This window comes from Streptomyces sp. NPDC059787 (assembly GCF_042732315.1).
Lineage (GTDB): Bacteria > Actinomycetota > Actinomycetes > Streptomycetales > Streptomycetaceae > Streptomyces > Streptomyces atrovirens.
In genome coordinates, this window is the sequence record NZ_JBHWHX010000014.1 from 56676 (window position 1) to 111413 (window position 54738).

Genomic DNA, 54738 nt, shown 5'->3' on the forward strand with positions numbered 1-54738 from the left:
GGTGATCATGCCGTTCACGTACTCCATCACGGCGGGTGTCGCGGCCGGGGTCATCTCGTACGTCGCCGTCAAGGCCGCCCAGGGCAGGGCGCGGGAGACCGGGGCCTTCATGTGGGGTCTGACGCTGATCTTCGTCGTCCACTTCGCCCTCTCCCCGATCGAGAGCTGGCTGGGCGTGCGCTAGCCGCCGTTCGCGGGCACCTGTCACGCAACCGCAGTTGAGGAGAGCGAGAGATGCTGGACATCGCCGAGGAACTGGACCGGTGGGTCGGGCGGGGCCGTGACTTCGCGGTGGCCACCGTGGTGGCGGTCGGCGGCAGCGCGCCCCGCCGGCCCGGAGCCGCGCTCGCGGTGGACGCCGACGGCACGGCGATCGGCTCGGTCTCGGGCGGTTGCGTGGAGGGCGCGGTGTACGAGCTGTGCGAGCGGGCGCTGAGGGACGGCGACACCGTCCTGGAGCGCTTCGGCTACAGCGACGAGGACGCCTTCGCCGTGGGCCTGACCTGCGGTGGGGTCATCGACATCCTGGTCACACCGGTACGGGCGGCGGACCCCGCCCGCCCGGTGCTCGCGTCCGCGCTGGCCGCCGCCGCGCGCGGGGAGGCGGTGGCGGTGGCGCGGATCGTGAGCGGCCCGGCGGAGCTGCTGGGCCGCGCGCTGACGGTCCGCCCGGACGGCTCGTACGAGGGCGGCTTCGGCGACCGTCCGGAACTGGACCGTACGGTGGCCGCCGAGGCGGGCGCCCTCCTGGACGCCGGCCGCACCGACACCCTGGAGATCGGAGAGCGGGGCTCGCGTTGCGGAGCACCGCTCACGCTGCTGGTCGAGTCCTCCGTGCCCCCGCCCCGGATGATCGTCTTCGGCGCGATCGACTTCGCCGCGGCACTGGTCCGGGTGGGCAAGTTCCTCGGCCACCACGTCACGGTGTGCGACGCACGCCCCGTCTTCGCCACGGAGGCCCGCTTCCCCGAGGCCGACGAGGTCGTCGTCGAGTGGCCGCACGAGTACCTGGAGCGCACGTCCGTCGACGCGCGCACGGTGCTGTGCGTCCTGACCCACGACGCGAAGTTCGACGTACCGCTGCTGAAGCTGGCGCTGCGGCTGCCGGTGGCGTACGTCGGCGCCATGGGCTCCCGCCGCACCCACCTGGACCGCAACGCCCGCCTGCGCGACGTCGGCGTGACCGACCTCGAACTGGCCCGCCTCCGGTCACCGATCGGCCTGGACCTGGGCGCCCGCACACCCGAGGAGACCGCCCTGTCCATCGCCGCGGAGATCGTCGCAGACCGGCGCGGCGGCACCGGCGTGTCCCTCACCGGCGCCCACGCCCCGATCCACCACGACGGCGCGTCCGGACCGGCGGGCCGGATCGGGTCGGTGGCCTGAGCGCCCCGGAGCCGTCACGCCTGCCGCAGCAGCCGGTTCACCGCCCGCCCGAACACGCGGCGGCCCGCCCCTGCCAGTACCGCCTCGAAGGCGGAGGGCAGGAAGCGGACGCCGATGTCCTCCCGCCACACCACCCGCGCCCGGCCGCCCGGCCCCGGCCGCACCTCGATCTCCGCCCAGCCGGTGACGACCCGGCCGCGCTTCTCCAGGCGGCAGAACCCCGGGGAGCCGTCCCGCGGGGGCTGCCACACCGTGACGTCCATCGGGTCGTCGAAGGAGAGCGGGCCGATGCCCGTGCGGGCGACGATCCTCGTGCCCTCGCCGGTGGGCGGGGGAGTGGTCACCGTCATCCGGGTCAGCGGGACCGCCTCCCCGTGGCGGGGCCACGTCGTGAGTCGGCGCCAGGCCTCGTCGGGGGACAGGGGCGCCGTGCGCTGGAGCTGGAAGGTGGCCACGGGGGGATCCTAGGGAATCCGGCCCGCTCATCGGCGCGTCCGGGTATGGGTCACCCGCCCGGCCCAGTCCCCGGCTCCCGGTACACCTTGCCCGGCCCGGTCCCCGGCACCCGGTACACCTTGCCCGGCCCGGTCCCCGGCACCCGGTGCTACCGGTACACCTCGCCCGGCTCCGCCTTCCCCGGGGCGAGGAGCTGGGGGACCGTGACGAACACGTAGCCCCGCTCCTTCAGCTCGGCGATGATGCCGGGGACGGCCGGGACCGTGCCGTCGTAGAGGTCGTGGAGCAGGATGATGCCGTCGCGTGAGGCCTTGGCGAGGACGCGGCGGGTGATGAGGCCGGAGTCGGTGGTCGTGTAGTCCTTCGCGGTGACGCTCCACAGCACCTCCGACAGGCCCAGCTCGCGGCTGATGTCGTGCACCGTGTCGTCGGTGCGGCCCTGCGGCGGGCGCATCAGGGTGGGACGGCGGCCGGTGAGGCGTTCTATCTCCTCGTCGGTGCGCTCGAGTTCCTCGCGTATCTCGTCCGGTTCGAGGTCCGTCAGACGGCGGTGGGTCCAGGTGTGGTTGGCCACCTCGTGCCCCTCGTCGGCCATCCGCCGGACCAGCTCCGGGTACCGCTCGATGTGCCGCCTGCCCAGCAGGAAGAAGGTCGCCGGGACCTGTTCCTCCTCCAGGATGTCCAGCAGCCGGGCGGAGTGCTCGCTGGGTCCCGCGTCGAAGGTGAGCGCGATGCACTTGACCTCGCGGCAGTCGACGGTGCCGAAACGGGCCTGGACGTCGGTGGCGCGGACGGCGCTGGGAGCGGTTGTCTCCAGCCGCGTACAGCCGCTCAGCGCCGACGTCAGAGCCGCGGCGGCGATCACGGCCGCCATCGCCCGGAACGAGGTCCCCGGTCTTTTCGTCTTCCTGGTCGGAGAAGGCATGGCCGGACTGTACACATCGTCTATACACGGTATGTATAGTCCGTTTTGCGCGCCCTCACGCGGAGCGGTGAGGGAGTGTGAGAGTCGTCACCGGATCACTCGCGCCGACACGGCCGGCGGGAGCGGGGAGAGCCCCGTGCCGGAGTTCGCCCGCCGCATCGTCGAGCTCACCGGGTCCGGCTCCCGGATCCGCCCCGTGGGCGACCCCGCCCGGCGCCGGCCCGACACCCGGCCGGCCCGTGAGCGCCTGGACCGGCGGCCCGGGACCGGCTGGAGCGAAGGCCTCGGACTCACCGTCGGCCGGTTCTCGCGGTCCGTGGCCGCCCGAGCCGCCTCACCCGTCCCGGCCCGCGCGGTTGCCCACCACCCGACGGTGGTGCATACAGGTGCGTACTCGTACAGAACGGTTCGAGTTGTCTCCATGTGTTTGAGACGACTGCGGGTGCGGCACCCGCACCCCCGCAGTGCTCACTTCTCGCAGGGACGGAGCACCCCCCACATGCGCATCCCCGGTATCGACGCCCTGGAGTGCTTCGGCTCCGCCCCCGTCGACCTGCTCGCGATCGGGCCCTGCGCGGTGCGCGGGGGAAGGGCGTTCGGATGACGTCGTACGCCGTCGTGGTCCCCACCCTGCTGCGGGACACCCTCGCCGACTGTCTCGCCGCGCTGGCCGCGGCGCGCGGGCCGCGCCCCGGCGAGATCGTCCTCGTCGACGACCGGCCCGACCCCGATCCCGCGCCCGACGCGCTCGCCCACGCGCTGACCGTCCTCGGCGACCTGCGCGAACGCACCACCACCGTCGCCACCGGCGGCCGGGGGCCCGCCGCCGCACGCAACGCCGGGCTGCGCGCCGTCTCCGCGCCCTGGGTCGCCTTCCTCGACGACGACGTCCAGGTGGGGCCGCACTGGTGCGCGCAGCTCGTCCAGGACCTCGAGGAGGCCACCCCCGACACCGCCGGCGTCCAGGGCGTCATCACCGTGCCGCTGCCCGGCGAACGCCGCCCCACCGACTGGGAACGCGGCACCGCCGGACTCACCCGGGCCCGCTGGATCACCGCCGACATGGCCTACCGCACCGAGGCCCTCATGGAGGTCGGCGGCTTCGACGAACGCTTCCCCCGCGCCTTCCGCGAGGACGCCGACCTCGCGCTGCGCCTCCTCGACGCCGGCTGGCGCATCCGCAAGGGCCGCCGCACCACGCTGCACCCGGTGCGCTCCGCCTCCCGCTGGGCGTCGGTGGGGCAGCAGCGCGGCAACGCCGACGACGCCCTGATGCGGCGGCTGCACGGTCCCGGCTGGTGGGACAAGGCGGTCGCGCCGCGCGGCCGGATCCGCCGGCACGCCGCGATCACCGCCGCCGGTGCCGCCGCCTGCGCCCTTGCCGCCGCCGGGCACCGCCGGGCGGCCACCGCCTGCGCGCTCGGCTGGGCCGCCGGAACCGCCGAGTTCGCCCGCGCCCGCATCGTGCCGGGACCGCGCACCCGTGACGAGGTGACCACCATGCTGGCCACCAGCGTCGTCATCCCGCCCGCCGCGACCTGGCACCGGCTGGCCGGGGCCTGGCGCCACCGCAACGCCCCGGCCTGGCAGGAGGTGGCCCGATGAGCCCGGTGAAGGCGGTGCTGTTCGACCGCGACGGCACGCTGGTCCACGACGTCCCCTACAACGCCGACCCCGGCCTGGTACGGCCCGTCGACGGCGCCCGCGAGGCGCTCGACGCGCTGCGCGCACGCGGCATCCGCACCGGTGTCGTCACCAACCAGTCCGGCATCGCGCGCGGACTGCTCACCGAGGCCGACGCCCGCCGCGTCAACCGGCGCGTCGAGGAACTCCTCGGCCCCTTCGACGTCTGGGCCATGTGCCCGCACGGCCCCGACGACGGCTGCCACTGCCGCAAACCCCGGCCGGGCATGATCCTCTGGGCCGCCGGCCGCGTCTGCGCGCACCCGGCCGACTGCGTCGTCATCGGCGACATCGGCGCCGACGTGGAGGCCGCACACCGCGCCGGCGCCCACGCCCTCCTCGTCCCCACCCCGGAAACCCGCCCCGAGGAAACCTTCGCGGCCCCCCACGTGGTCCCGGACCTCAGGACAGCGGTACACCTGCTCCTGAACACCCCACCGTGGGACGGGCCCGCGGCCTCCCCACCGCCCACCGGCCCGGCCGGGGAAGCGCCGCCGGGGAGCGCGGGCCCGGACGATGCCCCGGCCGCCGCCGGGACGGACGCGGAAGGCCGCCCGGCCGGCCCCGCTTCCGGCGATCGAGGGGCCCCGGCCGGCTCGGCGTCCGTCGGCGTCCGCCGTCCGGCCGGTCCCGCCCGTGACGTGCCGGCGCCCCCGGCCGGCCCCGGCGTGGAGTGCGTGCCGCAGGGGAGGTCCGTGTGAAAGCCCTCGTCACCCGGCTCGACAGCTTCGGCGACGTGCTGCTCGCCGGGCCCGCCGTGCGGGCCGTCGCCGCCCGTGCCGACACCGTGACCCTGCTGTGCGGGCCGCACGGGGCGCCCGCCGCGCGGCTGTTGCCCGGAGTGGACGAGGTGCTCGTCTGGGACTCGCCGTGGACCGGGTTCCAGCCGCCCGAGGTCAGCCGGGAGGAGATCGACGGCATCGTCGACGCCGTCGACGCCGACAGCGCGCTGATCCTCACCTCCTTCCACCAGTCCCCGCTGCCCACCGCCCTGCTGCTGCGGCTGGCCGGCGTCCGCTTCATCGCCGCCGACAGCGAGGACCACCCCGGCTCCCTCCTCGACGTACGCCACCACCGCGCCCCCCACGCCCACGAGGCCGAGGCCGCGCTCGAACTCGCCGAGGCCGCCGGTTTCCCCCGGGTCGACGACGGACGGCTGCGGGTGCTCCCGCCGCCCGCGACCGGCGCGCTGACCGGCTCCGGGGAAGGGGAGTACGTCGTCGTCCACCCGGGCGCCAGCGTCCCCGCCCGCGCCTGGAGCCCCGACCGCTGCGCGCAGGCGGTGCGCGAACTCGCCGCCGCCGGACGCCGGGTGGTCGTCACCGGCGGCGCGGGGGAACGGGACCTGACCGCGTACGTCGCCGGCGGCCGGGCCGTCGACCTCGGCGGCCGTACCGGAGCCGCCGAACTCGCCGGAGTGCTCGCCGGGGCCGCCTGCGTGGTCACCGGCAACACCGGTCCCGCCCACCTCGCCGCCGCCGTCGACACCCCGGTGGTGTCCCTGTTCGCGCCGGTCGTCCCCGCCGGACGCTGGCGGCCGTACGGGGTGCCGTACGTGCTGCTCGGCGACCAGGACGCACCCTGCGCCGGGACCCGCGCCCGGAACTGCCCCGTACCCGGCCATCCCTGCCTGGACACCGTGACCGCGCTCGACGTCGTCGCGGCGGTCGACAAGCTCGTGGAGGTGACATGAGGATCCTGCTGTGGCATGTGCACGGGTCGTGGACCACGGCCTTCGTGCGGGGCCCGCACACCTACGTCGTCCCCGTCACCCCGGACCGCGGACCCGACGGACTCGGCCGCGCCCGCACCTTCGACTGGCCCGACTCGGTCGTCGAGGTGCCCCCGGAGCGCCTCCGTGAGGAGGACATCGACGTCGTCGTCCTGCAACGGCCGCACGAACTCGCCCTGGTGGACCAGTGGCTGGGCCGCCGCCCGCCGCTGGTCTACCTGGAGCACAACGCCCCGCACGGCGACGTGCCCGACACCCGCCACCCCGCCGCGGACATCCCCGGGGTCACCCTCGTCCACGTCACCCACTTCAACCGCCTGATGTGGGACGACCGGGGCACCCCCGCCACCGTCGTCGAACACGGCATCGTCGACCCCGGACCGCTGTGGACCGGCGAACTCCCGCACGCCGCCGTCGTCGTCAACGAGCCGGTGCGGCGCGGCCGTACCACCGGCACCGACCTGCTGCCGGCCTTCGCCGACGCCGCGCCCCTCGACGTGTTCGGCATGCGCACCGAGGGTCTGGCCGGCCACCTCGGCCTGCCCCCCGACCGCTGCCGCTCGTACGAACTGACCCAGGCGGAACTCCACGGGGCGCTGGCCCGCCGCCGGGTCTACGTCCACCCCGTGCGCTGGACCTCCCTCGGCCTGTCCCTGCTGGAGGCCATGCACCTCGGCATGCCCGTCGTCGCCCTCGCCACCACCGAGGTCGCCGAGGCCGTACCGCCCGGCGCCGGTGCGGTGTCCAACCGCGTCGACGTACTGACCGACGCCGTGCGGGACTTCGTCGCCGACCCGGCGCACGCCCGCCGCACCGGTGAGCGCGCCCGCGCGGCGGCACTGGCCCGCTACGGGCTGCCCCGCTTCCTGGACGACTGGGAGCGGCTGCTGAAGGAGGTGACCCGATGAGGATCACCCTGGTGTCCGCACACGCGAGCCCGCCCGGCGTCGACGCCGGCGCCGTCCTCGACGAGGACACCTCCGAACACCTCCTGTCCGGCCTGCGCCCCGGTGTCCGGGTCGAGGGCGGCGACCACGCCGCCACCGGCCTGCCCGAGGCGTCCCTCCCGGAGGAGCGGGGCGGCCGGGCGGTCCTCCCGCCGGGCCTGGACGGCCGCTCCTCCACCGGCCCGCTGACCCGTGCCGCGAAGGCCCCGCGATGAAGGGGACGCGCGCACGGACGCGCACCCAGCGGCCACGGGTCCTGGTCCTGCGGGCCCTGGGGCTCGGTGACCTGCTCGCCGGGGTTCCCGCGCTGCGGGCACTGCGGCGGGGGTTCCCCGAGCACGAACTCGTGCTGGCGGCGCCCGCCGGGCTCGCGCCGGCCGCCGGGGCCACGGGAGCGGTGGACCGGGTACTGCCCGCCGCCGCGCCCGGACGGGCCGTACCCCGCGCCCTCGACTGGACCGGCCCGCCCCCGGACGTCGCCGTGGACCTGCACGGCAACGGGCCGCCCAGCCACCGCCTGCTGCAGGACCTGCGCCCTCTGCGGCTGTTCGCGTTCGCGCACCCGGAGACCCCGGAGATCGAGGGCCCGCCCTGGTACGCGGACGAACACGAACGGGACCGCTGGTGCCGGCTGCTGCGCTCGTACGGCATCGACGCCGACCCCGCCGACCTGCTGCTGCCCCGCCCGCACGCCGCGTCCCCCGCCCCCGGCGCGGTCGTCCTGCACCCCGGCGCGGGAGCGCCCGCGCGCTGCTGGCCCGTGGAGCGGTACGCGGCCGTCGCGGAGGTCCTGCGCGAGCGCGGGCTGCGGGTGGTGGTCACCGGGGGAGCGGACGAGGACGACCTGGTGGCGCGGCTCACCAAGGAGGCCCGGCTGCCCGACACCGACGTCTTCGCCGGCGGCCTGCCCTTCGACCGGCTCTCCGCGCTCGTCGCCGGCGCCCGCGCCGTCGTCAGCGGCGACACCGGCATCGCCCACCTGGCGGTCGCCCACGCCACCCCGACGGTCACCCTCTTCGGCCCCGTCCCGCCCACCCGGTGGGGGCCGCCCGCACACCCCCGCCACCTCTCCCTGTGGCACGGCCCGAAGGGCGACCCCCACGGCCGGCACCCCGACCCGGCCCTCCTCCGCATCACCCCCACCGAGGTCCTGCACGCCCTCGACCGACTGCCCGGCGACCGACCCTCGACACGGGGGACCACACCATGACCGCCCCGTCCGCGGATCACGGACGTGCGCGGCCGGTCGGCGGTCCGCTTCCGGGAGGGGGGCGCGCGTCGACCGTCCCGTCCGCGGACCGCGGCCGGGTGCGGCCGGGGACCGTCCCCGGTGCGGGGCCGGCCGGCGGAAGGGAGCACGCACCATGACCGATCACCCGCGGCTCGGCGTCGTCATCGCCACCCGTGACCGCTGCGAGCGGCTCGCCGCCACCCTCCGGCAGCTGCGCTCCCTGCCCGAGCGGCCCGAGATCCTCGTCGTCGACAACGCCTCCACCGACGGCACCCGCGCCATGACCGCCCGGGACTTCCCCGAGGTGCGGGTGCTGGCGCTGCCCGTCAACCACGGCGCTCTCGCCCGCAACCACGGGGCCCGCGCCCTCGACACCCCGTACGTGGCGTTCAGCGACGACGACTCCTGGTGGGCGCCCGGCGCCCTCGGCCGGGCGGCCGAGCTGTTCGACGCCCACCCCCGGCTCGGCCTGATCGCCGCCCGCACCCTCGTCGGCCCGGCCGCCGACCCCGACCCGCTCAACGACGTCCTCGCCGGCTCCCCCCTCGGCCCGGCCCCCGATCTCCCCGGCACCCAGGTGCTCGGCTTCCTCGCCTGCGGTGCCGTCGTCCGCCGGCGCGCCCACCTCGACGCGGGCGGCTTCCACCGGCTGCTGTTCTTCGGCGGCGAGGAGACCCTGCTCGCCTACGACCTGGCCGCGCGCGGCTGGGGCGTCACCCACTGCCCCGACGTCGTCGCCCACCACCACCCGGCCCCCGCGGCCCGCCCCCGACGCCCGGCGCTCCAGCGCCGCAACGCGGTCCTGACCGCCTGGCTGCGCCGCCCCGTCCCGTACGCCCTCGCCCGCACCGGGGCCCTCGCGGCCGAGGCGCGCGGCGACGACCAGGCCCGGCACGCCCTGCGGGAGACCCTCACCCGCCTGCCGGCGGCCCTGCGCGAGCGCAGGCCGCTGCCCCCGCACGTGGAACGGGCCGCCCGCCTGCTGGAGCCGGAGAGGACGACCGCATGACCGACCCCCGTACGACCGTCGTCGTCATCACCCACAACCGGCGCACCGAACTGCTGCGCACCCTCGCCGAACTCGCCGCCCTCCCCGAGGAACCGCCGGTGACCGTCACCGACAACGGTTCCACCGACGGCACCGCGGAGGCCGTCGCCCGCCGTCACCCGGACGTCCGGCTGCTGCGCCCCGGCCGCAACCTCGGCGCCGTCGGCCGCAATCTCGCCGTACGGGACGTCCGTACGCCGTACGTGGCCTTCTGCGACGACGACTCCTGGTGGTCGCCCGGCTCCCTCGCCGGTGCCGCCGACCTGCTCGACCGGCACCCCGCGCTCGGTTCGGTCACGGCGCGGATCATCGTCGAACCGGACGGCACCGACGACCCGATCGTCCGCGAACTGCGTGAATCGCCCGTCCCGGGCCCGCGCTGGCTGCCCGGCCCGGCCCTCGGCTCCTTCCTGGCCGCCGCGACCGTCCTGCGCACCGACGCCTTCCGCACCGCGGGCGGCTTCAATCCGCGCCTCTGGCTCGGCGGCGAGGAGGAGCTGCTGGCCGCCGACCTGGCGGCCGACGGCTGGTGGCTCACCTACGCCGATCACCTGACGATCCACCACCGGGCGTCCGCCGCGCGGGACGCCACCCTGCGCCGGACGCACGGCATCCGCAACACCCTGTGGTTCACCTGGCTGCGCCGCCCGGCCCGCCCCGCCCTGCGCCGCACCCTGAACCTGGCCCGCACCGTCCCCCGCGACACCGCCTCCCTGCGCGCCTTCGCCGAGGCCGCCGCCGCCCTGCCCTGGGTCCTGCGCGAACGCCGGGTCCTGCCGTACGAGGTCGAGTCCCGCCTGCGCCTCCTGGAACCCACCCAACGCACCTCCACCGCCCGCCGCTACACCGGCTGAGCCGCATCCCGCACACCGGGGCTCGCGCCGCACCGGTGCCGAGAGGCGCCACGCCCACCGGGCGGCACGCGCATCGCCGGCGCCGGGCCGCACTGCGCGCACCGGGGCCCGCCCATCACCGAAGACGGGCGGGCCCCGGTGCGCGCGGGCTCAGTCCGTGCTCCCCGGGCGTTCGCCCTCGGGGCCGCGGCCGCGGTCCGTGCGGGGGCCGCGGCCGCGCAGGCCCTCGCCCTCCTGCAGTTCCTCGTTGGCGGCCGCGTTGGCGTCCTGGTCGGAGATTCCGGAGTCCTCGGCGTCCTTGCGGAGCCGGGCCCGGCGGGTGTCGTACTTCTTGCTTCCGGGTTCGGGCACGACCATCACCTCCTGCCGCGCCGGGTCCCCGCCGCCCCCGGAGGACAAACGCTCAGCCGCCGGACCACCGGCACAGCAGCCGGAACGCCGCGAAGAGCGCGGGCGGCCACACCGCCGCGAACGTCCAGATCGCCCACGGCGCCGAGGTGACGATGCCGGTCACCATCAGCGCGACGGACAGCGCGAGCAGGAACACCACGGTCAGGCCGCGCGGACGGCAGGACATGATCCGTGCCGGCAGGCGCGTCACGTCGGGTCCCCGGCGGACCCGGAGCGTGCGCAGCCGCCGGGCCAGACGACGGTCGCGGCTGAGCGCCCGCTCGATCCCGTCGAGAATGTGCTGTTCGTGATCAGGGAGCCGACCGATGGACACCGTCTCTCCTCCAGCGACCGCGAGGGCAAGGACGTCCGGGTGCCCGGGAGCCGTCCCGCCTAACCGGCGCCGGCGCGCGGCGCCAGCACCTCCACCAGCCGGTCCGCCCCGTCCGGCACCCGCCCCTCACGGAACGCGTCACGCATCTGCCGGGCGGCCACCCGGCCCGAGGTCAGACACCAGTCCCACCACCGCTCCAGCCGGCGCGCGTCCACCTGCTCGGCGGCGAGCAGCGCGGGCCAGCCGCAGGCCCTGGCCTGCGCGGTCACCTTGGCGCCGCCGGCCACCGGGTCCACCGCCAGCACCGGCGTGCCGACCCGCAGCGCCAGCACCAGCCCGTGCAGCCGGTCGGTGACGACGAGGTCGAGCCGGGCCAGCACCGACTGCACCTGCGCCGGCGTCGCGCTCAGATGCCAGTCACGGGTGTCCAGCCGGGTCTCCAGCTCCAGCCGGGCACAGTCCTTCCCGGCCAGCCAGCGCGTCACCTGCTCCGCGACCTGCCCGTGCCGCCGCTGCTCCCCGTACTCCCGCTGCCCGTGGGTGAGGACCACCCCGACCACGGGCCGCGCGGACACCGCCGGGGCACGGGCCGCCAGGTCCTCGGACGGTTCGCTGCCGGGGGCGTCCCGCGCCAGCACGCGGTGGAAGCCGGTCACGGCGGCGCCACCCGGGTCGATCACCGACGTCCCCACGGCGATCCGCACACAGTGTGCGAAGCGCCGGTGCAACTCCTCGACCTGCGGCCCGTGCAACGGCCCGCACACGAACACCAGGTGCGAGTAGTCGCCGGGCCGTACGTCGTCGAAGTGCAGCGCCTCCGGCCGGAAACCGGGGCTCCATACGACGTCGTACGCCATCCCGGCGCCCCGCAGCACCTCCTCCACGCGGCGCAGCGCCAGCACGTCCCCGGCGGTCGCCTCCCCGTCGCGGAAACTGAACCACCCGGTCAGCAGGACCCTTCGCGGTCCCGAACGCTCTCGTCCGTACACAGTGCGCACGAGTGCCCCGCTCCGGCGGGAGGCAATCAGCACCGCAGCCGGCGGCCATCGAGGACAGGATCCGACCGCGACGGCCGCTAGCGTGCGGGCATGACGACGACGAAGCAGACGCTCGGCACCCGGGCGCTGAACCGGGCCACCCTCGCACGGCAACTGCTGCTGCGCCGCTCACCGATGTCCGCCGAGGACGCGGTCGGACATCTCGTCGGTCTCCAGGCGCAGAACGTCAAGCCGCCCTACTACGCGCTCGCCGCCCGCCTCGACGGCTTCACGCCCGAGGCGCTGTCCCGGCAGATGGCCGGCCGCGCGGTCGCCCGCATCGTCACCGTGCGCTCGACCATCCACACCCACACCGCCCGCGACTGCCTCACCCTGCGGCCCCTGGTGCAGCCCGCCCGCGACCGCGAGCTGACCCAGTTCCGCAAGGGGCTCACGGGCGTCGACCTGGACCGGCTCGCCGCACTCGCCCGGGAACTCGTCGAGGCCGAACCGCGCACCATGAGACAGCTGCGCGAGGCCCTGCTGAAGGAGTGGCCCGACGCCGATCCGCAGTCCCTCTCCGTCGCCGCCCGCTGCAGGCTCCCCCTCGTGCAGATCACCCCGCGCGGACTGTGGGGCCGCAGCGGCCAGGTCACGCTCACCACCGCCGAGCACTGGCTGGGCAAACCCGCCGAGCCCGCGCCGGCCCCGGACGCCACCGTGCTGCGCTACCTCGCCGCCTTCGGGCCGGCCTCCGTGAAGGACATGCAGACCTGGGCCGGACTGACCCGGCTGCGCGAGGCCTTCGAACGCCTGCGCCCGGACCTCGTCACCTTCCACGACGAGGCCGGCGTCGAGCTCTTCGACCTCCCGGACGCGCCCCGTCCCGGCCCGGACACCCCCGCCCCGCCCCGCTTCCTGCCCGAGTTCGACAACCTGCTCCTCTCCCACGCCGACCGCACCCGCGTCGTACCGCCCGAGTACCGGGGCCGCCACTGGCAGGGCAACATCGCCCACCGCGCCCTCCTCGTCGACGGGTTCCTGGCGGGGCTGTGGCGGCTGGACGAACACGCCCTCGTCATCGAGCCGTTCGGCCGGCTCGACGGGCAACGGCGGGAGGAGGTCGTCGCGGAGGGGGAGCGGATGCTCCACGTGATGCACCCGGGGACGACGTACGACATCCGCTTCGGGGCCGTGCGGGGGTGAACGCGGGCATGGAGAGGGGGCGTTGCGGGCTGCTCGTGGAAGCTCGCAACGCCCCCTGGCTTGCCACCCGAGGGGTACTCAGGAATTCATGGGGGTGTCCGTCACCCGTTGACCTGTGCCGTCACGTCCGCGGAGAACGTGGTCAGCCGGGTGTAGACGCCCGGGTAGCCGGCCGCCGCGCAGCCGTCGCCCCAGGAGGTGATCCCCGCCAGCCGGCCGCCGATCAGCAGCGGTCCGCCGCTGTCGCCCTGGCAGGTGTCCACACCGCCGGAGGAGTAGCCGGCGCACACCATGTCGCTCTGCACGTACCGGCTGCCGTAGGAGCCGCGACAGCCGGTGTCGGAGACGGTCGGCACGGTCGCGGTGCGCAGCTGGTTGGAGGAGCTGCCGCCGGAGGAGGTGGTGCCCCAGCCGATGATGCGGGCGGTCGTGCCGGCCGCGTACACCGAGGTGTCGGAGGAGGACACGTAGGGCGCCGTGGTGTACGGCATCGACGTCGACAGGGTCAGCACGGCCACGTCGTCGCCCCGGGTGACGCTTCTGTAGCTCGGGTGGATCCATATCCTGCTGACTCTGGCGACCGTGCCGTTGGTGCCGTTGAGGTAGGTGCGTCCGCCGACCACACGCACGCTGTTCGTGGTCTCGCCGACCATGCAGTGCGCGGCCGTGACCACCTTGGTGGGCGAGACCAGGGTGCCGCCGCAGAACTGGTCCTGTGAGGCGTCGGTGATCTGCATCATGAACGGGTACGCGGACGTCGTGGTCGTCGTACCGCCGACGATCGGCTGCGGGGCGGCGACGGCGGAGGGGGCGGCGATCAGCGCCGTCGCGGCGGCAGCGGTGGCTGCGCAGACGGCGGCGGCCTTCTTGGCGCGGGTGAGCCCGGACATGGGTCTCCTCACGGGTTGCCGGTGGGGGGTCGCGCGGGGTGGGGGTCGAGCACGAGGGCCTCGGGACAGGCCCCCGTGTGCCCGGCGAGCGGCACGCCGTTACGCTAAGGGCCGGAGCGCGATCGCCCCAATGAGGGAACCCCCTAGGGGAGTTGGGGCAGGGAAAACCCTCGGTTGCCCCAGTGGTGATCCAGCGGCGACCCGGCGGCCCCCCGCGGTGCTACTTCGTGCGACGGCCCGCCGCCAGGCGGACGATGTCGACCCGTGAGCGGATGCCCAGCTTGCGGTAGACCCGGGTGAGGGTCGCCTCGACGGTCTTGACACTGATGAACAGGCGACCGGCGATCTCCCGGTTGGTGGCGCCCTCCATCACCAGCGCGGCGACCTGCCGTTCCATCGCGGCCAGCCCGTCCAGGGCACCCGGCGCGGCGGCGGGCACGGTCTCCGGCTCCGTGGGACCGGCGGCCACGGCCCGCTCCACCTGGCGCAGCCACGGCAGCGCGCGGCAGCGCCGGAACAGCCGGGCGGCCTCGTCGTACACCGCAGGCGCCGGACCCCGCCCGCGCAGCCGGGCCAGCGCGAAGGCGGCCCGCGCCTCCTCCAGGCCGTACCCCAGCCTGGCGAGCCGCTCCTGCGCCGACGCCAACTGTGTGTGCGCCGCCTGGTGTTCACCGCGTGCCGCGCGCACCAGCGCCTCGGCGCGGTCGAGCACCGCGAGGACACTCGCGCGGTTCAGGCGCAGCGCGTGCACACGGGTGACGTCGATGAGTTCCTGCGCCTCGCCGGGCTCACCGATCCGCACCAGCGCCTCGGCGAGGTCGCCCTGCCAACGGCCCCGCGCCGGGTCGCTGATGCCCATGCCGTGCTCCAGCTCCCGCACCCGGCGCAGCGAACGGACCGCGGCCTGCGCGTCCCCCGCCACCAACTGGGCGTAACCGAGGGCGGCCAGGGCGAGGGAGAGGTACAACTGGTCGCCGTCCACCTCGGCGTGGTCCGCCGCCTCGCGGGCCAGCGTCAGCGCCCGCTCCACGTCCCCGCCCGACGCCTCCGCGAGCGAGGCGAGCATGGCCGAGGCGCTCTCGCCGATCCCGGAGTCCCGGGCCAGCCGCAGGCTCTCGCGGGCCAGGTCCAGGGCCCGGCCGCAGTGCCCGAAACGCAGTTCGGTGTCGGCGAGCAGCCGCGAGAAGTGCACCTCGCTCTCCACCATGCCGCGCCGCCGCGCCTCCCGCAGCAGCGCCGTGATGGCCGTACGGGCCTCCGGCAGCTGGTCGCTCATCAGCAGCCAGCGGAACCTCGCCATCGCGGCGCCGTTGTGGTGGCAGGCGACGTCGGGGTCCTGGGGCTCCTGGAGCGCCCGCCGGATGGTCGCGGGGGCGTCGGGGTGACCCATCAGGGTCTCGGTGGACGACTGGAAGGCCAGCGCCATCAGCTCGGTGCGCCGGTCCCCGCCCCGCGCGGCCAGCTCCGCGGCGTGCGCGGCCTCCTGGCGGGACTTGGCGAAGTCGCCGTCCACCACCACCTCCCGCCAGGCGAGCTGGTAGTGGACCAGGGCCAGCAGCCGGGGGTCGTCGCCGGCGTCGGCCAGCACCTGCGGGAACACGGCGTCGACCTCGCCGAGCGCCTGCCCGGCCGCCTCGATGACCACCATCCAGGCCCGCACCCGCTCCGCCGGCACCGTCGCCCGGGTCAGCACCTCGCGCGCTATGTCCCGAGCCAGGTCGACCTCGCCGGCGGTGATCGCGTCCTCGGCGGCCTGGAGCCGCCGCTCGTCGGGGCCGGGATCACCGTCGGCCGGGGTGTGCCGGGCGGCGAGCAGCCCGAGCGAGGCCGCGACCGAGGGCGCCCCCCGGTCCCGGGCCAGCGCGGCGGCCTCGGCGAGCCGGGCCGCCACCTCAGGGTCGGGGCCGGTGGCGGCCAGCGCCAGGTGCCGGGCCCGCTCGATGGGGTCGGAGGCCGCCGTGGACAGCGCCGTGTGCACGGCCCGCCGCTCCCGCGCCGGGGCCTCCGCGTACAGGGCGGCCGAGATCAGCGGATGCGCGAACCGCAGCGCCGGCTCCTCGTGGTCCGTCGCCAGCAGCCCCAGCGCGGCGGCCTGCGCCGTTTCCGCCTCGGCGTTCTCCCGGCCGGCCGCGTGCAGCAGCGCCAGGGTGGGGCGGGCGCCCGCGCTGGCCACCAGCAGGGTGCGGCGCGCCTCGTCCGACAGCATCTCCAGGCGGCTCAGCACCAGGGCCCGCAGCGAGGTCGGCACCGGCAGCGGCTCGCCCGGTCTGGGCCGGGTGGGGCTCTCGGCGAGGGCGCGGCCCAGTTCGAGGGCGAACAGCGGGTTGCCGCCGCTGGTGCGGTGGATGTCCCGGGCCGTGGAGCGGGACAGGGCGGTGTAGCCCCGGTGGTCGAGGAGCGCGGACACCTGGGTCCGGGAGAACGGGCCCAGCCGCACCGCGAGCGTGTCCGGCGGGCAGGCGCGCAGATGACGGTCGTACTCCTCGCCGTCCGTGCGCACCGCGCACAGCATCCGCACCGGGCTGTCGCCGAGCCGCCGGGCGGCGAAGCCGAGGAGTTCGGCACTGGCGGAATCCAGCCACTGGAGGTCGTCGGCGACGATGAGGACCGGCCCCTCGGCGGCCAGCGCCCGCAGCATGGACAGCACCGCGAGACGCAGCGCGAGGCCGTCCCGCTGGAGGGTGGACTCGCCGCGCCCGGTGAGCGCCGACTCCAGGGCGGTGCGCTGGGCGGCGGGCAGCCGGGCGGACACCTTGTCGAGGACCAGACCGAACAGATCGGCCAGCGCCAGGAACGGAAGATGGGATTCGGACTCCGTGGCGGAGCAGCGCAACACCGTCCCCGTCGCACCGGTGTTTTCCGCCGCGAGTGCCCGCAGCACGGTCGACTTTCCTATTCCCGCGGGGCCGTGCAGCAGCACGCTGCCCCCACGGGCGAGCTGCTCCCGCGCCTCGGAGTACAGCTCCTCCCGGCCTATGACCAGGTCGGGGCGGCTCCTGGCAGGCTCCTTGAAGTCCCGTCGCACGGTCACCGCTCCCCTCCGTGTGGCGTGTCCTGGCCAATATTAGGCAACAGGCTCCTTAATTCCGGACGGACCGTGTAGTGAGGCAAATTACAGCGGACCGGGCTACGGTGAAATCCAAAGTTGTACCGCTGGTAATACCCACCTCGGGGAAACACCGCAAACCTACGGCAACCACCCCGCCCGGCGGGCCGCGACCACGGCCTGTCCCCGGGTCCGCACCCCCAGCTTCCGCATCGCCGACCGCAGGTACGCCTTGACGGTCTCGGCCGTCACCCCGAGCCGCTCCGCCGCGACGCCGTTGGTCGCCCCGGCCGCCACGCAGGCGAGCACGTCCACCTCCCGGGGCGCGAGCCGCACCGCCGGGGACGGCGCGGTGTCCGCGGTGAGCAGGGCGCACGCCTGAAGCAGCTCGGCCCGCAGCACGGGGTCCGCGATGCGCGGCGCCAGCGCCCGCAGCGCCGCGTGCGCCTCCCGCACCTGCTCCCGGGCCGCCCCGGACGCCGGGTCGGGCCGCCCCGCGCGAGGCCCGGCCGCCGCCATCAGCGCCGCCGCCTCCTCCCGCACCACCAGCGCCTGCTCCACGTCCCGCGCCGCCTGGACCGCCGCGCCGAGCGTGCGGTCACCGAGCGGGTGCGCCGCGCGCAGGGCGCCGTAGAGCACCGCCCGCACCCGGCGCCGTACGACCACGGGCACGGCGACGACGGCGCGCAGGCCCTCGGCGGCGACCGGGAGGTCGTACTCGTGGCTGATCTGCCGCGAGACGGAGTAGTCCGTCACCGCGCACGGCCGGGCGAGCGCCACCGCCCTGCCGCCCAGACCGTTGCCCGAGGTCACCGCGAGCGCGCTCAGCGCGGGCGTCGCGGTGCCGCTCAGCTCGCTGATGCGCACCTGCCGCCGGCCGGGCTCCACCAGTCCGCCGAAGGCGACCGGCAGCCCGGTCGCGCGCCGCAGCCGGGCCAGCGCCCCGCGGATCTCCACCGCGTCGCCCGCCCTCATCGGGTCAGCTGTCACCTGTTCGCCCCTTCACCACGGCCTCCGCGCGGCGCACACCCCCGTTCGGGGGTGGTGAGACACGCATCACGGATTACACGATGGGGAGGAGCCGCCCGGCAATGGTCCGGCACGGTCCGGCACGAGGAGGAGCAGATGACGACGGCGACGGAGGCGTTCCGCAGGGCCCGGGACTTCCTGCTGGAACACCGCGAGGACTACGCCACCGCCCACCGGGACTTCGTCTGGCCCCGGCCCGAGCGGTTCAACTGGGCGCTCGACTGGTTCGACGTGATCGCGGACGGCAACGACCGCACCGCCCTGCACCTCGTCGAGGAGGACGGCGACGAGACCCGGCTGTCCTTCGCCGCGCTCGCCCGCCGCTCCGACCAGGTCGCCAACTGGCTGCGGCAGCGGGGCGTGGCCGCCGAGGACCGGGTGCTGGTGATGCTCGGCAACCAGGCCGAGCTGTGGGAGACCGCCCTGGCCGCGATGAAGCTGCGCGCCGTGGTCATTCCGGCCACCCCGCTGCTCGGCCCCGCCGACCTGCGCGACCGCGTCGGGAGGGGCCGCGTCCGCCATGTGATCGCGCGCGCCGCCGACACCGCGAAGTTCGACGAGGTACCCGGCGACTACACCCGGATCGCGGTGGGGGAGGGCGCCGGCGGGAGCTGGCAGCCGTACACGGACGCCTACGGCGCCGCCGAGCACTTCGCGCCCGACGGGCCCACCCTCTCCGACGACCCCCTGATGCTGTACTTCACCTCCGGCACCACTGCCCGCCCCAAGCTGGTCGAGCACACCCACACCTCGTACCCGATCGGCCACCTGGCGACCATGTACTGGATCGGCCTGCGCCCCGGCGACGTGCACCTCAACATCTCCTCGCCCGGCTGGGCCAAGCACGCCTGGTCCAACCTGTTCGCCCCGTGGAACGCCGAGGCGACTGTCTTCCTGCACAACTACACCCGCTTCGACGCGTCCCGCCTGATGGCCGAGATGGACAAGGCCGGCGTCACCACGTTCTGCGCCCCGCCGACCGTGTGGCGCATGCTCATCCAGTCCGACCTGGGCCGGCTGCGCACCCCGCCCCGCGAGGTCGTCGCCGCCGGTGAGCCGCTCAACCCCGAGGTCATCGAGCAGGTCCGGCGCGCCTGGAACGTCACCGTCCGGGACGGCTTCGGCCAGACCGAGACCGCCGTCCAGGTCTCCAACAGCCCCGGCCAGGTCCTCAGGGCCGGCTCCATGGGCCGCCCCAGCCCCGGCTACCGCGTCGAACTCCTCGACCCGGTCTCCGGCGCGCCCGGCGCCGCCGAGGGCGAGATCGCGCTCGACCTCTCCGACCGCCCGGTGGGCCTGATGACCGGATACCACGGCGACCCGGACCGTACGGCCGAGGCGATGGCCGGCGGCTACTACCGGACGGGCGACATCGGCTCCCGTGACGAGGACGGATACATCACCTACGTCGGTCGCGCGGACGACGTCTTCAAGGCGAGCGACTACAAGATCAGCCCCTTCGAGCTGGAGAGCGCCCTGCTGGAGCACGAGGCGGTCGCCGAGGCGGCCGTCGTGCCCGCCCCGGACGAGCTGCGGCTGGCCGTGCCCAAGGCGTACATCGTGCTGGCAGAGGGCTGGGAGCCCGGCCCGGACACCGCCAAGGTGCTCTTCGAGCACTCCCGCGAGGCGCTCGCCCCGTACAAGCGGATCCGCCGCCTGGAGTTCGGCGAGCTGCCCAAGACGGTCTCCGGCAAGATCCGCCGCATCGAACTGCGCGAGGCCACGGCCGCCGGCTCCACCGACGAGTACCGCGAGGAGGACTTCCGGTGACCGAGCTCTCCTACGCGCACGGGACCAGTACGACCCCCCTGCTCGGCGACACCATCGGCGCCAACCTCGGCCGGGCGGTCGCCGCGTGGCCGGACCGCGAGGCCCTGGTCGACGTGGAGTCCGGACGGCGCTGGACCTACGCCGAGTTCGGCGCCGCCGTCGACGAGGTCGCGCGCGGACTGCTGGCGAAGGGCGTCGGGACGGGCGACCGGGTCGGCATCTGGGCGGTCAACTGTCCCGAGTGGGTCCTGGTGCAGTACGCCACCGCCCGCATCGGCGTCATCATGGTGAACATCAACCCGGCCTACCGGGCGCACGAGTTGGAGTACGTGCTCAAGCAGTCCGGGATCTCGCTGCTGGTCTCCTCGCTCGCCCACAAGGGCAGCGACTACCGGGCGCTGGTGGACCAGGTGCGCTTGTCGTGCCCGGACCTGCGGGAGACCGTCTACATCGGCGACCCGTCCTGGGACGCGCTGACCGAGGGCGCGTCCGCCGTACCGCCGGAGCGGCTCGACGAGATCGCCGCCGGGCTGAGCTGCGACGACCCGGTCAACATCCAGTACACCTCGGGCACGACGGGCTTCCCGAAGGGCGCCACGCTCTCCCATCACAACATCCTCAACAACGGCTACTGGGTGGGCCGTACCGTCGGCTACACCGAGCAGGACCGCGTCTGCCTGCCGGTGCCGTTCTACCACTGCTTCGGCATGGTCATGGGGAACCTGGGAGCCACCTCCCACGGTGCCTGCATCGTCGTCCCGGCCCCCTCCTTCGAGCCGAAGGCCACCCTGGAGGCCGTCCAGCGGGAGCGCTGCACCTCGCTCTACGGCGTCCCCACCATGTTCATCGCCGAACTGAACCTGCCCGACTTCGCGTCGTACGACCTCACCTCGTTGCGCACCGGCATCATGGCGGGCTCGCCGTGCCCGGTGGAGGTGATGAAACGGGTGGTCGCCGAGATGCACATGGAGGAGGTCTCCATCTGCTACGGCATGACCGAGACGTCTCCCGTGTCGCTCCAGACCCGTATGGACGACGACCTGGAACACCGCACCGGCACCGTCGGCCGGGTGCTGCCGCACATCGAGGTCAAGGTCGTCGACCCGGCCACCGGAGTGACCCGACCGCGTGGTACGGCAGGGGAGTTGTGCACCCGCGGCTACAGCGTGATGCTCGGCTACTGGAACGAGCCCGGGAAGACCGCCGAGGCCGTCGACGCGGGCCGCTGGATGCACACCGGGGACCTCGCGGTGATGCGTGAGGACGGCTACGTGGAGATCGTCGGCCGCATCAAGGACATGATCATCCGGGGCGGGGAGAACGTCTACCCGCGCGAGGTCGAGGAGTTCCTCCACGCGCACCCGAGGATCGCGGACGTCCAGGTCGTCGGGATCGCGCACGAGCGGTACGGCGAGGAGGTGCTCGCCTGTGTCGTCCCGCGCGATCCGGCCGACCCGCTCACCCTGGAGGAACTGCGCGCCTTCTGCGCGGACCGCCTCGCCCACTACAAGATCCCGAGCCGGCTCCAGCTCCTCGACACCTTCCCGATGACGGTGTCGGGGAAGGTGCGCAAGGTGGAACTGCGGGAGCGGTACGCGGCGGGTTGACGCGCCGTCAGTCGACCTTCCGCCGGAAGACCTGCCGTGAGCCGCCCTCCGGACCCGGAGCGGCGGCCTCGGCGGGGGTGAAGCCGAGCCGCTCGTAGAAGACACGGGCGCCGCCGGCGACGGCACCGGGGTGGTCGGCCCCGAAGGTGACCACCTCGATGTCACCCGGCCCGCGCACCCACCGGCGCGTCGCCTCCGCCATCAGAGCGCCGCCGACGCCCTTCCCCCGGGCCCGGTGCGAGACGACGAGCCAGTGCACGTGATACGTCGGCGCCTCGCCCCCGAACAGCAGCCCGCCGAGGAGGTCCGGTCCCGAGGACTCGGCGACGAGCGCCAGGGAGCCGGCGATGTGCTCCCGCACCGCGTCGTGGAAGCCCGGCTCCTCGACCATCGGGCCGAACCACTGCTCGACCTGGGCCGCCAGACCGAGGAAACCGGGGAGGTCCTGCTCGCGCGCCGGTCTGATCGTCGTCCGGGCGGTCCGGCACTCGTGCCGCGGGTGCGGGGGAACGTCCCTGCGCATGCACACGCGCGGCCACCGGTCGAGTCCGTGCCCGGCCTCCTCGGCGCGGATCCGCCGCAGGCCCGGTGTGAGTTCGGGCTCGCTCAGCGTGCGGAACCCGAGGCGCGCGTAGTACGGGGCGTTCCACGGGACATCGGTGAACGTGGTCAGCGTCAGCGCGGTCAGGCCCTGCTCGCGGGCGTGGGCGGCGGCGTGGTCGAGCAGCGCCCGGCCCACGCCCCGACGGGCGGCGGCCGGGTGGACGGAGACCTGCTCCACGTGGAGGGCGTCGTCCACGGGTTCGGCGGTCAAGTACGCCACGGGCCGGCCTCGTTCGTCGGCCGCCACCCAGCAGCGGCCCGCCCGGCGGTAGTGCTCCAGCACGTCCGGCGCGGGCGGGTCGTCGTCGGCGATCTCCGGCATGGCGAGGTCGCGGAACGGGGCGCCGGCGGCCCGTTCGATGTCCTGGAGGGCGGGCAGTTCACCGGGTTCGGCGGGACGGATGCGCATCCGCCGAGTATCGGCCGCCGGTGGCGGACGCGTCGCCGGGTTTTCAGGCCCCGTCGGCGTCCAGCGCCTCGGCGGGGCCGTTCACCGGCTGCGGGGTGCCGGTGGGGCCGAGCAGGAACAGCGGGACGTCCAGCGCGTCGGCGCGGGCCCGCGCCTCCTCGGTGTAACCGGCGACGGTGAAGTACAGGCAGACGGCGGACTCGGTCATCGCCGTCAGCCACAGGCACTCCACGTCCCGCGGGGTCGCCGGACGCGCCGACGGGTCGACCTGGGCGAGGACGCCACGGCCCGCCAGTCCGACACCGGACGGGGAGCGCCGGCCGGTGCGGCGGACGTCCTCGTGGCCGAGCCGGCGCAGATGCAGCACGGCGGCCGTGACCGCGTCCCGGTCCGCGTCCCGCGCGGAACGGGCGGTGGCGGCCTCGGGTCGCCCCGCCGGGACGGACGCCCGTGGCCCGGCCACCGGGATCAGCAGCACCGTCCCGCACGGGCACCCCAGTTCGGGCCGCGGCCACTCGCCACGGAGCCCGCAGCGCCCGCACCGCACGGCGACCCACTCCTCGTCCCAGGCGCGGTGCCCGACCGGGCCGGGCACCCCGTCCAGGTCCAGCGGCGGCGTGACGGGCGCGCCGCACGCGCAGGGATACGACGGTGCCGTGTAGCGGTGCGAGCGCCGACAGGCGGGACAGCGCACCGGCACGCTCTCGGGCATGGTCCCACTCCCGTGTTCTCGAGGCGGTGCCCATCGTCCTCCACCGGTCCGCCGTGTGTCCGGCGCTTGCCCCTCTCTTGACGGCTTCGACCACCCACCCTACATTCATTCCAGATAGCAGAAGTTATTTTCCATCATGCGGAAGTACTGCCGCGGGGCGCGACGGGAGTACGCATCCGACAGCCGAAGCAGGAGTACTCGATGGCTCGAATGACCGCTGCCCGCGCGGCAGTCGAAATCCTCAGGCGTGAGGGCGTCACCGACGCGTTCGGTGTCCCGGGCGCGGCGATCAACCCCTTCTACGCGGCGCTCAAAGCCTCCGGCGGCATCACCCACACCCTCGCCCGCCACGTCGAGGGCGCCTCGCACATGGCCGAGGGCTACACCCGTACCCGCCCCGGCAACATCGGCGTCTGCATCGGCACCTCCGGACCGGCCGGCACCGACATGATCACCGGCCTGTACTCCGCGACCGGCGACTCCGTCCCGATCCTGTGCATCACCGGCCAGGCGCCGACCGCCGTGATCCACAAGGAGGACTTCCAGGCCGTCGACATCGCCTCCATAGCCAAGCCGGTCACCAAGATGGCGGTGACCGTCCTGGAGGCCGCGCAGGTCCCCGGCGTCTTCCAGCAGGCCTTCCACCTCATGCGCTCTGGACGGCCCGGCCCCGTCCTGATCGACCTGCCGATCGACGTGCAGCTGACGGAGATCGAGTTCGACCCGGACACCTACGAACCGCTCCCGGTCTACAGGCCCGCCGCGTCCCGCGCCCAGATCGAGAAGGCGATCGGCATGCTGAACTCCGCCGAACGCCCGCTGATCGTCGCGGGCGGCGGTGTCATCAACGCCGACGCGGCCGAACTGCTCGTCCAGTTCGCCGAGTTGACCGGCACCCCGGTGGTGCCGACCCTGATGGGCTGGGGCGTCGTCCCCGACGACCACGAACTCAACGCCGGCATGGTCGGCCTGCAGACCTCGCACCGCTACGGCAACGCGACCTTCCTGGAGTCCGACTTCGTCCTCGGCATCGGCAACCGCTGGGCCAACCGCCACACCGGGAGGCTCGACGTCTACACGGCCGGCCGCACCTTCGTGCACGTCGACGTCGAACCCACCCAGATCGGCCGGATCTTCGCCCCCGACTACGGCATCGCCTCCGACGCGCGCGCCGCGCTGGAGCTGTTCGTCGAGGTGGCGAAGGAGCTGAAGGCCGAGGGCCGGCTGCCCGACCGCTCCGCCTGGGCGGCCGCCGCGCAGGAGAAGCGCGCCACCCTCCAGCGCCGTACGCACTTCGACGACGTCCCGATCAAACCGCAGCGGGTCTACGAGGAGATGAACAAGGCCTTCGGCCCCGAGACGCGGTATGTCTCCACCATCGGCCTCTCACAGATCGCCGGCGCGCAGCTGCTGCACGTCTACCGGCCACGGCACTGGATCAACTGCGGCCAGGCGGGCCCGCTCGGCTGGACCGTCCCGGCCGCGCTCGGCGTGGCGAAGGCCGACCCCGAGGCGCAGGTCGTCGCCCTGTCCGGCGACTACGACTTCCAGTTCATGATCGAGGAACTGGCGGTCGGGGCGCAGCACAGGATCCCGTACGTCCATGTCCTGGTGAACAACGCCTACCTGGGCCTGATCCGGCAGGCGCAGCGGGCGTTCGACATCGACTTCCAGGTCAGGCTGGAGTTCGAGAACGTCAACGCCCCGGAGCTGGGCGTCTACGGCGTCGACCACGTCAAGGTCGCCGAGGGCCTGGGCTGCAAGGCGATCCGGGTGACCGACCCGGACGAACTGGGCGCGGCCTTCGAGCAGGCGAAGAAACTCGCGGCGGAACACCGCGTCCCGGTGATCGTGGAGGCGATCCTGGAACGCGTCACCAACATCGCCATGTCGACCACCAACGACATAAGCAACGTGGTCGAGTTCGAACCCCTCGCCACCGAACCGGCCCACGCCCCCACCTCGGTGAAGCCCCTGAAGTCCTGACCCACCCCGCACACCCCGGAGGGGCGGCCCGTCCAGGCGACGGCCCGCCCCTCACGCCGTGGGCTCAGTCCGAGCCGCCGCCGCAGCCCCCTCCTCCGCAGCCACCGCCACCCCCGTACCCGTCGCCGCCCGCGCAGCCGAACGCGCCGCCGCAGTAGTGGGGGCCCGTATAGCCGCCACCGGAGCTGCCGGAGGCGTCGGGGGTGCCGGAGAAGCGGCGCAGGGCGCGCTTGCGGCGGAGGCGGACGCGTTCCGTGAGGCCTGCGCGGAGGGCGAAACGGGGGACGACGGCGCGGAGGGCCGCCTGGCCGTGCAGGGCGACGGCCAGCAGCTTCTCCTCCTCGGAGAGGCCGTCTCCGCTCGCCGGGACGGGAGACGCGGTGCTCAGCACCTGCAGTCGACGGCGTGCCGCCCGCGTCGTACCCAGCGCCGGCGGACTCACCATGCCCGTCTCCGCCAGCCCGTTCCTCAGCGTGTCGACCGCCCACCGGACGTCCGGGTCGCGCAGCAACTCCCGTACGTGACAAGGCTTGTGCAGTCTTCGGTACACCGCGCTCTCCAGGTACGGCACCCTCAGCTCCGCCGGGACGTCGTCCTCCGGCGTCGGCAGCGGCGGCAGCGCGCGCCCGGCCTCGTTGCCGACCGCCACCACCGTGTGCGCGGCGCCGGGTTCGACGGCGCCGCGCAGGTGCAGGGCGACGACGGCCACGATGACGGCGGCGCGCGGCCCCCCGGCCAGCAGGGCGAGCTCGTGCGGCGTTTCCCGGACGCGCGCGGTGTCGGTCATGACAGGACCCCCTCGGACAGGGGGCCCGCCGCCCCCGTGCCGGCGGGCCCCGTGTGCGGGGATGGTTCCGCGCGCGGGGCCCGCCGAAGCCTCGGGAGGCGAGGTTCAGAGGTTCATTTGAGGGTGCCGTAACCCGCCTACGGACTTTGTCGTAGCGGCCGCGCTCACGGCTCGTGGTGCTCCGACAGTCCCGGCCAGTCGTCCGGGCCGCCGCCCTGCCACTCGATGAGGTCGGTCTCCTCGACGTCCGTGACGTACAGGTCGGCCAGCCGCAGGATCTCGCTCACGTCGTCGACGTGCGTGGCGAGGCCCAGCGTCTCGTCGTCCGAGGTGACCCGCCGGGAGCCGTCCAGGGCGGGGGAGTGCACCACGATGTGCGGATGCTCCGTTGGATGTGCCATTGGATGTGCCATGTCCCCAGGCTGCTGCGCGCCGGGCGGATCCGCACCCCCGCGGACCGGAAGGCGCCCGGATGCGGGACCGTCCGCATCCGGGCGCCGGAAAGGCAGGGGCGCTGCCCTGTCGGCCGAGGGACCGCGGCGGCGGCGACGGCCGCGGAGCCCCTCCCCTCAGGTCGAAGAAGGAGTCCCGCCGCTTTCACCACCGCACTGGCTCGCACGCCGCCGCGGCGCCCTCGTCCCGCCCGCCGCACCCGTACGGTGACCCCTCATCCGGGCCGTACGGCGTCGCCGCGGGCTGCGCGCACGGCCCCGACCTCCCGTCAGGGGCCGCGCGCGAGTCGTCGTGCTCAGTCCTCGCGTTGAACGAGTGGGCAGGGTGGGTTCCGGGCGGCGCCGCCGCCTTGGGCGCGACAGGACAGGTGTCGGCGCCGGCGCCGCCCGGAGGTCTGTGAGTGGCGCGGGCCGGTCAGACCCGCGCGCCGGACAGCCGTTCGACCGCCCGCAGCAGCGCGGAGTGGTCCAGTCCGCCGTCGCCCTGTGCGCGCAGGCTCGCCACGAGCTGGGCGACCACGGCACCGACGGGCAGTGCCGCGCCGACGGCGCGGGCGGCGTCGGTGACGATGCCCATGTCCTTGTGGTGCAGGTCGATACGGAAGCCCGGCGCGAAGTCCCGGTTCAGGAAGTTGTCCTTCTTGCGGGTCAGCACCGTGGAGCCGGCCAGTCCGCCGCCCAGGACGTCGAGTGCCGCCGCCAGGTCCACGCCCGACTTCTCCAGGAAGACCACGGCCTCGGCGCACGCCTGGATGTTGACGGCGACGATGAGCTGGTTGGCGGCCTTCACGGTCTGCCCCGAGCCGTGCGGACCGCACAGCACGATCGTCTTTCCGAGCGCCTCGAAGAGCGGCTTCGCCTCCTCGAAGTCGGCCCGCTCACCGCCGACCATGATGGACAGCACCGCCTCGACGGCGCCCGCCTCACCGCCCGACACGGGGGCGTCCAGCACCCGGATGCCCTTGTCCTTCGCGGCGGCGGCCAGGTCGACGGAGGTCCCCGGGGTGATCGAGGACATGTCGATCAGCAGGGCACCGGGCCGGGCGTTCTCCAGGATGCCGTCGGGGCCGTACGCGACGGCCTCGACCTGCGGGGACGCGGGAACCATCGTGATGATCACGTCGGCGTCCCGCACCGCCTCGGCGACGGAGGCGGCGGCGGTGCCGCCGGCGGCGGCCAGCCGGTCCAGCTTCGCCTGCTCCAGGGTGTGGCCGGTGACGTCGTAGCCCGCCTTGATCAGGTTCTCGGACATGGGGGAGCCCATGATGCCGAGGCCGATCCAGGCGACCGCCGGGCGGGTCGGGCGGGAGGAAGGGGGAAGGTTGCTCATGTGAGGGTGCCTCTCGATACAAGGGGGTGTGGTCAGCGGGGCAGCCAGCCGAAGGCCTCCGCGCTCGGACGCCCGCCGGGCTTGTACTCCAGGCCGACCCAGCCGTCGTAACCGGCCTTGCGCAGCCGGTCCAGCAGGTCCTCCAGCGGGAGCGAGCCGGTACCGGGGGCGCCGCGGCCGGGGTTGTCGGCGATCTGCACATGACCGGTCCTCCCGGCGTACCGGTCGATCACCGCCGGCAGGTCCTCGCCGTTCATCGCCAGGTGGTACAGGTCCATCAGGAACCGGGCGTTGCCCAGACCCGTGGCCGCGTCGACCTTGTCGACGACCTCCACGGCGGCCGGGGCCGACACCAGCGGGTACAGCGGCGACTCGGGCTTGTTCAGCGCCTCGATCAGCAGGACCGCGCCGATCCGGTCGGCGGCCCGGGCCGCCAGGACGAGGTTCTCCAGGGCGAGCGCGTCCTGCTCGGCCGGGTCCACGCCGTCGACCCGGTTGCCGTACAGCGCGTTCAGGGCCGTACAGCCCAGGGACCCGGCGAAGTCGGCGGCCACGTCGACGTTGGCACGGAACCGCTCCGACTCCTCGCCGGGCACGGACAGCGCCCCTCGGTCCGGTCCGGGCAACCGCCCGGCGTAGAAGTTCAGGCCCGTGAGCCGTACGCCCGCGTCCTGGACCGCCTTCCGCAGCGCGTCCAGCTCGGACCGCTCGGGGACGGGGGAGTCGGCCCAGGGCCACCACAGCTCGACCGCGGTGAAGCCGGCCGCGGCGGCGGCCGCCGGGCGCTCCAGGAGCGGGAGTTCCGTGAAGAGGATCGACAGGTTGACGTTGAAGCGCTGGTCTGCGAATCCCATCGGATGCACCCTTCCTGAAATTCCATATAGTGGAAGTTCATTTCTGCTTAACGGAAGGTTGCCGTCGGCTCTCCGGACTTGTCAAGAGGGCCGGGCCGCCGGAAGCCTCCGCCCGGCTTCCCGGCGGTCCCGAAAGCCGCGCCGCGCGTTAGGTTGTGCGCGTGCGATTGAGAGTGGAGTTCACGACCGAGCCCTTCGACCTCGACGAGGCGCCCGCGCACGCGGTGGTCGCGCGGGAGGTCGTCGAGGCGGCCGAGCTGGACGCGGTGGACGTCGGACCGTTCGGCAACACCGCCGAGGGCGGCGCCGACGCGGTGCTCGGCGCCGTGGACGCGATGCTGCGCAGGGCGCTGACCGCCGGCGCCACCCGGATCTCGCTCCAGGTCAACGTCGTCGAGGAGGGCGACCGGTGACCGGCGCCGGTGACGAGGCCTTCATCGCGGCGGTGAAACCGCTGGTCGACGCCATGGGTGGCGAGATGGTCCCGCCGGACGAGGCCGGGACCGACGACGTGGTGCTCTCCTGGGAGGGCGCCGCCGTCGTCGCCGTACGGCTGCCGCAGCTCGCGGACTCCCTCGACCACATCCTCGCGGCGCTGGAACGCGGGAAGGGCAGGCCGCTCGCGGACCTGGACCGCAAGGCGAAGCAGGAGATCGTGCGCGGTCTGGAGGCGCGCGGCGCCTTCGCCGTGCGGCACGGGGTGGAGACCGTGGCGAGCGCGCTGGGGGTCAGCCGCTTCACCGTCTACAACTACCTCAACCGCGAGAAGGGCACCTGAACCTCCCGGACGACGGGCGCTCCTCTTTCTCACGCCGAATTTTCAACAAACTGTTGACGTGTTGTTCGTGACGGCGTTCACTGTCGGCACGCCCGTTCGACACGAAGGCCGCTCGCGGCCACGGAGGCTTCCGTGACGTCGACTTCCCCACCTCCGGGCCTGGCCCGCTTCAACGCCCTGGAGGAGCACGCGGCCCTCGCCGCACTCCACGAGGCCTGCGCCTCCACGGCATGGGCCCGGCGACTGCTCGCCGCCCGCCCGTACCCCACCGCCGACGACCTGTACGCCGCCAGTGACGCCGCCACGGCCGGCCTGACCACGGCCGACCTGGAAGAGGCGATGGCGGGGCACCCGCCGATCGGCCGCCCGAAACCGGGGGACCCGGCCTCCGCCCGGGAACAGAGCGGCATGGCCGGCGCCCCGGAGGCGCTGAAGGCCGAGATGCTCGAACTGAACCTGGCCTACCAGGAGAGGTTCGGCCATGTCTTCCTCGTCTGCGCCACCGGCCGGACCGGCGAGCAGATGCGCGACGCCCTCCGGGAACGCCTCGGCAACGCGCCGGAGCGGGAGCGCGAGATCGTCCGCACCGAACTGGGGAAGATCAACCGCATCCGGCTGGCCCGTCTCGTCGATGCCGATGCCGAAGCCGAGGCCGGATTCGAAGCCGATGCCGAAGCCGAAGAGGACCGACCCGCATGAGCACCGACACCACGGCCTCCGTGTCCACGCACATCCTGGACACCAGCGCCGGCCGCCCCGCCGAGGGTGTCACCGTCCGCCTCGCCGCCCGCTCGGGCCGGGACGCGGACTGGAGGGCGCTCGGCGGCTCCGCGACCGACGCGGACGGACGGTGCAAGGGCCTGCCGGCCCTGCCGGAGGGAACCACCCACGTACGGCTCGACTTCGAGGTCGAGGCGTACTTCGAACCGTCAGCGAGGAACCAAGCCGAGGCACAGCAGGACGCCCCCGCGCATCGGGACGGCGGGACCGGAGTGTTCTTCCCGGAGGTGGCGATCACGTTCGCCGTCACACCGGGCGAGCACTACCACGTACCGCTGCTGCTCAACCCGTTCGGCTACTCCGTTTACCGAGGGAGCTAGCAGACACATGCCTACGATTCTGGGCCAGAACCAGTACGGCAAAGCAGAGAACCGAGTCGTCAGGATCACGCGGGACGGCACCACCCACCACATCAAGGACCTGAACGTCTCCGTCGCCCTGTCCGGCGACATGGACGAGGTCCACTACTCCGGCTCCAACGCCAACGTCCTGCCGACCGACACCACCAAGAACACGGTGTACGCGTTCGCCAAGGAGCACGGCATCGAGTCCGCCGAGCAGTTCGGCATCCACCTCGCCCGCCACTTCGTCACCTCGCAGGAGACCGTGCACCGGGCGCGCATCCGCATCGAGGAGTACGCCTGGGAGCGGATCGAGGCGGCCGGCGAGGGCGAGCACTCCTTCGTCCGCAAGGGCCAGGAGACCCGGCTCGCCCAGATCACCTTCGACGGGGAGAAGTGGGAGGTCGTCTCCGGTCTGAAGGACCTGACGGTGCTGAACTCCACCGACTCCGAGTTCTGGGGCTACGTCAAGGACAGGTACACGACGCTCAAGGAGGCCTACGACCGTATCCTCGCCACCTCGGTCTCCGGCCGCTGGCGGTTCAACTGGACCGACGACGAACAGGAGACGCCCGACTGGGAGACGTCGTACGAGGAGACCAGGAGGCACATGCTCCAGGCCTTCGCCGAGACCTACTCCCTGTCCCTGCAGCAGACGATGTACCAGATGGGCACGCGGATCATCGACCACCGCGGCGAGATCGACGAGGTCCGCTTCTCCCTCCCCAACAGCCACCACTTCCTGGTGGACATGGAGCCGTTCGGCCTCAAGAACGACAACGAGGTGTACTTCGCCGCCGACCGCCCCTACGGCCTGATCGAGGCCACCGTCCTGCGGGACGGCTGCGAGGCGCGGATACCGGTGGACCTCACCAACCTGTAAGCCCGCACCTCCCCTTCGGCACCCGCGGCCGGACGGTCCGCCGACCGGCCGCGGCACTCAGACCTCCAGGGTCCTGCCGTGCCCTCTCCACGTACGCGAAAAGGACGAACCATGGCAGCAACCCGGCGCACCGTCATCGAGAACTGCGCGATCGCGACCGTCGACGCGAAGGACACCGAGTACGCCTCCGGTCACCTCGTCCTCGCCGGCAACCGCATCGAGTCGCTCGGCACGGGCACGGCCCCCGAGGGCCTGGAGAACGTCGTACGGCGGATCGACGCCACCGGCCACCTCGCGACCCCCGGCCTGGTCAACACCCACCACCACTTCTACCAGTGGATCACCCGGGGCCTGGCCACCGACCACAACCTCTTCGACTGGCTCGTCGCCCTCTACCCGACCTGGGCGCGCATCGACGAGCCGATGGTGCGTGCGGCGGCCCGGGGCTCGCTCGCGATGATGGCCCGCGGCGGCGTCACCACCGCCATGGACCACCACTACGTCTTCCCGCGGGGCACCGGCGACCTGTCCGGCGCCATCATCGGGGCCGCCCGTGACATGGGCGTGCGCCTCACCCTCGCCCGCGGCTCCATGGACCGCGGCGAGAGGGACGGCGGACTGCCCCCGGACTTCGCCGTCGAGACCCTCGACGACGCGCTCGCCGCCACCGAGGAGACGGTACGCCGCCACCACGACACCTCCTCCGACGCCATGACCCGGGTCGCCGTCGCCCCCTGCTCCCCCTTCTCCGTCTCCACCGAACTGATGCGGGAAGGAGCCGAGTTGGCCCGGCGGCTCGGCGTACGCCTGCACACGCACGGCTCGGAGACCGTCGAGGAGGAGAAGTTCTGCCACGAGCTGTTCGGCATGGGCCCGACCGACTACTTCGAGTCCACCGGCTGGCTCGGCGAGGACGTCTGGATGGCGCACTGCGTCCACATGAACGACTCCGACATCGCCGCCTTCGCCCGTACGGGGACGGGCGTCGCCCACTGCCCGTCGTCCAACGCCCGTCTCGCGGCCGGCATCGCCCGCGTCCCCGACATGCTCGCGGCCGGCGTCCCGGTCGGCCTCGGCGTCGACGGCACCGCCTCCAACGAGTCCGGCGAACTCCACACCGAACTGCGCAACGCCCTCCTCGTCAACCGCCTCGGCGCCCACCGCGAGGCCGCCCTGAACGCCCGGCAGGCGCTGCGCCTCGGCACGTACGGCGGAGCCCGAGTGCTGGGCCGCGCGGGGGAGACCGGCTCCCTCGAGCCGGGCAAGCTCGCCGACCTGGTGCTGTGGCGGATGGACACCCTCGCGCACGCCTCCATCGCCGACCCGGTGACCGCGCTGGTCCTCGGCGCGGCGGCCCCGGTCACCGCGTCCTTCGTGAACGGCCGGCAGATCGTGGAGAACGGCCGTCTGCTCACGGCCGACGAGGACGAGATCGCCCGCTCCACCCGTACGGAGGCCCGGCGGCTGGCCCGGATCGCCGCGCGGGGCTGAGCCCCGTCGAAGTCTCCGGCCGGGAGGGACGGCTCCCGGCCGGTGTCCGCGGACGCCCATCGGGGTCCGCGACGGCCGAGACCCGGGCGGGTAACTCCCCGGGTCGGGCACCCCCCACACCGTTACCCGTCCCGCACGACCGACCAACCCCACCACCTCCTTGACACCCGCGTCAGAGCCGACGTGTACCCGACCGGAGGAGAGCCGCAGTGGCCGACCACCCCGTTGACGAGAAACTCCCCGCACTCAAGATGGCGACGACCGGCCTGCAGCACGTGGCCGCCATGTACGCGGGCGTCGTCGCCCCACCCCTGATCGTCGGCGCGGCCATCGGTCTCACCGGCACCGAACTCACCTTCCTCACCGGCGCCTGCCTGTTCACCGCGGGCCTCGCCACCCTCCTGCAGACCCTCGGCGTCTGGAAGATCGGCGCCCGGCTGCCCTTCGTCAACGGCGTCACCTTCGCCGGTGTCGCCCCGATGACCGCGATCGTCGTCTCCACCGACGACAGGAACGACGCCCTGCCGGTCATCTTCGGCGCGGTGACCGTCGCCGGACTCCTCGGCTTCCTCGCGGCACCGTTCTTCAGCAAGGCGGTCCGCTTCTTCCCGCCGGTCGTCACCGGCACGGTCATCACGCTCATAGGCGTCTCGCTGCTGCCGGTCGCCTTCGGCTGGGCGCAGGGCTCCGGTCCCGCGGCGGACGACTACGGCTCGGCGACCAACCTGGGCCTGGCCGCCGCCACCCTCGTGATCGTCCTCCTCCTGCGCCGCTTCACCCGCGGCTTCGTCAAGCAGATCGCCGTCCTGCTCGGCCTGGTGGCCGGCACGCTCCTCGCGATCCCGTTCGGGGTCACCGACTTCTCCCCGGTGGCGGACGCGGACATCGTCGGTTTCCCGACCCCGTTCCACTTCGGGGCGCCGCAGTTCCAGCTCGCCGCGATCGTCTCGCTGTGCGTGGTGATGGTGGTGTCGATGACCGAGTCGACCGCCGACATGCTGGCGCTGGGCGAGATCGTCGGCCGGCCGGCCGACGAGAGGACCATCGCGGCCGGCCTGCGCGCCGACACCCTCGGCTCCGCCCTCAGCCCGCTGTTCAACGGCTTCATGTGCAGCGCCTTCGCCCAGAACATCGGCCTGGTCGCGATGACGCGGATCCGCAGCCGGTACGTCGTCGCCACCGGCGGGGGCTTCCTCGTCCTGATGGGGCTGTGCCCGATGGCCGCCTCGCTGATCGCCGTCGTACCGCGCCCGGTGCTCGGCGGCGCGGGCGTGGTCCTGTTCGGATCGGTCGCGGCGAGCGGCATCCAGACCCTGGTCCGGGCCGGCCTGGAGAAGGACAACAACGTCCTGATCGTGGCCGTCTCGCTGGCCGTGGGCATCATCCCGATCAGCGCGCCGGAGTTCTACCACTCCGCCCCGGAGACGGCCCGGATCATCCTCGACTCGGGCATCTCCACGGGCTGTGTGGTGGCGGTCCTCCTGAACTTCGTCTTCAACCACCTCGGCAACGGCCGCCGCGAGGCCACCGACGTCACCCACCCGATGGAGGCGGGCGGGGAACTCACGGGCGTGAAGACCCCGGCCACTCCGTAGAGTTCGTCCCGGCCACCGCCCACCCCCGGCCGCACGCTACGCCGCCCGGGCCGCCGCCACTTCCTCCCGCAGCCGGGGCAGCATGTCGTGGTACACGCCCGGGCACAGCGTCTCGCCGTAGTCCTTGTGGCCGTAGAGCTGCGCTGAGGGGATGCCGTACCGCTCACACACGTACGCGCACAGGACCACCAGGACGTCCCACTGCGCGTCGGGCGGTACCGCGCCCGCGTGGTACGCGCCCTCGCACGCGATGCCGACGGCCTGGTCGTTCTGCCCGGAGGTGTGGGAGCCGAGCACGAAGTTCCGGCCTCCGGTGAGCGCCTGGAGGCTGCCGTGCCGGCCCTCGGTGATCCAGCCGCCCCGGCTGACCAGGAAGTGGTAGCCGGTGTCGACCCAGCCGTTCTTGTCCAGGTGCAGGTCCTGCACCCAGTGGGCGTGCGTGTGCGCCTGGGCGCGGGAGAGGTCGGAGGTGTTGGTGCTCACCGTGTGATGGACGACGATCCTGCTCGGCCGGTACTGCAGGACGCCGATGTTCCCCTGCGGGGAACGGGCGTCCCAGGTCCCGGTGGAGTCGATGTCCGGCTCGATGGCCTCGGCGTCGCGCGCCTGCGCGGTGCCCGGCACGGCGGTGGCGGCGGCCAGTCCGGCCGCACCGGCGAGCAGGAGACGGCGCCGGAGGGCGTTCTCGGGATGCACGATCACTCCTCGGGGACGGAGGGAGGGTGGGGGGAGGTGAAGGAGCCGGCGACGGACGGCCGCCGGCCCCACCGCGTGATCGCGCGTCAGGTGTTGTTGGCGAGCGCCAGCAGCCGGTCGCGGGAGCCGTTGAACTGGTTGCGGTCCACGTTGCCGGCGACACCACTGACCGAACCGGTGCTGGTGTACTGCCACACCGTCCAGGTGGGGAACCCGCTCGGGATGGTCGGCGACGACGCCGAGGTCCAGTGCGCCACCCACAGCGGGCTCTTGGCGGACATGCCGGTCCAGTTGCCGGTGCAGGTGTTCCACCAGCTCGCCGTCGTGTAGATGACGACATCGCGGCTCGTGCGCGACTTGTACGTGGTGTAGAAGTCGTTGATCCAGCTGCGCATCTGCGTGGTGGACAGGCCGTAGCACATCGCCCCGTACGGGTTGTGCTCGATGTCCAGGACGCCGGGCAGCGTGAGGTTGTCGCGCGACCAGCCGCCGCCGCTGCTCGCGAAGTAGTTCGCCTGGGTGGCGCCGCCGGAGGCGTTGGGGAGCGCGAAGTGGTACGCGCCCCGGATCACGCCCGCGTTGTACGCGGCGGGGTAGTTGCTGTTGAACCGGTCGTCCTTGTAGGTGGTGCCCTCGGTCGCCTTGATCCAGGCGAACTGGATGCCGGCGCCCCGCACCGAGGTCCAGTTGACGGCGCCCTGCCAGTGCGAGACGTCGATGCCCTGGACGCCGTCGGTCGGGGCGAGGGCGCCCAGCGACGGTGCGCCGGCCGGGCCGCCCTGGTGGATACGGGTGCCCACACCCATGTAGGCCTGGCCGGGCTTGACGTTGAGGGGCTTCGGGTCGGGCTGCGGTGCGGCGCTCGCGCCGCCGACGGACGTGGCCGTGAGCGCCAGGGCGGCGCCGAGGACACCGAGCGCGGTGGCCGTCCGTCTTCCGAGGCGGGAGACGTGGGGGAGAACCTGCATGGGACTTGCCTCCTGACACATGTGGGGATGAGAAGGAGGTGACGTCGGCCGCTGCCACCTGGGCAGATCCGTGCTGCTTGACGTGCGCGCGTCATTAGTTACGCACGTAGATTCCAGGCCTGTAAAGAGCTTCCGTTCCTCTCTGGTGGTCTGGTCCACTGTAGGAGCGGATGGCCTGGAAACTTGGTAACCGGACGGCGGAAACTTTCAGCGCGTGAAACCTCGGCTACAGTCCGAACAGGCCCGGGTCCTTCGCCAGGTCCCGGAAGACGTCCTGCGGATGCGGCACGAGCTTGCGCTGCTTGAGGTCCATCAGCCCGCCGACCGCCGTGATCTCGGCCGCCACGGTGCCGTCCGCCTTGGTGATCGTCTGCTCGATGGTGAAGACCTTGCCGCCACCCCAGGTGAAGACGCAGCTCACGTCGGCCTCGTCACCGGCGAGCAGCTCCCGCTTGTAGCGGATGGTGGTCTCCAGCGCGACCGGTCCCACGCCCTGGGAGATGAGGCCGGACTGGGTGATCCCGGCCTCCTGGAGCAGCGACCAGCGCGCGTGCTCCGCGTAGTTGAGGTACACGGCCTGGTTGAGGTGACCCTGCACGTCGGTCTCGTATCCGCGCACGGTCACCCGTACGGAGAACGGCTCGCTCACGGTGTCTGTCCCCTTCACGCCTGATCGGTTGGCTGTCCGACCCACCGATCCTGACACGCCCCTCACACCCGGCGCGGGGAGGCCAGCAGATAGCGCGCCCGCGTCCTCGGCTCCGTGTACTCCCCGACCTGCCAGCCGGCCTCCTCCAGCGTGGCCGCACAGGCCCGCAGCGTCGCGCCGTCCGGCTCGTGCACGGCGACCGCCTCCGGCTGCGGGGTCTCCCGCACCCGGTAACCGCCCTCACCATCGGTGGCCGGGCGGTGTCCGGCGGCCTCCAGGGCGAGCGCGGCGGCCTGCACCAGATGCGAACGCTCCCAGCCGCAGGGCCGGTCCGTCGCCCCGTCGGGATTGGTCATCCGGCGCAGCTCCAGCATGCCCTGCCAGGCACCGCGCACCTCCCGCAGCCGGGCGGGGCCCGACTCCGGCGCGGGGTGCTCGCCGCCGACGCGCGCGGCGAACACCCCGGTCGCGGCCGGTGCCTCCACCGGCTCGGGCGCCGTCTTCGCCCCCGCCTCGCGCGCCCGGTGCCCCGCCGGGGTCAGGAAGTGATCGTGCGGCGGCCTCGGATGCCGGAAGGCGAGCCCGCGCTTCACCAGCGCGGCGAGCTGTGCCGGCGTGCCCCTCAGCCGCCCGGTGCCGGGATCGGCGGCATCGACGAGACGGCGCTGCGCGGCGGTGAGCGGTCGGGTCATCGGGGTCCGGAGGCGTACGGGAGGAAGGCGGCCCACTGATGGGGGGCGAACGTGAGGCGGGGGCCCTGTATGTGCTTCGAGTCGCGGACGTGGATGGTTCCGGGGGTGAGGGCGACCTCGACGCACTCGGGGCCGTCAGCGGTGCTGTAGCTGCTCTTGAACCACTCCAGTGGGCGACCGTGCTCCGTGGAGGGGTTGGTCATCTTGTCTCTCCCAACACTTTCTCGATGAAGGCGAGCGACTCACGAGGGGTGAGAGCCTGGGCCCGGATGGCGCCGTAGCGGACCTCGCAGATCTGGATCTCCTTGACGTGCGAGATCAGCCGACTCGTGAGCTGCACTTCGTTGTGAGCCACCGTAACCCCCTCCTTGAGCCGCAGGAGTTGGAACGACCCGTCGATACCGGCGTGGTCCTCGCGGTCGGTAGGCATCACCTGGATCTCCACGTTCCGCCGGTGACCAATCTCCAACAGGTGTTCGAGCTGCTTGCGCATCAGCATTCTGCCCCCGAGCGGACGGCGCAACGTCACCTCTTCCTGGACAAAGTTGAAGACCGGCGCGGGCTGCTGATCGAAGATCTTCTGGCGTGCCAGGCGCCCCTCGACGAGCTCGTCCACCTGCTCCTCGGAGAACGGGGGTCGCCTCATGACGTAGAGATTTCTCGCGTACTCCTCGGTCTGGAGCAGGCCGTGCACGACCGAGTTGGCGTAGGCGCACAGCTCGACCGCCTCCGACTCCAGTTTCGCGTGGTCCCGTACCTTCTTGGGGAACCGGGCGTTCGCCACCTCCTTCTTCAGCCCCGCGATCAAGCCGCCCGCTTCGAGCACCCGGTCCGCCGCCTCCAGGAACTCCTCCGCCGGAGCCCTGCGCCCGCGCTCGACGGACGACACCTGCTCCTCGCTGTACCTGATGGCCGTGGCGAGACCGGCCTGGGTCATGCCCTCCCGCTCCCGGCACATCTTGATGACCCTGCCGACGGTCCGCAGAACGGCCGCCGACTCCTCGTCCGCGCCGTAAGGTTCCACACTCATGCCCTCACACCTCCATGTGCCACCCGTGCCCAACTCGCCGCCCGTGTGAGGGGTCACGCGTCACGGCCCGGACAGACCCGGACAACACCCGTACGGTGACCCTGTGTACGCACTTCGCCGCTGTGCACGGCAGGGTCGACCGGCCACGCTGAGTGACATGAACGTCGATATTGCCCCGACCAGCGAACACACGGACTCCGCCCGCCGCTTCAGCATCCGACTCTCGGCCACCGCCCGTGGCGCACGCCTGGCCCGTCACCTGTCGGCCGAGCAACTCGCTTCCTGGGGCTGGCCGTACGACTCCGAGGGCAACCGCACGGCGTCCCTGCTGGTGGCCGAACTCGCCACGAACGCGGTGGTGCACGGGCGGGTGGCGGGCCGTGACTTCAGACTCCGCCTGACACTCCACCCGGAGGACGCCACGCTCCGTATCGAACTCACCGACGCCCGCCCCGACCGCCGCCCACCGACACCCGGCGCACTGCGACCCGCCGCATCCGACACGGAGTCCGGCCGCGGCCTCCTTCTGGTCGAGGCGCTGTCGTCCCACTGGGGGACGACCGGGGGAGACCCGTACACCAAGACGGTGTGGTGCGAGGTCGTCCTGCGCTGAGCGGTGCCGCCAGGAGCGTGGGTCAGTAACGGCGTGCCTGCAGCCGAGGCTGGAGCGCGGGTCTCGGCTGGGCTCTGTGCTGGTTATGCTGCCGACCATGACCAGCGGTGTGACTACGGAGCCCGCCGTCCTTGACGTCGGGGAGCTGACTTCCGATCCGGAGCTGGAGGTTCGGTTTTCGGAGTCGGCCCACCAGATCCTGGCGGATCTGGTCAGTGGAGGTGCCGCGCTGGGCTGGGTCGAACCACCCTCGCCAGATGAGGTGGCGGAACTTCTCGGCCACGTCGTCTCTGCGGTGCGGGCCGGGGACGCGGCCCTGCGTGCCGCTTACCTCGACCGTCGGCTTGTCGGGCTGGGGTACTGGCTCCGCTACGCCCGACCGACTCATCGGCCGCACGCCGATCTGGAGAAGATCGCAGTAGAGGCCGCTGCCCATGGTCGTGGTGTCGGCCGGGCGCTGACCGCTGCCCTGATCGCTGACGCCCGCAAGGCGGGTATCGAGGTCCTCACCCTGGACGCCCATGGCGACAACACTCATGCCCTGCACCTCTACCGGTCGCTGGGCTTCACCGAATACGGCCGTCTGCCCGACTTCGTCGCCGTCGGCGAACGCCGTTACGACAAGGTCTTCTACATGCTGGACTTCCGCCGGCAAGGCTGACCACCGACACGCACGAAGGCCCGGCAGTGACCTGCTGGGCCTTTCAGCCCCACCACATCCCCACAGGCCACCGGCGGGCGACCGCGACCTATCCATCGATCACGTTCGGCGAGGCCGCTTGCTCGTTACTGACTCATGCTCCTAGCCCAGGAACTCCGGCTGCTGATAGGGCGTCCACCAGCTCAGCAGCCCCCAGATGCCGAGGCCGAGGGCGCCCGCCGCGACAGCGGCCGCGAGCCACGGGCGGCGCAGTGTGCGCAGGACGAGCAGCCAGACGGTGAGCGGGACGAGCGCGCCGCCGAGGGCGATGAGGGGGAGGTCGACGTAGAGGACGCTCAGGTCCCGGTGCATGCCCTCGAAGCCGCCGTGGATGCTGACCCGCGCCCTCGGTGCCCAGGCGAGCACCGCGATCACGGCACCCAGGGCCGCCAGGAGGATGCCCGCACAGCCCTGTTTCTCTTCTTGCATACCTTGATCGGACGCGATCGTCCTGTCGGTGGTTCCTGGCCTCCTACTGGCGGTATCCGCTCAGGAACCGCCCGATCCGGCCGATCGCCGTCTCCAGGACGTCCGCGTGGGGGAGGGTGAGGATGCGGAAGTGGTCGGGGGACGGCCAGTTGAAGCCGGTGCCCTGGACCACCTGGATCTTCTCCCTCAGGAGCAGGTCCAGGACGAACTTCTCGTCGTCGTGGATCCTGTGCACGGACGGGTCGATGCGCGGGAACGCGTACAGCGCGCCCTTCGGCTTCACGCAGCTCACGCCGGGGATCTCGTTCAGCTTCTCCCAGGCCACGTCACGCTGTTCGCGCAGCCGGCCGCCGGGCGCGGTGAGCTCGTGGATGGACTGCCGGCCGCCGAGGGCGGCCTGGATGGCGTACTGGGCGGGCGCGTTGGCGCACAGCCGCATGGAGGCCAGCATGGTCAGGCCCTCCAGGTAGTCCTTCGCGTGCTGCTTGGGGCCGGTGACCACCAGCCAGCCGGAGCGGAAGCCCGCCACGCGGTAGGTCTTGGACAGGCCGCAGAAGGTGAGGACGACCAGGTCGGGAGCGAGCGCGGCGGCCGAGTGGTGCACGGCGTCGTCGTAGAGGATCTGGTCGTAGATCTCGTCGGCGAGCACCATCAGGCCGTGGCGGCGGGCCAGGTCGAGGATGCCCTCGACGATCTCCTTCGGGTACACCGCGCCGGTCGGGTTGTTGGGGTTGATGATGACCACGGCCTTGGTGCGGTCCGTGATCTTCGCCGCCATGTCGTCCAGGTCCGGGTACCAGTCGGCCTGTTCGTCGCACAGGTAGTGGACCGCCTTGCCGCCCGCGAGGTTCGTCACCGCGGTCCAGAGGGGGAAGTCCGGCGCCGGGACGAGGACTTCGTCGCCGTCCTCCAGCAGGGCCTGTACGGCCATCGAGATCAGCTCGGAGACGCCGTTGCCGAGGAAGACGTCGTCCACGTCGACCTCCAGGCCCAGGGTCTGGTAACGCTGGGCCACCGCGCGGCGGGCGGAGAGGACGCCCCGTGAGTCGGTGTAGCCGTGTGCCCGGGGGAGCATCCGGATCATGTCCTGGACGATCTCCTCCGGCGCCTCGAAACCGAACAGGGCCGGATTGCCGGTGTTCAGGCGCAGCACGCTGTGCCCCGCCTCCTCCAGCGCGTTGGCGTGCTCGATCACCGGACCGCGGATCTCGTAACAGACCTCGCTGAGCTTGCTCGACTGCCGGAACTCCATGCGCCGCTTCCCCTCACGTGGTGTTGCTTGGTTTTACCAAGCAGGAGCTTGGAAAGTCCAACAACATGTCTAGACTGCGTCGCATGTCACCTCGCCGAAGCTACGACCAGTACTGTTCCGCCGCCCGCGCGCTCGACGTCGTCGGCGACCGCTGGACCCTGCTGATCGTCCGGGAACTCCTCGCAGGGCCGCGCCGCTACACCGACCTGCACGCGGACCTGCCCGGCGTCAGCACGGACGTACTGGCCTCCCGGCTCAAGGACATGGAACGCGACGGCCTCACCACCCGACGCCGGCTGCCCCCGCCCGGAGCGGCGTACGTGTACGAACTCACCCCGCGCGGGAGTGCGTTGCTGTCCGTCCTCCAGGCCCTCGGTGCCTGGGGCGAGGCCGAACTGGGCGAGCGGCGCCCCACGGACGCGGTGCGCGCCCACTGGTTCGCGCTGCCCCTGCTGCGCGCCCTGGAGGGCGAGGGCCTCGTCGAAGTCAGCCTGGACGAGGGCAGGTTCCACCTGCACGTCGGCGTCGGGGGCGGTGCCGTGTACGGCGACGGCCCCGCCCCCGGGGAACCCGACGCCCTGCTCTCCCTGGACACCGCCACCTGTACGGCGATCAGCCGCGGCGAGCTGCCCCTGGCCGACGCGGTCCGCGCGGGACGGGTCGAGGTGACGGGCGAGGGCACGCTCGCCAAGGCGCTGCGGGAGACGTGAGGCGAAAAGGCGGAAGGCCCGCACGAGGGCGGGCCTTCCAGGAGGGGGACGTCACGCGGTCGGCGGCACCCCGGGCGGACGCCCGGACCCCCGCGTCAGCCGGTAGCCGGCGACACCCGCCAGGGCGGCCAGCACGCCGCCCGCCGCCGTCCATATCCAGCGGTCGGACCACCAGCCGGAGGTCCAGCCGTCCTCGGGTTCCAGATCGGCCAGCACCGCCGGGTCGTCACTCTCCTCGTCCGACTCGGCGCGCGTCGCGATGCCCGGCACCAGCGGTTCGGACAGCGCTCCGTCCACGGCCGCCGCGCCGCCCATGTCCTTGGAATCGACCCGCAGTTCGGCGCTCACCGACTGGCCGAGGTCGGACGTGGACAGCCGCAGCGCCGTGAGACGGACGTAGTACGTGCCCGGCAGCGGGTCATTGGCCCACGGCTCCGACCAGGCGCGGACCGTGCGCAGCACGCACTCCAGCTCCACGGAGGGCGTGTCCGTCCCGGCGGTGCGGGTCTGCGCGCCGTACTGGCAGGCCTGGCGGCGGCGCAGACCGTCGTACACGTCGATCTGCCAGGTCTCGGCCGCGTGGCTCTCCGGCAGCTTCACCGTCGCGTGGACGGTGGGGCGCTGCCCGGCGTCCGCCGGGAACGACCAGTACAGGTAGTCGCCCGTGGAGGCACGCGCGGTGGCGGTCTGCCCCTGCTCGACCTCCGTCGCCGTGCGGAACGAGGTGCCCGCGCGGGTGGGCGCCCCGTCGTCGTCGGACGTGCCGGGGGAGGGGGAGGAGTCGGCCGCGGCGGGTGCGGCGGCCAGTCCGAGGGTCAGGAGGGCGGCACTCAGTACCCGTACGGCGCGCATCAGTTGGTCCTCCAGACGGCGACCCGCCAGCGTGACAGCCAGCCCCAGACGAGACCGGCGAGGAAGCCGGTGAGGATCAGCGCGCCGAGCAGCCACCAGCCCCGGCCGAGACCGAAGGAGGCCACGTCGTCCGCGCCGTCCGGACCGTCCACGACGTCGACCGTCAGTTCCAGCGGGAGACCGGGCGTGGTCTTCACCCCGGAGTCCGCCGAGAAGGAGTTGGTCACCGCCAGGCACACGACCTCGGCCGCGGGCTTGCCGCTGTCGTCGTCGTCCCGCTCGGGCTTCGGGTAGCGCAGCCCGGTGGACAGCACGTCCGTACGGCCGTTGCCGGTCGCCTCACCGCGCACGATCTCCCGGCCGTGCACCGTGACGGCCCGCAGCAGCACGCCGTAGTCCGGGCGCACGGCGCGGTCCGCCGCCACGCTCACCGAGGCGCGCAGCTCCTGCCCCGACAGCAGCTCCACGCGGTACCAGCGCTGCTGCCCGAACTCCTCACGGTCGGTGTAGAGGCCGGACCCGAGCGTCGGCGCCTTGGCGCACGAGCCGGCGCCCTCGGTGGCCACCGGCGTCACCACGGGCTCGGCCGCGCGGTCCACCAGCTCGTTCACCCGGTCGGTGAGCTCGTCCTGGTGCTCGACCGAGGTGTACGTCCCGCCGGTCGCCTCGGCGATGCAGCTGAGCTGCCGGCTCAGCTTGGCGTTCGGCACCAGGCCCAGCGTGTCGATGGTCAGGCCGATGCCCCTGGCCGCGATCTCCCGGGCCACCTCGCACGGGTCGAGCGGGGCGCAGGTGTCCTCGCCGTCGCTGATCAGCACGATCCGCTTGGAGCCGTCGCCGCCGTCGAGATCGTCGGCCGCCTTCAGCAGGGCGGGGCCGATCGGGGTCCAGCCCGTCGGGGCGAGGGTGGCCACCGCCGTCTTCGCCTCGGTGCGGTCCAGCGGGCCGACCGGATAGAGCTGCGCGGTGTCCTTGCAGCCCTCCTTGCGGTCGTCGCCGGGGTAGTTCGCGCCGAGCGTGCGGATGCCCAGCTCCACCTCCTCCGGCGTCGCGTCCAGCACCTCGTTGAACGCCTGCTTCGCCGCCGCCATCCGGGACTGGCCGTCGATGTCCTTGGCCCGCATCGAGCCGCTCACATCGAGGACCAGGTTCACCTTGGGGGCGTCCTGACCCGTGGGTTCACCGGCGGCCGCCCCGGCCGGGAAGGCGAACCCGGCCGTCAGTGCGGCGAGCAGGGCACAGGCGCCTGCCACCGGCCGTTTTCTTCTGATCATCGGCGGATCCTATTGATCAGGAGTGCCGCGCTCCAAAACGGGGTGTCACAGGGACCCGTACCGGAGCGGATTGGGCAGTTCCGCCCATTGGTCCCCCGACGGCCGCGGTGACAGCCGCATCAGCGTCAGGGCCTTCGCCGGCAGCGGCTCGTCGAGCAGGGCGGTCAGGTCCGGGGTGCGCGGCAGATCCCGTACGGCGCCCTCCAGGACCGTCCGCAGCACCGGCCCCGACCCCGCCGTCCCCGCCAGCGCGCCCGCCACCAGCGAACCGAACAGCTTGCGCCGCAGGGTGCGTTCGTCGTCCGTGACCATGCGCGCGGGCAACCCCTCGGGGAGCGGGACGCCGTGCCGGGCGAGGCGGGTGGGACCGATCCGCAGATCGGCCAGATCGCGGTAGACCAGCCGTACCGGATCCCCGTCCGGTGACAGCACCACGAGCAGGTTCTGGCCGTGCGCCTCAAGGGCCACCCCCAGTTCCAGCAGCCGCAGCCCGACCGTGAGCGCGAGCCGCGCGAACCGGACCGACCAGGCGGGGGAGTGCGGCAGTTCGGTGGTGGCCAGCGCCGCCACCGGGACGACCCGCTCCCCGGGCGCCGCGTACACCTCCGGCGACTCGCGCAGCACCGCCGCCAGATCGGGCGACCCGGCCGCCACCGCGCCCAGCGTGCGGGTGACGTGCAGCAGCCCGTCCGTGCGCGCCGCCACCGTCTCCCCGAAGTCCGACAGCACCGCCGACGCGGCCACCGAGCCGAGCGAGATGTCCCGCACCGAGGACGTCAGCCGGGCGCTCAGCGCCGTCTTGACGTGCGGCCCGTCCGGCAGCGCGAGGGTGCGCAGCGCCATCAGCGGATGTGCCGCCAGCCGCCGCCCACCCGTCCGCTTCAGCACGTGCGCCGCCTGCCAGGGGTGCACCGGGACCACCACCCGCCCCGACTCCCGCAGCCACCCCGGCCACACCCCCGACACCAGGCACCCGTCCTCCGGCACGGGCAGCAGCCCCAGCTCCACCACCGGCCCGTGCTCGGGTCCGTAGGCGAGCTGCTCGGCCACCGAGAAACCGGGCCGGGAACGGCAGTTGGGGTGGAACGGATGTCCGTCGACCACCCGTCGCTCCCACTCCCAGTCCCGCGCGGGCCACTCCCGCGGGTGGTCCCACCGCCCCGCCCGGGACAGCGCCAACGACGCCACACCGTGCGCGAGTTCGGCGGCGAACACCTCCGAGTGCGGTACGGCCAGCTCCGTCATCAGCCGCGCCGGATCGTCGTGCACCGCCTCGTCCAGCCGTACGGCCGTGACGTACGCGGCGGTCGCGTACGGATCCGCCCGTGGGCCGCGCAGCCACCGCCCGTCCGCGAGCCGCAGGCCGAGCCCGTCGCGCAGCGTCTCCCGCCGGGCGATCCACGGCAGCGGATCGTGCGCGAGGCCACGCCACAGCCGGGTCAGCACGGCCGCGCGGGCGCCGGGCAGCGCGTCGGTGTACCGGGGCACGAGAGAGGGCCGTACGACGGCCAACTCGTCGGCGGCCTCGGCCTCGGCGGTGGGGGGACGGTGCACGGTCGGGCTCCTCGGTGACGCGCGGGGTGGGACGTACGGGTGGACGATGACAGACATACTGATCGTCTCCGCCCGGACAGACCGTAAGGAACCAGAGGAACGCGTGGATCTCATGCCCCCGCCCGCGGACGACGACGCCGACGCGTACGCGGCGGTGCCGCTGTTGAACTGCCTGCTGCGCGAAGTGGCCCGGCCCGTGCCGGGGGCGGGGGCGGGGGCGTACTCGACGTACCGCCTGCCCGGTACGGACCGCCTGCTGCGGGTGCGCGGCACCCGGCGCCCCGCCGGACCCGAGGTCCACTCGGAGGGCGCCTGGCACCGCCTCGGCCACACGGAGCTGGTGAAACTCGTCGCCGAGGAGCTGCGCCGGCACACCGGCCTGCCCAACCACGAACTGCCCGCCGAGATGCTCGACAGCCGGGAGGTGGTGGCCGCGCTGCTCGCCGCCCGCGCCCGGGCCACCCCGCCCGACGACCCGTATCTGCGCTCCGAGCAGGCCCTCGTCACCGGTCACACCCACCATCCCGCCCCCAAGGCACGCGGCGGCGGCCCCGCGGCGGCCTGGCTGCCGTACGCGCCCGAGGCGCACGCCCGCTTCCCGCTGACGCTGCTGGGGCTGCGCGAGGACACGGTGGTGGACGAGGGGGACACCGCGGCCCTCGACCGCCTGGGCACCGCGCCCCCCGGCTACCGCCTGCTGCCCGCCCATCCCTGGCAACTGGACCTCGCGGCCCGTGACCTCGCCCCCGCCTTCGCCGACGGCCGCCTGATCCGGCTGGGCACGACCCCCTTCCCGGTGTGGCCCACGGCGGCGATCCGCACCGTGTACGCGCCCGGGCGCGACCTGTTCCTGAAGTTCAGCCTGGACGTGCGCATCACCAACGACATCCGCCGGCTGTGGCGCCACGACCTGCTGAAGCTCCGTACGACCGACACGGCCGCACGCGACGCCTTCGCCGGGTCCGACGCGGCCTGGCAGAGCGACCGGGGTCACCGCACCGCGGACTTCGCCCACGAACAACTGGCCGTGGTCGTACGCGACGGCCTGCGCGGCCACCTCCCGCCCGACGCGACCCCCTACCTGGCCGCCGCCCTGGTGGAGGGCTTCGACGGCAACCCACTGGCCACCACCCCCCGCCCGGGGGCCTGGTGGGAGGCCTACCTGTCGCGGGTGGTCCCCCCGGCCCTGACGGCCTTCGGCGGACACGGCGTCGTCCTGGAGGCCCACCTGCAGAACACGCTCGTCGCCATGGACCCCGACGGCATGCCGGTACGGGCCCTGTACCGGGACGCGGAGGGCGTGAAGCTGCTGTCCGCGGTCTCCAGGGAGGCGGGCTGGGAGCGCCTGGTGTACTGCCTGCTCGTCAACCACCTCTCCGAGACCGCCGCCGCCCTCGCCGACCACCACCCCGGCCTCGACCCCTGGCCCGCGGTCCGCCGCGAACTGTCCCGGCACGACCTCCCCGAGATCCCCTCCCTGCTCACCGCCCCGGCCCTCCCGGCCAAGACCAACCTCCTGCTCCGCTGGACCGGCGCGGACGGCGCCGACGCCCGCTACCGGCCGCTGCCCAATCCGCTGGCCGGCCCATAAAGGCAGGTGAGCCCGCGGGAGGCCTGCCGTACGCTGGCCGGTGTGCTGCGCGATGTGAAGGCTGTTCGCTATGTGACCCCGCTGAGGTCGGGCGGGTCCGTCCCCGGCGTCTTCGAGGCCGACGACCTCGGGACGTACGTCGTCAAGTTCACCGGGTCCGCGCAGGGACGCAAGGCGCTGGTCGCCGAGGTGATCGTGGGGGAGCTGGCACGGGCCCTCGGGCTGCGGTTTCCCGAGCTGGTGCTGGCGCACTTCGATCCGGCGGTGGCGGACAGCGAGCCGCACCAGGAGGTGCGGGAGCTGCACGCCGCCAGCGCCGGGGTCAATCTCGGCATGGACTACCTGTCGGGCGCGCGGGACTTCACCCCCGAGGTCGCCGAGGTCTTCCCCGTCGATCCGCTGGAGGCCGGGCGGATCGTCTGGCTGGACGCCCTCACCGTGAACGTGGACCGTACCGTCCACAGTTCCAACCTGGTGGTGTGGCCGACGCTCGGGGTCGCGCCCCCGCGGCTGTGGCTCATCGACCACGGGGCCGCGCTCGTCTTCCACCACCGCTGGGAGGGCTCCGACCCCGGTAAGGCGTACGACTTCCGTCATCACGCCCTCGGCCACTACGGGCCCGACGTACGTGCCGCCGACGCCGAACTCGCGCCGAAGGTGACCGAGGAGCTGCTGCGGTCCGTCACCGCAGAGGTCCCCGACGACTGGCTGGCCGGTGATCCCCGCTTCGCCACGCCGGACGAGGTCCGTGAGGCGTACGTGACGTATCTCCACGCGCGCGTGAGGTCCTCCCGCGCCTGGCTGCCCACCGACTTCCCCGGCCCGGACGAGCTCGCCGAGGAGAACGCCCGGCGGGCGGCGAGGACGCGGCGGGGCCGGCCGGACTGGCTGAAGCGGGTCCCCGACCTGCACGGCAAACCGGCGGCGGCCCAGGACTGGTCGGTGCACCTGGGCCGCTCGGACACGTAGGGTTCAGCCCTTGAGCTGCTCGTACGCCGGCAGGGTGAGGAAGTCGGCGTAGTCCTCGTCGAGGGAGACCTTCAGCAGCAGGTCGTGCGCCTGCTGCCAGTTGCCGGCCGCGAACGCCTCCTCGCCGACCTCCGCGCGGATGCTCGCCAGTTCCTCGGCGGCGACCTTGCGGGCCAGCTCCGCGGTGACCTGCTCGCCGTTGTCGAGGACCACCTCCGCGTTGATCCACTGCCAGATCTGGGAGCGGGAGATCTCGGCGGTGGCGGCGTCCTCCATCAGGTTGAAGATGGCGACCGCGCCGAGCCCGTTCAGCCACGCCTCGATGTAACGGATGCCCACCTGGACGGCGTTGACCAGACCCGCGTACGTCGGCCTGGCGTCGAGCGAGTCGACGGCGATGAGGTCCTCCGCCTTGACGACGACGTCCTCACGCAGGCGGTCCTTCTGGTTCGGCCGGTCGCCGAGCACCCGGTCGAAGGACTCCATGGCGATCGGGACCAGGTCGGGGTGGGCGACCCAGGAGCCGTCGAAACCGTCGTTCGCCTCACGGTCCTTGTCGGCGCGCACCTTCTCGAACGCCACCTTGTTGACCTCCGGGTCCCGGCGGGACGGGATGAACGCCGCCATGCCGCCGATCGCGTGCGCGCCGCGCCTGTGGCAGGTGCGGACGAGGAGTTCGGTGTACGCGCGCATGAACGGGGCGGTCATCGTCACCGCGTTGCGGTCCGGGAGGACGAACCTCGCCCCGCCGTCACGGAAGTTCTTGACGATGGAGAAGAGATAGTCCCAGCGGCCGGCGTTCAGGCCCGAGGCGTGGTCGCGCAGTTCGTAGAGGATCTCCTCCATCTCGTACGCGGCTGTGATCGTCTCGATCAGGACGGTGGCGCGGACCGTTCCCTGTGGCACGCCCATGTACTCCTGCGCGAAGACGAACACCTCGTTCCACAGCCGGGCCTCCAGGTGGGACTCCGTCTTGGGGAGGTAGAAGTACGGGCCCTTGCCGAGCTCGATCAGCCGCTTGGCGTTGTGGAAGAAGTACAGGCCGAAGTCGACCAGCGCGCCGGGCACCGGGGTGCCGTCCGGGTCGGTGAGGTGGCGCTCGTCCAGGTGCCACCCGCGCGGGCGCATGACGACCGTCGCCAGCTCCGCGTCCGGGCGCAGGGCGTACGACTTGCCGGACACCGGGTCGGTGAAGTCGATGTTCCGGGTGTAGGCGTCGATCAGGCTGAGCTGGCCGAGGACCACGTTCTCCCAGGTGGGCGCGGAGGCGTCCTCGAAGTCCGCGAGCCAGACCCTGGCGCCCGAGTTGAGGGCGTTGATGGTCATCTTGCGGTCGGTGGGACCGGTGATCTCGACCCGGCGGTCGTTCAGGGCCTCGGGGGCCGGGGCCACCCGCCAGGAGTCGTCCGCGCGGATCGCGGCCGTCTCCGGGAGGAAGCCGAGCGTGGAGGTGCGGGCGATCTCGGCGCGGCGCTCCGCGCGGCGGGCGAGCAGCTCGTCACGCCGGGGCGTGAACCGCCGGTGCAGCTCGGCCACGAAGGCGAGCGCCGCCTCGGTGAGGACCTCCTCCTGCCGGGGCAGGGGCTCGGCGTCGACGACGGCCAGCGGGGACGGCGCTGGTGCGGACATCAGCTGTCACTTCCTTCGGCGTGCATGGCACCGGGTGCCGGTCGACCCGGGTACGGCGGGGGACGCCCGTACGGAGGCCGGGCGCTTCTGAACAGTGGATAGTAGTTTCCTCATGGTGGAAGTTCAATGTTTTGTTGATGTCGAGATTCTCCGGGTCGAGGCAAGGTGGCGCTCGGTGCCTCCCCTCTCGCTCACCGCCGTCCCGGCTCATTCAAGGTGCGCCAGATCCGCCTCGGTGTCGATGTCGTACGCCTCGGCCACGTCGCCGCACTCGACGAGCGTGAGCCGTTCCGCGTGCTCCTTCAGATAGGCGCGTGCCCCTCGGTCGCCGGTCGCGGTCGCGGCGATCCCGGCCCAGTGCGCGGCGCCGAACAGCACCGGGTGGCCGCGCACGCCGTCGTAGGCGGCCGAGACGAGCGACTCGGGGGAGTCGTAGGCGCCGAGCACCCGGGCGACCGCCTCCGGGCCGATCCCGGGCTGGTCGACCAGCGAGACCAGTGCGGCCCGCGCGCCCGTGCCGGCCAGGGAGTCGAGGCCGGCCCGCAGTGAGGTGCCCATGCCACGTTCCCACGCGGGGTTGTCGACGAGGGCGCAGTCCGGCAGGGAGGCGCGGGCGCGTACCTCGTCCGCCCGCGCGCCGAGCACCACGTGCACCCGCGCGCAGCCGCCCGCGCGGAGGACCCCCACCGCGTGTTCCACCAGCGGCCGGCCCCGGTGTGTGAGCAGTGCCTTGGGGCGCCCGCCGAGCCGCCGCCCGCCGCCCGCGGCCAGCAGCAGTCCCACGACCTCCGTGGTGGTGTCCCCGCCCCTGTGATGTGTCGTCATGCGTCCTGCATACCGCACCCGTCGCGGGGTATCGGGACGGCGCGGGGCGGATGCCCGGGGCCGTCCCGTCACGCTGCGGAGCAACTCGATGACGCAGCGGACTGGCGCGAGGGGCCCGGGGTGGCGTTTACTGGCGCGACCGGTCGGCGGGTTGCCGCGGCCGGTCGGGGAGGCGCACGACGACGTGCCAGGGGGAGGACTGTGTTGCGCAGCGTGGAGCAGAGGCGTGTGCCCGGCAGTCAGGTGGACCCACGAGTGGCGGAGCTGCGCTCCGCCGTGTCCCGGTTACGCCGTCAACTGGCCGCCCATCCCGGGGACTTCCGGGACCGGAGCGTCGCGGAGGAGGAACTCGCCGCGCTGGCCGGGATGACCGCAGCCGGCGACCCCGAGATCCCCCGGCTGCGCCGCTCCCTGCTGCTGATCGCGGGCGCGATCGGCTCGGTGAGCGCACTGGGGCAGGGCGTGCGGGAACTGCGCGAGGCGGTGGACCTGTTCGGCACGTCACCACGCGGCTGAACGCACGCCCCGGTCAGCTCGTGGGGCCGGTGCCCGGCGTGGCGAGCGCCTCGGAGAGTTCCGCCGCGACCTGCTGGAGCACCGGCACGATCTTCTCCGTCGCCGACTCCGTGACCCGCCCCGCCGGGCCCGAGATGGAGATCGCCGCCGCCGTGGGGGAGTCCGGCACCGGCACGGCGAGGCAACGGACGCCGATCTCCTGCTCGTTGTCGTCCATCGCGTAGCCCAGGCGGCGCACGTCCTCCAGAGCGGCGAGGAAGCCGTCGGGTGTGGTGATGGTCCTGTCCGTCGCGGCGGGCATGCCCGTACGGCCGAGCAGGGCCCGTACCTCCTCCGGCGGGAAACCGGCCAGCAGGGCCTTGCCCACGCCCGTGGAGTGCGGCAGGACGCGCCGGCCGACCTCGGTGAACATCCGCATGGAGTGCTTCGACGGCACCTGCGCCACGTACACGATCTCGTCCCCGTCGAGCAGCGCCATGTTCGCCGTCTCGCCGGTCTCCTCCACCAGGCGGGCCAGATACGGCCGCGCCCAGGTGCCAAGGAGCCGGGAGGCGGACTCGCCGAGCCGGATCAGCCGCGGGCCCAGCGCGTAACGGCGGTTGGGCTGCTGGCGTACGTAGCCGCAGGCGACGAGCGTGCGCATCAGGCGGTGGATGGTCGGCAGGGGCAGTCCGCTGCTCGCGGACAGCTCGCTCAGGCCGACCTCGCCGCCCGCGTCCGCCATCCGTTCGAGCAGGTCGAAGGCGCGCTCGAGGGACTGCACGCCGCCGCTGGCGGCGGACCGGGCGGAGTCGTTGGTGCTGGCGCTGGACGTCGGCACGGCGCGTTCCTTTCGAGGCCTGGCAGGAAGGGCAGAAGCCTACCCGGCAGCCGGTCGATCGCCCGCTTGTGCGTAGCCACGTTCTGCCTGACGAAAGTCTAATTCCACTTTGTGGAATCGTCCAGAGGTGGCCGCCGGCCGGGGTCGTACGGGAAGCAGGCCCTTGACGGGCCGGAGGCGCGGGTGAAGACTCCTTCAACAGAACGTTGAATTCCATCCCGGCGGAAGGTCAGGAGGATCCGGGTGTCCGACGCCGAACAGGTGCTGCGCTCCACACGCGTCATCACTCCCGAGGGAACGCGCGCCGCGTCCGTCACGGTCGCCGGCGGCACGATCACGGCCGTCCTGCCGTACGACGCACCCGTCCCGGAAGGCGCCCGCCTGGAGGACCTCGGCGACGACGTCCTGCTGCCCGGCCTGGTCGACACCCACGTGCACGTCAACGACCCGGGCCGCACCGAGTGGGAGGGCTTCTGGACCGCCACCCGCGCGGCGGCGGCCGGCGGCATCACCACGCTGATCGACATGCCGCTCAACTCCCTCCCGCCCACCACCACCGTCGACCACCTGCGCACCAAACGGCGGGTCGCCGCCGACAAGGCCCACATCGACGTCGGCTTCTGGGGCGGCGCCCTGCCGGACAACGTCGAGGACCTGCGCCCGCTGCACGAGGCCGGCGTCTTCGGCTTCAAGGCGTTCCTGTCACCGTCGGGCGTCGACGAGTTCCCGCACCTCGACCAGGAGCGACTGGCCCGGTCCCTGGCGGAGATCGCCGCCTTCGACGGCCTGCTGATCGTGCACGCCGAGGACCCGCACCACCTCGCCGCCGCCCCGCAGCACGGCGGCCCGAAGTACGCCGACTTCCTCGCCTCCCGCCCGCGCGACGCCGAGGACACCGCCATCGCGCACCTCGTCGACCAGGCGAAACGTCTGGGCGCGCGTGTGCACGTACTCCACCTCTCCTCAGGCGACGCGCTCCCCGTGATCGCCGCGGCCAAGGCGGACGGCGTACGCGTCACCGTCGAGACCTGCCCCCACTACCTCACCCTCACCGCGGAGGAAGTCCCGGACGGCGCCAGCGAGTTCAAGTGCTGCCCGCCCATCCGCGAGGCCGCCAACCAGGATCTGCTCTGGCAGGCCCTGGCGGACGGCACCATCGACTGCGTCGTCACCGACCACTCCCCGTCCACCGCCGACCTCAAGACGGACGACTTCTCGACCGCCTGGGGCGGCATCTCCGGCCTCCAGCTCAGCCTGCCGGCCGTCTGGACCGAGGCCCGCGGACGCGGCCACGGCCTGGAGGACGTGGTGCGCTGGATGTCGACGCGTACGGCGGCGCTCGTCGGACTCGACGCGCGCAAGGGTGCCATCGCGCCCGGCCGCGACGCCGACTTCGCCGTCCTCGCCCCCGACGAGACCTTCACCGTCGACCCGGCGGCGCTCCAGCACCGCAACCGTGTGACGGCGTACGCGGGCAGGACCCTGTACGGCGTCGTGAAGTCCACCTGGCTGCGCGGCAGGCGCGTCGTCGCCGACGGCGCGTTCACCGAACCGAAGGGCCGCCTGCTCACCCGTTCCCACCAGCACTGAAAGGCAGGACCAGATCACCGTGACGGCGATCGAGAGCTTCACCGGCGACGCACACCCCTACAGCGGCGGTGACCCGTACGCGGACTACCGCACCGCCGACTTCCCCTTCACCCACCACGCCGACCTCGCCGACCGCCGGCTCGGCGCCGGGGTCATCGCCGCCAACGACGAGTTCTTCGCCCAGCGCGAGAACCTCCTGCTGCCCGGGCGCGCCGAGTTCGACCCCGAGCACTTCGGGCACAAGGGCAAGATCATGGACGGCTGGGAGACCCGGCGCCGGCGCGGCACCTCCGCCGAACATCCCTGGCCGACGGACGAGGACCACGACTGGGCGCTGATCCGGCTCGGCGCGCCCGGAATCGTCCGCGGGATCGTCGTGGACACCGCCCACTTCCGCGGCAACCACCCGCAGGCCGTCTCCGTCGAGGGCACCTCGGTGGCGGGCTCCCCGTCCCCGGAGGAGCTGCTCTCGGACGACGTGAAGTGGACGACGCTCGTCCCGCGCACCCCGGTCGGCGGCCACGCGGCCAACGGCTTCGCCGTCACGGACGAACAGCGCTTCACCCACCTGCGCCTCAAGCAGCACCCCGACGGGGGCATCGCCCGGCTGCGCGTGTACGGCGAGGTCGTGCCCGATCCGGCGTGGCTGGCGGCACTCGGCACCTTCGACGTCGTCGCGCTGGAGAACGGCGGCCGGGTCGAGGACGCCTCGGACCGCTTCTACTCACCGGCCGCCAACACCATCCGGCCCGGCCGCTCCCGGAAGATGGACGACGGCTGGGAGACCCGCCGCCGCCGCGACCGGGGCCACGACTGGATCCGCTACCGCCTGGTCGCCCGCTCGCGGATCCGCGCCCTGGAGATCGA

General features: G+C 73.2%; 57 protein-coding genes and 1 pseudogene (2 of these 58 running past the window's edge). 29 read left to right on the forward strand and 29 right to left on the reverse strand.

The window, feature by feature from the left end; genetic code table 11:
- Window positions 1–184 carry the final stretch of an NCS2 family permease gene (locus ACFV5H_RS15885; protein ID WP_385195210.1) on the forward strand. 1274 nt of this gene lie to the left of the window's left edge, so only the last 184 of its 1458 coding nucleotides appear in the window; its start codon lies off the left edge, out of view; the stop codon is at window positions 182–184.
- Between the two features lie 50 nt (window positions 185–234).
- Window positions 235–1386, forward strand: a complete 1152-nt coding sequence (locus ACFV5H_RS15890) for an XdhC family protein (protein ID WP_385195212.1) — start codon at window positions 235–237, stop codon at window positions 1384–1386.
- A gap of 14 nt (window positions 1387–1400) precedes the next feature.
- Here ACFV5H_RS15890 and ACFV5H_RS15895 read toward each other — a convergent pair whose 3' ends face one another.
- Both ACFV5H_RS15895 and ACFV5H_RS15900 read right to left on the reverse strand, forming a co-directional pair.
- Window positions 1401–1841, reverse strand: a complete 441-nt coding sequence (locus ACFV5H_RS15895; RefSeq protein ID WP_385195214.1) for an SRPBCC family protein — start codon at window positions 1839–1841, stop codon at window positions 1401–1403.
- A gap of 149 nt (window positions 1842–1990) precedes the next feature.
- Entirely contained in the window at window positions 1991–2767 is a 777-nt protein-coding gene (locus ACFV5H_RS15900; RefSeq protein WP_385195216.1) for a polysaccharide deacetylase family protein, read from the reverse strand.
- A gap of 600 nt (window positions 2768–3367) precedes the next feature.
- Here ACFV5H_RS15900 and ACFV5H_RS15905 point away from each other — a divergent pair.
- From ACFV5H_RS15905 to ACFV5H_RS15940, 8 genes are all read left to right on the forward strand, one after another.
- On the forward strand, window positions 3368–4372 hold the full coding sequence (locus tag ACFV5H_RS15905; protein WP_385195218.1) for a glycosyltransferase family 2 protein: 1005 nt from the start codon (window positions 3368–3370) through the stop codon (window positions 4370–4372).
- Window positions 4369–5151, forward strand: a complete 783-nt coding sequence (locus ACFV5H_RS15910; protein WP_385195221.1) for an HAD-IIIA family hydrolase — start codon at window positions 4369–4371, stop codon at window positions 5149–5151. The genes ACFV5H_RS15905 and ACFV5H_RS15910 overlap by 4 nt, the downstream gene beginning before the upstream one ends.
- Complete coding sequence (locus tag ACFV5H_RS15915) at window positions 5148–6143, forward strand: glycosyltransferase family 9 protein (protein ID WP_385050721.1); 996 nt, start codon at window positions 5148–5150, stop codon at window positions 6141–6143. The genes ACFV5H_RS15910 and ACFV5H_RS15915 overlap by 4 nt, the downstream gene beginning before the upstream one ends.
- Window positions 6140–7090 (forward strand): glycosyltransferase, encoded by a 951-nt coding sequence (locus ACFV5H_RS15920; protein WP_385050723.1) that lies wholly within the window; start codon window positions 6140–6142, stop codon window positions 7088–7090. Before ACFV5H_RS15915 ends, ACFV5H_RS15920 begins: the two co-directional genes overlap by 4 nt.
- Window positions 7087–7344, forward strand: a complete 258-nt coding sequence (locus ACFV5H_RS15925) for a hypothetical protein (RefSeq protein WP_385195224.1) — start codon at window positions 7087–7089, stop codon at window positions 7342–7344. Before ACFV5H_RS15920 ends, ACFV5H_RS15925 begins: the two co-directional genes overlap by 4 nt.
- A complete protein-coding gene (locus ACFV5H_RS15930; protein WP_385195226.1) occupies window positions 7341–8339 on the forward strand; it encodes a glycosyltransferase family 9 protein in 999 nt (332 codons plus the stop codon). Before ACFV5H_RS15925 ends, ACFV5H_RS15930 begins: the two co-directional genes overlap by 4 nt.
- A 154-nt stretch (window positions 8340–8493) precedes the next feature.
- On the forward strand, window positions 8494–9369 hold the full coding sequence (locus ACFV5H_RS15935; protein ID WP_385050729.1) for a glycosyltransferase family 2 protein: 876 nt from the start codon (window positions 8494–8496) through the stop codon (window positions 9367–9369).
- Window positions 9366–10262: a glycosyltransferase family 2 protein gene (locus ACFV5H_RS15940; RefSeq protein WP_385050731.1), complete on the forward strand. Its 897-nt coding sequence runs from the start codon at window positions 9366–9368 to the stop codon at window positions 10260–10262. Before ACFV5H_RS15935 ends, ACFV5H_RS15940 begins: the two co-directional genes overlap by 4 nt.
- Before the next feature lie 150 nt (window positions 10263–10412).
- Here ACFV5H_RS15940 and ACFV5H_RS15945 read toward each other — a convergent pair whose 3' ends face one another.
- Genes ACFV5H_RS15945 through ACFV5H_RS15955 form a run of 3 tightly spaced genes read right to left on the reverse strand, consistent with a single transcriptional unit; the run spans window position 10413 to window position 11975 of the window.
- Window positions 10413–10613: a hypothetical protein gene (locus ACFV5H_RS15945; protein WP_385057775.1), complete on the reverse strand. Its 201-nt coding sequence runs from the start codon at window positions 10611–10613 to the stop codon at window positions 10413–10415.
- A gap of 52 nt (window positions 10614–10665) precedes the next feature.
- Window positions 10666–10986, reverse strand: coding sequence for a DUF3040 domain-containing protein (locus ACFV5H_RS15950; RefSeq protein WP_385195229.1), 321 nt, complete (start codon window positions 10984–10986; stop codon window positions 10666–10668).
- Between the two features lie 59 nt (window positions 10987–11045).
- Window positions 11046–11975, reverse strand: coding sequence for a polysaccharide pyruvyl transferase family protein (locus ACFV5H_RS15955; RefSeq protein ID WP_385195380.1), 930 nt, complete (start codon window positions 11973–11975; stop codon window positions 11046–11048).
- A gap of 99 nt (window positions 11976–12074) precedes the next feature.
- Here ACFV5H_RS15955 and ACFV5H_RS15960 point away from each other — a divergent pair, with 99 nt between their 5' ends.
- Entirely contained in the window at window positions 12075–13169 is a 1095-nt protein-coding gene (locus ACFV5H_RS15960; RefSeq protein WP_385195232.1) for a winged helix DNA-binding domain-containing protein, read from the forward strand.
- 101 nt (window positions 13170–13270) lie between these two features.
- Here ACFV5H_RS15960 and ACFV5H_RS15965 read toward each other — a convergent pair whose 3' ends face one another.
- The 3 genes from ACFV5H_RS15965 to ACFV5H_RS15975 all read right to left on the reverse strand — a co-directional run bounded on the left by ACFV5H_RS15965 (window position 13271) and on the right by ACFV5H_RS15975 (window position 18080).
- Entirely contained in the window at window positions 13271–14059 is a 789-nt protein-coding gene (locus tag ACFV5H_RS15965) for a S1 family peptidase (RefSeq protein ID WP_385195234.1), read from the reverse strand.
- A 220-nt stretch (window positions 14060–14279) separates the two neighbouring features.
- Window positions 14280–17090: an AAA family ATPase gene (locus tag ACFV5H_RS15970; protein ID WP_385057783.1), complete on the reverse strand. Its 2811-nt coding sequence runs from the start codon at window positions 17088–17090 to the stop codon at window positions 14280–14282.
- A gap of 156 nt (window positions 17091–17246) precedes the next feature.
- Window positions 17247–18080, reverse strand: a complete 834-nt coding sequence (locus ACFV5H_RS15975; RefSeq protein WP_385195383.1) for a response regulator transcription factor — start codon at window positions 18078–18080, stop codon at window positions 17247–17249.
- A 150-nt stretch (window positions 18081–18230) separates the two neighbouring features.
- Here ACFV5H_RS15975 and ACFV5H_RS15980 point away from each other — a divergent pair, with 150 nt between their 5' ends.
- On the forward strand, window positions 18231–19904 hold the full coding sequence (locus ACFV5H_RS15980) for an AMP-binding protein (RefSeq protein ID WP_385195237.1): 1674 nt from the start codon (window positions 18231–18233) through the stop codon (window positions 19902–19904).
- Entirely contained in the window at window positions 19901–21511 is a 1611-nt protein-coding gene (locus ACFV5H_RS15985; RefSeq protein WP_385195239.1) for an AMP-binding protein, read from the forward strand. Before ACFV5H_RS15980 ends, ACFV5H_RS15985 begins: the two co-directional genes overlap by 4 nt.
- Before the next feature lie 7 nt (window positions 21512–21518).
- On the opposite strand, the gene ACFV5H_RS15990 is transcribed toward ACFV5H_RS15985, so the two are convergent.
- The 3 genes and pseudogenes from ACFV5H_RS15990 to ACFV5H_RS16000 form a co-directional block, all read right to left on the reverse strand.
- Complete coding sequence (locus tag ACFV5H_RS15990) at window positions 21519–22034, reverse strand: GNAT family N-acetyltransferase (RefSeq protein WP_385057810.1); 516 nt, start codon at window positions 22032–22034, stop codon at window positions 21519–21521.
- Between the two features lie 117 nt (window positions 22035–22151).
- Window positions 22152–22523 (reverse strand): annotated as a pseudogene (locus ACFV5H_RS15995) (GNAT family N-acetyltransferase); the annotation flags it as partial.
- 43 nt (window positions 22524–22566) lie between these two features.
- Window positions 22567–23235 carry a hypothetical protein gene (locus ACFV5H_RS16000; protein ID WP_385195242.1) on the reverse strand — a complete coding sequence of 223 codons (669 nt, stop codon included), beginning with the start codon at window positions 23233–23235 and terminating at the stop codon, window positions 22567–22569.
- Window positions 23236–23436: 201 nt separating this feature from the next.
- On the opposite strand from ACFV5H_RS16000, the gene gcl reads away from it, so the two are divergent.
- Window positions 23437–25221, forward strand: coding sequence for a glyoxylate carboligase (gcl, locus tag ACFV5H_RS16005; protein WP_385195244.1), 1785 nt, complete (start codon window positions 23437–23439; stop codon window positions 25219–25221).
- Window positions 25222–25285: 64 nt separating this feature from the next.
- On the opposite strand, the gene ACFV5H_RS16010 is transcribed toward gcl, so the two are convergent.
- The 4 genes from ACFV5H_RS16010 to ACFV5H_RS16025 form a co-directional block, all read right to left on the reverse strand.
- Window positions 25286–26008 carry a TIGR04222 domain-containing membrane protein gene (locus ACFV5H_RS16010; RefSeq protein WP_385195246.1) on the reverse strand — a complete coding sequence of 241 codons (723 nt, stop codon included), beginning with the start codon at window positions 26006–26008 and terminating at the stop codon, window positions 25286–25288.
- A gap of 164 nt (window positions 26009–26172) precedes the next feature.
- Complete coding sequence (locus ACFV5H_RS16015; protein WP_085573883.1) at window positions 26173–26409, reverse strand: hypothetical protein; 237 nt, start codon at window positions 26407–26409, stop codon at window positions 26173–26175.
- Window positions 26410–26875: 466 nt separating this feature from the next.
- Window positions 26876–27790 carry a 2-hydroxy-3-oxopropionate reductase gene (locus ACFV5H_RS16020; protein ID WP_385195248.1) on the reverse strand — a complete coding sequence of 305 codons (915 nt, stop codon included), beginning with the start codon at window positions 27788–27790 and terminating at the stop codon, window positions 26876–26878.
- A gap of 32 nt (window positions 27791–27822) precedes the next feature.
- Window positions 27823–28644: a TIM barrel protein gene (locus ACFV5H_RS16025; protein WP_385057797.1), complete on the reverse strand. Its 822-nt coding sequence runs from the start codon at window positions 28642–28644 to the stop codon at window positions 27823–27825.
- A gap of 161 nt (window positions 28645–28805) precedes the next feature.
- Here ACFV5H_RS16025 and ACFV5H_RS16030 point away from each other — a divergent pair, with 161 nt between their 5' ends.
- The 7 genes from ACFV5H_RS16030 to ACFV5H_RS16060 all read left to right on the forward strand — a co-directional run bounded on the left by ACFV5H_RS16030 (window position 28806) and on the right by ACFV5H_RS16060 (window position 34512).
- Complete coding sequence (locus ACFV5H_RS16030) at window positions 28806–29057, forward strand: hypothetical protein (RefSeq protein WP_383339990.1); 252 nt, start codon at window positions 28806–28808, stop codon at window positions 29055–29057.
- On the forward strand, window positions 29054–29422 hold the full coding sequence (locus ACFV5H_RS16035) for a helix-turn-helix domain-containing protein (protein WP_385195251.1): 369 nt from the start codon (window positions 29054–29056) through the stop codon (window positions 29420–29422). The genes ACFV5H_RS16030 and ACFV5H_RS16035 overlap by 4 nt, the downstream gene beginning before the upstream one ends.
- Window positions 29423–29554: 132 nt before the next feature.
- Window positions 29555–30121: a 2-oxo-4-hydroxy-4-carboxy-5-ureidoimidazoline decarboxylase gene (gene uraD, locus ACFV5H_RS16040; protein WP_385057800.1), complete on the forward strand. Its 567-nt coding sequence runs from the start codon at window positions 29555–29557 to the stop codon at window positions 30119–30121.
- The gene (gene uraH / locus ACFV5H_RS16045; protein WP_385195253.1) at window positions 30118–30522 is read left to right on the forward strand and encodes a hydroxyisourate hydrolase; all 405 of its coding nucleotides are present in this window, start codon (window positions 30118–30120) and stop codon (window positions 30520–30522) included. The genes uraD and uraH overlap by 4 nt, the downstream gene beginning before the upstream one ends.
- 7 nt (window positions 30523–30529) lie before the next feature.
- Window positions 30530–31426: a factor-independent urate hydroxylase gene (gene pucL / locus ACFV5H_RS16050; RefSeq protein ID WP_385195255.1), complete on the forward strand. Its 897-nt coding sequence runs from the start codon at window positions 30530–30532 to the stop codon at window positions 31424–31426.
- Window positions 31427–31537: 111 nt separating this feature from the next.
- The gene (locus ACFV5H_RS16055; protein WP_385195258.1) at window positions 31538–32917 is read left to right on the forward strand and encodes an 8-oxoguanine deaminase; all 1380 of its coding nucleotides are present in this window, start codon (window positions 31538–31540) and stop codon (window positions 32915–32917) included.
- A 209-nt stretch (window positions 32918–33126) separates the two neighbouring features.
- Window positions 33127–34512 carry a nucleobase:cation symporter-2 family protein gene (locus ACFV5H_RS16060; protein WP_385052857.1) on the forward strand — a complete coding sequence of 462 codons (1386 nt, stop codon included), beginning with the start codon at window positions 33127–33129 and terminating at the stop codon, window positions 34510–34512.
- 36 nt (window positions 34513–34548) lie between these two features.
- Here the strand turns inward: ACFV5H_RS16060 and ACFV5H_RS16065 are convergent, their stop codons facing one another.
- The 6 genes from ACFV5H_RS16065 to ACFV5H_RS16090 all read right to left on the reverse strand — a co-directional run bounded on the left by ACFV5H_RS16065 (window position 34549) and on the right by ACFV5H_RS16090 (window position 38547).
- Window positions 34549–35208: a peptidoglycan recognition family protein gene (locus tag ACFV5H_RS16065; protein ID WP_385195260.1), complete on the reverse strand. Its 660-nt coding sequence runs from the start codon at window positions 35206–35208 to the stop codon at window positions 34549–34551.
- A gap of 86 nt (window positions 35209–35294) precedes the next feature.
- Window positions 35295–36176, reverse strand: coding sequence for a lysozyme (locus ACFV5H_RS16070; RefSeq protein WP_385052852.1), 882 nt, complete (start codon window positions 36174–36176; stop codon window positions 35295–35297).
- A 226-nt stretch (window positions 36177–36402) separates the two neighbouring features.
- A complete protein-coding gene (locus ACFV5H_RS16075) occupies window positions 36403–36825 on the reverse strand; it encodes an acyl-CoA thioesterase (protein ID WP_385052850.1) in 423 nt (140 codons plus the stop codon).
- Window positions 36826–36887: 62 nt separating this feature from the next.
- The gene (locus tag ACFV5H_RS16080; protein ID WP_385195262.1) at window positions 36888–37517 is read right to left on the reverse strand and encodes a hypothetical protein; all 630 of its coding nucleotides are present in this window, start codon (window positions 37515–37517) and stop codon (window positions 36888–36890) included.
- Complete coding sequence (locus ACFV5H_RS16085; protein WP_385195265.1) at window positions 37514–37720, reverse strand: DUF397 domain-containing protein; 207 nt, start codon at window positions 37718–37720, stop codon at window positions 37514–37516. The genes ACFV5H_RS16080 and ACFV5H_RS16085 overlap by 4 nt, the downstream gene beginning before the upstream one ends.
- The gene (locus ACFV5H_RS16090; protein ID WP_385195267.1) at window positions 37717–38547 is read right to left on the reverse strand and encodes a helix-turn-helix domain-containing protein; all 831 of its coding nucleotides are present in this window, start codon (window positions 38545–38547) and stop codon (window positions 37717–37719) included. Before ACFV5H_RS16090 ends, ACFV5H_RS16085 begins: the two co-directional genes overlap by 4 nt.
- Before the next feature lie 157 nt (window positions 38548–38704).
- Here ACFV5H_RS16090 and ACFV5H_RS16095 point away from each other — a divergent pair, with 157 nt between their 5' ends.
- Both ACFV5H_RS16095 and ACFV5H_RS16100 read left to right on the forward strand, forming a co-directional pair.
- On the forward strand, window positions 38705–39160 hold the full coding sequence (locus tag ACFV5H_RS16095) for an ATP-binding protein (RefSeq protein ID WP_385052841.1): 456 nt from the start codon (window positions 38705–38707) through the stop codon (window positions 39158–39160).
- Between the two features lie 97 nt (window positions 39161–39257).
- Window positions 39258–39821: a GNAT family N-acetyltransferase gene (locus ACFV5H_RS16100; RefSeq protein WP_385195269.1), complete on the forward strand. Its 564-nt coding sequence runs from the start codon at window positions 39258–39260 to the stop codon at window positions 39819–39821.
- A 141-nt stretch (window positions 39822–39962) separates the two neighbouring features.
- Here ACFV5H_RS16100 and ACFV5H_RS16105 read toward each other — a convergent pair whose 3' ends face one another.
- The gene (locus ACFV5H_RS16105; protein ID WP_385195271.1) at window positions 39963–40289 is read right to left on the reverse strand and encodes a hypothetical protein; all 327 of its coding nucleotides are present in this window, start codon (window positions 40287–40289) and stop codon (window positions 39963–39965) included.
- Between the two features lie 43 nt (window positions 40290–40332).
- Window positions 40333–41541 carry a pyridoxal phosphate-dependent aminotransferase gene (locus tag ACFV5H_RS16110; protein ID WP_385052834.1) on the reverse strand — a complete coding sequence of 403 codons (1209 nt, stop codon included), beginning with the start codon at window positions 41539–41541 and terminating at the stop codon, window positions 40333–40335.
- A gap of 83 nt (window positions 41542–41624) precedes the next feature.
- Here ACFV5H_RS16110 and ACFV5H_RS16115 point away from each other — a divergent pair, with 83 nt between their 5' ends.
- The gene (locus tag ACFV5H_RS16115; protein WP_385195273.1) at window positions 41625–42251 is read left to right on the forward strand and encodes a winged helix-turn-helix transcriptional regulator; all 627 of its coding nucleotides are present in this window, start codon (window positions 41625–41627) and stop codon (window positions 42249–42251) included.
- 51 nt (window positions 42252–42302) lie between these two features.
- Here ACFV5H_RS16115 and ACFV5H_RS16120 read toward each other — a convergent pair whose 3' ends face one another.
- Genes ACFV5H_RS16120 through ACFV5H_RS16130 form a run of 3 tightly spaced genes read right to left on the reverse strand, consistent with a single transcriptional unit; the run spans window position 42303 to window position 45931 of the window.
- The gene (locus tag ACFV5H_RS16120; protein ID WP_385052828.1) at window positions 42303–43103 is read right to left on the reverse strand and encodes a hypothetical protein; all 801 of its coding nucleotides are present in this window, start codon (window positions 43101–43103) and stop codon (window positions 42303–42305) included.
- Complete coding sequence (locus ACFV5H_RS16125; RefSeq protein WP_385052826.1) at window positions 43103–44377, reverse strand: VWA domain-containing protein; 1275 nt, start codon at window positions 44375–44377, stop codon at window positions 43103–43105. The genes ACFV5H_RS16120 and ACFV5H_RS16125 overlap by 1 nt, the downstream gene beginning before the upstream one ends.
- A 45-nt stretch (window positions 44378–44422) precedes the next feature.
- Entirely contained in the window at window positions 44423–45931 is a 1509-nt protein-coding gene (locus ACFV5H_RS16130; protein WP_385195276.1) for an IucA/IucC family protein, read from the reverse strand.
- Between the two features lie 112 nt (window positions 45932–46043).
- On the opposite strand from ACFV5H_RS16130, the gene ACFV5H_RS16135 reads away from it, so the two are divergent.
- Entirely contained in the window at window positions 46044–47522 is a 1479-nt protein-coding gene (locus tag ACFV5H_RS16135; RefSeq protein ID WP_385195386.1) for an IucA/IucC family protein, read from the forward strand.
- A gap of 42 nt (window positions 47523–47564) precedes the next feature.
- Window positions 47565–48491, forward strand: a complete 927-nt coding sequence (locus ACFV5H_RS16140; RefSeq protein WP_385052822.1) for a HipA family kinase — start codon at window positions 47565–47567, stop codon at window positions 48489–48491.
- A gap of 3 nt (window positions 48492–48494) precedes the next feature.
- Here ACFV5H_RS16140 and aceB read toward each other — a convergent pair whose 3' ends face one another.
- A complete protein-coding gene (aceB, locus tag ACFV5H_RS16145) occupies window positions 48495–50120 on the reverse strand; it encodes a malate synthase A (RefSeq protein WP_385195278.1) in 1626 nt (541 codons plus the stop codon).
- A 207-nt stretch (window positions 50121–50327) separates the two neighbouring features.
- Window positions 50328–50945 carry an NTP transferase domain-containing protein gene (locus ACFV5H_RS16150; RefSeq protein WP_385052817.1) on the reverse strand — a complete coding sequence of 206 codons (618 nt, stop codon included), beginning with the start codon at window positions 50943–50945 and terminating at the stop codon, window positions 50328–50330.
- Between the two features lie 201 nt (window positions 50946–51146).
- Between ACFV5H_RS16150 and ACFV5H_RS16155 the strand changes: the two genes are divergently transcribed.
- Window positions 51147–51461 carry a DUF5955 family protein gene (locus ACFV5H_RS16155; protein ID WP_385195280.1) on the forward strand — a complete coding sequence of 105 codons (315 nt, stop codon included), beginning with the start codon at window positions 51147–51149 and terminating at the stop codon, window positions 51459–51461.
- Window positions 51462–51474: 13 nt separating this feature from the next.
- Here the strand turns inward: ACFV5H_RS16155 and ACFV5H_RS16160 are convergent, their stop codons facing one another.
- Window positions 51475–52281: an IclR family transcriptional regulator gene (locus tag ACFV5H_RS16160; protein WP_385052812.1), complete on the reverse strand. Its 807-nt coding sequence runs from the start codon at window positions 52279–52281 to the stop codon at window positions 51475–51477.
- A gap of 243 nt (window positions 52282–52524) precedes the next feature.
- Here ACFV5H_RS16160 and allB point away from each other — a divergent pair, with 243 nt between their 5' ends.
- Entirely contained in the window at window positions 52525–53871 is a 1347-nt protein-coding gene (gene allB, locus ACFV5H_RS16165) for an allantoinase AllB (RefSeq protein WP_385195283.1), read from the forward strand.
- A 19-nt stretch (window positions 53872–53890) separates the two neighbouring features.
- A protein-coding gene (gene alc / locus ACFV5H_RS16170) for an allantoicase (protein WP_385052806.1) crosses the window boundary here: on the forward strand, window positions 53891–54738 show its 5' portion. 232 nt of this gene lie beyond the right edge of the window; the window shows 848 of its 1080 coding nt (coding positions 1–848); the start codon lies at window positions 53891–53893; its stop codon lies beyond the right edge, outside the window.

Excerpts from the sequence above, each read along its gene's own strand:
- ACFV5H_RS16025 (WP_385057797.1), bottom strand. The coding sequence starts at position 28,644 with ATGGGATTCGCAGACCAGCGCTTCAACGTCAACCTGTCGATCCTCTTC.
- ACFV5H_RS15930 (WP_385195226.1), top strand. The coding sequence starts at position 7,341 with ATGAAGGGGACGCGCGCACGGACGCGCACCCAGCGGCCACGGGTCCTG.
- ACFV5H_RS15925 (WP_385195224.1), top strand. The coding sequence starts at position 7,087 with ATGAGGATCACCCTGGTGTCCGCACACGCGAGCCCGCCCGGCGTCGAC.
- ACFV5H_RS15920 (WP_385050723.1), top strand. The coding sequence starts at position 6,140 with ATGAGGATCCTGCTGTGGCATGTGCACGGGTCGTGGACCACGGCCTTC.
- ACFV5H_RS16100 (WP_385195269.1), top strand. The coding sequence starts at position 39,258 with ATGACCAGCGGTGTGACTACGGAGCCCGCCGTCCTTGACGTCGGGGAG.
- gcl (WP_385195244.1), top strand. The coding sequence starts at position 23,437 with ATGGCTCGAATGACCGCTGCCCGCGCGGCAGTCGAAATCCTCAGGCGT.
- ACFV5H_RS15905 (WP_385195218.1), top strand. The coding sequence starts at position 3,368 with ATGACGTCGTACGCCGTCGTGGTCCCCACCCTGCTGCGGGACACCCTC.
- ACFV5H_RS16020 (WP_385195248.1), bottom strand. The coding sequence starts at position 27,790 with ATGAGCAACCTTCCCCCTTCCTCCCGCCCGACCCGCCCGGCGGTCGCC.
- ACFV5H_RS16110 (WP_385052834.1), bottom strand. The coding sequence starts at position 41,541 with ATGGAGTTCCGGCAGTCGAGCAAGCTCAGCGAGGTCTGTTACGAGATC.
- ACFV5H_RS16055 (WP_385195258.1), top strand. The coding sequence starts at position 31,538 with ATGGCAGCAACCCGGCGCACCGTCATCGAGAACTGCGCGATCGCGACC.
- ACFV5H_RS16125 (WP_385052826.1), bottom strand. The coding sequence starts at position 44,377 with ATGATCAGAAGAAAACGGCCGGTGGCAGGCGCCTGTGCCCTGCTCGCC.
- ACFV5H_RS15900 (WP_385195216.1), bottom strand. The coding sequence starts at position 2,767 with ATGCCTTCTCCGACCAGGAAGACGAAAAGACCGGGGACCTCGTTCCGG.
- ACFV5H_RS16010 (WP_385195246.1), bottom strand. The coding sequence starts at position 26,008 with ATGACCGACACCGCGCGCGTCCGGGAAACGCCGCACGAGCTCGCCCTG.
- ACFV5H_RS16070 (WP_385052852.1), bottom strand. The coding sequence starts at position 36,176 with ATGCAGGTTCTCCCCCACGTCTCCCGCCTCGGAAGACGGACGGCCACC.
- ACFV5H_RS16105 (WP_385195271.1), bottom strand. The coding sequence starts at position 40,289 with ATGCAAGAAGAGAAACAGGGCTGTGCGGGCATCCTCCTGGCGGCCCTG.
- ACFV5H_RS15935 (WP_385050729.1), top strand. The coding sequence starts at position 8,494 with ATGACCGATCACCCGCGGCTCGGCGTCGTCATCGCCACCCGTGACCGC.
- ACFV5H_RS15960 (WP_385195232.1), top strand. The coding sequence starts at position 12,075 with ATGACGACGACGAAGCAGACGCTCGGCACCCGGGCGCTGAACCGGGCC.
- ACFV5H_RS16150 (WP_385052817.1), bottom strand. The coding sequence starts at position 50,945 with ATGACGACACATCACAGGGGCGGGGACACCACCACGGAGGTCGTGGGA.
- ACFV5H_RS15965 (WP_385195234.1), bottom strand. The coding sequence starts at position 14,059 with ATGTCCGGGCTCACCCGCGCCAAGAAGGCCGCCGCCGTCTGCGCAGCC.
- ACFV5H_RS16015 (WP_085573883.1), bottom strand. The coding sequence starts at position 26,409 with ATGGCACATCCAACGGAGCATCCGCACATCGTGGTGCACTCCCCCGCC.
- ACFV5H_RS16120 (WP_385052828.1), bottom strand. The coding sequence starts at position 43,103 with ATGCGCGCCGTACGGGTACTGAGTGCCGCCCTCCTGACCCTCGGACTG.
- uraH (WP_385195253.1), top strand. The coding sequence starts at position 30,118 with ATGAGCACCGACACCACGGCCTCCGTGTCCACGCACATCCTGGACACC.
- aceB (WP_385195278.1), bottom strand. The coding sequence starts at position 50,120 with ATGTCCGCACCAGCGCCGTCCCCGCTGGCCGTCGTCGACGCCGAGCCC.
- ACFV5H_RS16135 (WP_385195386.1), top strand. The coding sequence starts at position 46,044 with ATGCCCCCGCCCGCGGACGACGACGCCGACGCGTACGCGGCGGTGCCG.
- ACFV5H_RS16090 (WP_385195267.1), bottom strand. The coding sequence starts at position 38,547 with ATGAGTGTGGAACCTTACGGCGCGGACGAGGAGTCGGCGGCCGTTCTG.
- ACFV5H_RS15890 (WP_385195212.1), top strand. The coding sequence starts at position 235 with ATGCTGGACATCGCCGAGGAACTGGACCGGTGGGTCGGGCGGGGCCGT.
- ACFV5H_RS16080 (WP_385195262.1), bottom strand. The coding sequence starts at position 37,517 with ATGACCCGACCGCTCACCGCCGCGCAGCGCCGTCTCGTCGATGCCGCC.
- ACFV5H_RS15980 (WP_385195237.1), top strand. The coding sequence starts at position 18,231 with ATGACGACGGCGACGGAGGCGTTCCGCAGGGCCCGGGACTTCCTGCTG.
- pucL (WP_385195255.1), top strand. The coding sequence starts at position 30,530 with ATGCCTACGATTCTGGGCCAGAACCAGTACGGCAAAGCAGAGAACCGA.
- ACFV5H_RS15990 (WP_385057810.1), bottom strand. The coding sequence starts at position 22,034 with ATGCGCAGGGACGTTCCCCCGCACCCGCGGCACGAGTGCCGGACCGCC.
- ACFV5H_RS16095 (WP_385052841.1), top strand. The coding sequence starts at position 38,705 with ATGAACGTCGATATTGCCCCGACCAGCGAACACACGGACTCCGCCCGC.
- ACFV5H_RS16115 (WP_385195273.1), top strand. The coding sequence starts at position 41,625 with ATGTCACCTCGCCGAAGCTACGACCAGTACTGTTCCGCCGCCCGCGCG.
- ACFV5H_RS16000 (WP_385195242.1), bottom strand. The coding sequence starts at position 23,235 with ATGCCCGAGAGCGTGCCGGTGCGCTGTCCCGCCTGTCGGCGCTCGCAC.
- ACFV5H_RS16085 (WP_385195265.1), bottom strand. The coding sequence starts at position 37,720 with ATGACCAACCCCTCCACGGAGCACGGTCGCCCACTGGAGTGGTTCAAG.
- ACFV5H_RS15940 (WP_385050731.1), top strand. The coding sequence starts at position 9,366 with ATGACCGACCCCCGTACGACCGTCGTCGTCATCACCCACAACCGGCGC.
- ACFV5H_RS15975 (WP_385195383.1), bottom strand. The coding sequence starts at position 18,080 with ATGAGGGCGGGCGACGCGGTGGAGATCCGCGGGGCGCTGGCCCGGCTG.
- ACFV5H_RS15910 (WP_385195221.1), top strand. The coding sequence starts at position 4,369 with ATGAGCCCGGTGAAGGCGGTGCTGTTCGACCGCGACGGCACGCTGGTC.